Here is a 56,308-nt window from a genome sequence, read left to right as displayed (position 1 = left end):
CGGGCTTGACCCGGGATCTCTCTCCCTCCCGGCCGCACCGACACGGAGATCCCGGCTTCCGCCGGGATGACAAGGCGGCGAAAAGCACGGGCGCCCACGCCCCAACAGCCATGACCAACGCGACAGCCGTCATCCCGGGCTTGACCCGGGATCTCTCCGACCACCCACCGCACCCACAAGGCGGCGAAGATCGCCGGCGCCCACCCCTCAGGAACCGCGGCCCCCCCTGTCATCCCGGGCTTGACCCGGGATCTCTCCGACCACCCACCGCACCCACACCGAGATTCCGGCCTCCGCAGGGATGACAAGGCGGCGAAAGGCACTGCACTCACGTCCGTCATCCCGGCCCGACCATCCCGGACCACCCCACAAACGCTCCCGAAACCCGCAGAAGCTCCCGAATTTTCGGTGGCTTCTGCGAGTTTCGGGAGCGTTTGTGCGAGCGGCTACCACTGACCCATCGCGCGGAGGACCTCTTCGGAGACCGGCTCGACGTGGGCGTCGAGGACGCGGAGGCCCTGCTCGGTGCTGGCGCCGGGGTGCGCCACCCGCCGGATCACCTCGGCGGCGTCGATGCCCTCGCCAGCTTGGAGAGCGATCGTGCCCGCGACCGTCTGCCGGACCATCTCGCGGCACAGCTGCCGGTCGTAGCCGTGCCGGTCGGCGACGGTGTCGGCCCAGCCGTCCATCACCCTCGCGTACAGCGCGGGGCCGTTGCTGGTCAGCCCGCAGTAGAACCCGAGGTCCTCCGCGTCCACCTCGTACACCGCGCCGCACGCCCGCAGCGGCGCCAGCACGGCCTCCCGATCGGCGTCGGACGGGACCTCGCCCCACGTGAGCAGCGTCGCCCCCTGACCCACGGAGAGGTTCACGTTCGGGAGCGTGGTCGCCCAGCGCGGGCCGAACTCGTCGAAGCGGACGCCGGGCGTGCTGCTGACCAGGAACGGACGCCGCCGCGCCACGACCTCCGCGCAGGAGGCGAGCACGGCGCGCGCGTCGTCGGGCCCCATCCAGACGAACACTACGTCACAGCGCTCGAACACCGCCTCCGCCGAGTCGAGCAGCGCGATGCCCTCCGTGCCCGCGAGCAGGTCCCGCGCGGACGCGGCCGTGCGGCTGAACGCGTACACCTCGAAGCCGCCCGCCCGGGCCAGACCCTTCGCCAGCGCGCCGCCGAGGCGGCCCAACCCGATGATCCCCACTGCCATGGCACGGCAGTCTAGGCGCGGGCAGAGAGCCGACCCCCGCCGCTGAGGCCCCCGGTGTCACCGGCCCGGGCTAGATTCCGTCCATGGACACCTACGCCATCGGAGACCTCAGCGTGCACCGGATCGGGTTCGGCGCGATGCAACTGCCCGGCCGCGGGGTGATGGGGCCGCCCAGGGACCGCGCCGAGGAGCTCGCCGTGCTGCGGCGCGCGATCGAACTCGGGGTCGACCACATCGACACCGCCCAGTACTACGGCCCGGACGTCTCCAACGAGCTGATCCGCGCCGCCCTCCACCCGTACCCCGACACGCTCGTCCTGGTCACCAAGGTGGGTTCGCTCCGGGACGCGGAGGGCGCCTGGCTCCCCGCCCAGCGACCCGCGCAACTGCGCGAGGCGGTCGAGGACAACCTGCGCAGCCTCGGCGTCGAGCGCCTCGGCGCGGTGAACCTGCGCCTGATGGACCACCCCGCCGCCGACCCCGCGCAGCGCGTGCCACTGGAGGACCAGCTCGGGGAACTCGCCGCCCTGCGCGCGGAGGGCAAGCTCGCCGGCATCGGCATCTCCACCGCGAGCAGTGCGCAGGTCGAGGCGGCCGACGACCTCGTCGGGATCGCGTGCGTCCAGAACGCGTTCAGCCTGCTCGACCGCTCCGACGCCGACGTCCTCGAGCTGTGCCACCAGCGCGGGATCGCCTACGTCCCCTACTTCCCGCTCGGCTCGGCCTTCCCGCACACCCCGAAGGTGACCGAGGACGAGACCGTCCGCGCCGTCGCCACCCGCCACGGCGTCACTCCCGCGCAGGTCGGGCTGGCCTGGCTGCTCGGACACCGCGAGAACATCCTGCTCATCCCGGGCACCTCCCGCGTCGTCCACCTCGAGGAGAACCTCCGCGCCGCCGACGTCGCCCTGACCGCGGCCGACCTGGCCGAGCTGGCGGCGACTCAGGCGTGATTGCTCAATAGTACGTAGATGATTCGTGACACCCGATTTACGAAAAAGGGGAGTGGCCTTTTTGATCCCGGTTTCCGTTCGGCCCAGAGGCCGCGCGACGAGCACAACTCACCTAGCCACAGGGCCGAGAATCGGGGCGGTGCCGATTTACGAAAGCCCCCCTTTGCCTAATGCGCGCGAAGTTAGGTAAGGCTAATATTGCTTGTGGGGACGGAAAACCGGAGTTATGGTGAATGCGTATTCACGACGTGGCACCACACGGAAGGACCCCAGATCATGACCATGACGACCGTCAAGTCCTGCACCACCACCGCCTGCGCGTTCAACGACGGCGGCTGCACCGCACTCGCGATCACCGTCGGCGGCTCGGGCGCGAAGGCCTCCTGTGACACCTTCGTCGCCCTCGACGCGCGCGCAGCGCTGTCGACCCCGAGCGGTCAGGTGGGCGCCTGCAAGCGCCTCGAGTGCGTGCACAACACCGACCTGCTGTGCACCGCCGGGGCGATCGACGTCGCCGGCGACACCGCCGACTGCCTCAGCTACGAAGCGAGCTGAATCCCGCGCACCCGTCGAGGAGCTGGCCGAGTCGATCGGCCAGCTCCTCGACGCTTTTCGCCGGGGTGTCGAAGGTGAAGAGCACGACGGTCGTGAGCCCGGAGTCGACATCCATCACGGTCAGGCCGTTGCTGTCGACGTCCACGCAGAAGACTTGCCCGTCCAGGTGCGGGCAGCCGCCCTGCTCGCGCACGGACAGCGGGAACGCCGCGTCCCAGCCGGCGGCCGCGGCGTCCAGGAGATCGGACACATCGGACGGGGAGAGCCGGGCGAACAGTTCCCGCGCCGCCCACTCGTCATCGGCGTCGGGGAAGGACGGGGTGGCGCTGACCGCCAGGTCCGCGATCTCGTCGAACGGGACGGGCGTGACGCCGGTCGCGTCGTGGAGCAGGACGCGCTCTGTCCGCACGATCCCGAGCCGGCCGCCGCGAGCGGAGGCGAGTTCGACCATGCGGGCGGGCAGCCCGGCACCGGTCAGGTAGCTGTCGCGGACGTCACCGTCCAGCCATTCCAGGACGCCGAGCAGGTGCGCGGCGCAGGCCGTGATCCGCACCGACCACTCGGGGGCCTCCTTGACGACGTCCATGCGGACGCGGACGGGCAACTGCCCCCCCGTGCTGAGCGGGACGTCCTCGTCCGCGACGCAGGCCACCATCAGTTCGCCGACGTCGCTGAGCGCATGGGTGATCGCCTCGGCCTCGACGACCGGGGCCAGGTCGTAGGCCACGACGGACGCACGGCCGGCGCCGGAGAGCAATCGGTGGACCAGGGAGACCGAGCGGGCGCGCAGCGCTTCGTCGTGCATGACCGAGATCGTGGTTTCGACGTCTTCCACGAGACCCCCTGGAGTCGGCTGTGCCGGTGAGCGGAGGGCCGGCGCGCACGCCGTCCCGGGCACTCCCGGTATTTCGTAAGGCGAGCCTAACCTAATTACGCAAGTCTCGTGGCGCCAATTCCGAATCCGGACACTGAACACCCGCGGGAGCAGGGACGGTCCGAGCCGGACGGACGGCTAGCCTGACCCGGAACCCGATCCTCGTCCCGGCGCCGTCGGCGCGGGAAGGAGTGCTGCATGGACGAGCGCGACGCCACCGAACCGGTGCTCCAGCTCGACGACGTCTGCTTCCGCAGGGACGGCAAGGAGATCCTCACCGGCGTCGGCCTCACCGTCCGCGCCGGGGAGCACTGGGCGCTGCTGGGCCCCAACGGCGCCGGGAAGAGCACCGTCCTCGGGTTCTGCGGGGCGGTCACGCACCCGAGCTCCGGCACCGTCCGCGTCCTCGGCAGGCAGCTCGGCCGGGTCGAGCTGCAGGAGCTGCGCCGGCACATCGGCCACGTCAATCCCCGCCACCCGCTGCGCTCACCGCTGACCGTGCGCGAGGTCGTGCTCACCGGGATCACCGGCACGATCGAGACACCGCTGCGCTGGGCGCCGTCGGCTGCCGAGCTCGCCCACGCCGACGCGCTGATCGGGACGCTCGGGCTCGCCGCGCGCTCCGGCGACCGCTGGCCGACGCTGTCCCAGGGTGAGCGCGGCCGCACGCTGATCGCCCGCGCCCTGATCTGTGAGCCCTCCCTGCTGCTCCTCGACGAGCCGTCCACGGGCCTGGACGTGTCGGCCCGCGAGCAACTGCTGGAGACGCTCGACGACCTCGCCGACGACCGTCCGGACCTGACGTCGATCCTCGTCACCCACCACCTCGAGGAGCTGCCGGCCAGCACCACCCACGCGCTGCTGCTGTCGGCCGGACGCGTCGTGGCCGCCGGGCCCGCGGCCACCGTCCTCGACACGGCCAACGTCTCCGCGGCGTTCGACCACCCGATCGAGGTGCACCACCACGACGGACGCTGGGCTGCCCGCGCCGCCCGCGGACGGAGGGCCGGGACGCGGCCGCGCTGAGCGGGGCTACAGTGCGGGCGGAAGGGGGAGGACGCGTGCCCGAGGTGCTCACGAGCAACGTGGCCGACGTCGCCCTCATCTTCGAGGGCGGCGGCATGCGGGCCAGCTACACCTCGGCCGTCGTGGCCACTCTGCTGGCCGAGGGCATCCACGTCGACTGGGTGGCCGGGATCTCCGCCGGTGCCAGCAACCTTGCCAACTACCTGGCCCGTGACGGCGCCCGCGCCCGGCGGTCGTTCGTCGAGTTCGCCGCCGACCCGCGGTTCGGGAACTGGGGCAGCTTCCTGCGTGGCCAGGGGCTGTTCAACGCGGCCTACATCTACGAGCAGACGTCCGCCCCCGACCAGGCGCTGCCGTACGACTTCGCGACGTTCGCCGCGAACCCCGCCCGGCTGCGGATCGGGGCGTTCGAGTGCGACACCGGCCGGGGCGTCACCTGGACGCGCGACGACATCGCGGCCCTGCCCGACCTGATGCGGCGCGTCCGGGCGTCCTCGACGATGCCGGTGATCATGCCGCCGGTGCGGCTGGACGGGCACGTCTACGTGGACGGGGCGCTCGCCGGCAACGGGGGCATCGCGCTGGACGCGGCGAAGGCGGACGGATTCACCCGATTCTTCGTCGTCCTCACGCAGGAGCGCGGCTACGTGAAGCGTCCGACGTCGGCCCCCGCGGTGTACCGGACGTGGTTCCGCCGCTACCCCGCCGTCGCCGAGGCGCTCCGCGTCCGGCACACCAACTACAACCGCACCCGGGAGGAGCTGTTCGACCTCGAGCGGTCCGGGGACGCGCTGCTGTTCGTGCCCGACCGGATGCCGGTCAGCAACAGCACCAGGGACGTGGCCCTGCTGCGGGCCAGCCACGAGGCGGGGCTGGCGCAGTCCCGGCGCGAGGTGCCGCGCTGGCGGGAGTTCCTGGGGCTGGGGTGAAGGTGCCGCCCCGGTGCTGGCATAGGCTCGCGCAATGAGCTCACGGTTCTCGCAGCACCGCTACCGGACCCGGCTGGAGTGGTCGGGGTCGACCGGCGCCGGCTACCGGCACTACGACCGCGCGCATCGGCTGGTCGCGGTCGCCGAGGATGCGGCGCCAGGACCGGCGACGGCCTCAGCGCTCGACCTGGCCCTCACCGCGGACCCTGCGTTCCTGGGGACGCCGGACCGGCTCAACCCCGAGCAACTGGTCCTCGCGGCGGCCAGTAGCTGCCAGCTGCTGTCGTTCCTGGCCGAGGCGGCGCTGAAGAAGGTGGACGTGCGCGCCTACACCGACGACGCCGACGCGGTGCTTGACGCCAGCCTGGCGCGTCCGGCGCTCACGGCGATCGCGCTGCACACCCGGATCACGGTGGCTCCCGGCACCGACCACGACGTCGTCCGTGCGCTGGTGGAGGCCGGCCACCAGGGCTGCTTCATCGCCAACTCGCTGGCCGTTCCGGTCCGGGTCACCGCCGAGGTGGTGGACGACGCGTCCTGAGCCGGCCCGCGGCGTGGGCACAATGGCGGCATGACCGTGATCAAGATCAACGCCATCACCGTGCCGAAGGAGACCGGGGATGAGCTCGCCCACCGGTTCGCCGCCCGTCTGGGGGCGGTGGACGGGCAGCCGGGCTTCGGCGGCTTCGAGCTGCTGCAGCCCACCGACGACCGCGAGCAGTGGCTGGTCGTGACCCGCTGGGACGACGAGGAGTCCTACCAGGCGTGGCTCGCGTCCGCCGACTTCCGCCAGGGACACGGCCACGGCCCCGGCGAGGCTCCCGACCCGTCCCGCCCGCGCCCCGTCGGCACCGCCAGCGAGGTCTGGCACTACCGGGTCGCCGTCAGCAACTGAGATTCGCCGCCGAGCCGACGCCGCGCCACGGCCCCTGAGGAGCACCGGGGTGAGGAACGAACCCCGGCGCGTCACGAAGTACCCCGCCACCCGACGCGATCCGTCCATTGGCTGCCTGTGATGTGACACCAGACGCCACATCGGCAACGCAGAGCGGCAGGATCACGTCAGCGGCGCGCCGGGACCGCCGCCCGGGTGGCGACGGCCTGGCGTCCGTCGGTTCCACCCATCGACGGCCCGTGTTGGTGCCCGAGGGCCACCGTTCTCGTCGAGAGCCAGTGTCCGGACAAGAGCCCTCGACGGGAGCGGTGGCTCTCGGCGACGAAGGGTGGCCCTCAGTGCCCGGCACGCGGGGACGGTTCTTTCGTGCCGGTTCTGCGGCGTCAGAGGATTGAGACCGGCGGCACCGCGTCCATGTCGTTGAACGACTTGTTCTCGCCGGCCATCGCCCAGACGAAGGAGTAGGCGGCGGTGCCGACGCCGGAGTGCAGCGACCAGGACGGGGAGATGACGGCCTGCCGGTCGGCGACGACGAGGTGACGGGTCTCGGCCGGCTCGCCCATCAGGTGGATCACCCTGGCGTCGGCGGGCACGTCGAAGTACAGGTAGCACTCGGTGCGGCGGTCGTGGGTGTGGGCGGGCATCGTGTTCCACATCGAGCCGGGGTGGAGCCGGGTGACGCCCATCACCACCTGGCAGGACTGGATCCCGTTCTCATGGATGTACTGCGTGAGCGTCCGGCGGTTGCTGGTGACCTGGTCACCCAGCTCGCGGACGGTGCCCTGGTCGGGCAGCGCGAGCGTGGTCGGGTAGGTGGTGTGCGCGGGGGCGCTGAACAGGTAGAACTGGGCGTCCTGGCCCGCGAAGACGACGTCCTTCGTGCCGCGTCCGATGTACAGGCAGGCCCCGTTCGGCAGCTGGTAGGTGGTGCCGTCCGCGGTCACTGTCCCCACCTCACCGACGTTGACGATGCCTAGCTCGCGGTTGGCGAGGAAGTACTCGGCGCGCAGTTCGTCGAACGTGGGGAGGGGGAGGTCGGCGCCGTTCGGCACCGCGCCGCCGAGGACGATCCGGTCGTGGTGGGTGTAGACGACCTTCACCTCCCCGGGCACGAACACCTCCTCGACCAGGTAGGTGTCGCGCAGGTCCTGCGTGGTGAAGCCGGGCACCTGGGCCGGGTTGGTGGCGTAGCGCTGTTCCATGGGTTCTTCCTTCGTTGGTTGATGGGGCGCGGCGGTGGACTTCTAGCGGACGAGCCAGCCGCCGTCGACGGGGATGATCGCGCCGTTGAGGTAGTCGGACGCGGGCGAGGCGAGGAACACGAACGGCCCCTGCAGGTCGGCCGGGGTGCCCCAGCGTCCGGCCGGGATCCGGGCCAGGATCGAGGCCTGCCGGTCCTCGTCGGACCGCAGCGCCGCGGTGTTGTCGGTGGCCATGTAGCCCGGCGCGATCGCGTTCGCGTTCACCCCGTGCGCGGCGAGCTCGTTCGCGAAGCTCTTCGTGAGCCCGGCCACCGCGTGCTTGGACGCGGCGTAGCCCGGGACAAGGATGCCGCCCTGGAACGACAGCATCGACGCGACGTTGATGATCTTCCCGCTGCCCTGCGCCACGAACCGGCGCGCTGCCGACTGCGACAGGTGGAACACCGTGTCCAGGTTGATCGCGAGCACCTCGTCCCAGTCGGACGCGGAGTGCTCCAGCAGCGGCGCCCGCCGGATGATCCCGGCGTTGTTCACCAGGATGTCGATCCGGCCGAGCGCGGCCACCACGGACGCCACCGCGTCCTCCAGCTGCTCGGGCGTCGCGGAGACCAGGTCGAGTTCGACCTGGTGCACGCGGCGTCCCAGCGCCCGCACGCGGTCAGCGGTGTCCGCGGCCGGGGTGCGGTCGATGAGGGCCACGTCCGCGCCCGCCTCGGCCAGTGCGACCGCTGCCCCCTGCCCCAGGCCGCGGGACGAGCCGGTCACGACGGCGACCTTCCCGTCGAGTCGGAACGAGTCGAGAATCATGCGTCCTCCAGTAGTCGGTGTCCGGTCCGGGGCGGTCAGTAGTAGGTGCGCAGGTACTCGGCCAGGCAGAGGATCGCCATGGCCTGCCCGTAGGGCATCGAGGTGCGCGGGATGGTGCGGTAGAAGTCGAGGTCGGGGCCCATGCCGGTGCCGAACGACACCTGCTCGAGCTCACCGTCGGCGGAGATGTTGGCGATGATCGCCCGGACGGCCCGCTCCGCGACCTCCGCGTACCGGGCGTCGAGGTAGCCCTTGCGGACCGCCTTGAGGATCCCGTACGCGAACCCCGCGGTGGCCGACGCCTCCAGGTAGGAGTCCGGGTCGTCCAGCAGCGTGTGCCACAGGCCGGACGCGTCCTGCAGGTCGGCGAGCGCCGAGACCTGGGCGTCCAGCACCTCGACGAGGAACCGGCGGACGGGGTCGTCCGCGGGCAGGTCGAGCAACTCCAGGAAGTCCGGCACCACCATCGTCAGCCACGAGTTGCCCCGCGCCCACCGCGCCCTGGCGAAGTTGTGGTGGCCCTCGAAGGTCCAGCCGTGGAACCACAGCCCGGTCTCCCGGTCCATCAGGTAGGCGACGTGGGTGAGGAACTGGAACGTCGCCTCCTTCACGTACGCCGGACGGTCCAGCAGCAGCCCGATCTTGGCCAGCGGCAGCACCGTCATCATCAGGGTGTCGTCCCACAGCTGGTGGTGGTTCTCCTCGGCCAGCGTGATGTGCTGCATGCCGCCGTGCGGGGTCCGCGGCATCGCGCGCATCGCCCACTCCGCCCACGAGTCCAGCCACGGCAGCAGCGTCCGGTCGCCGGTCTCCTCGTAGCGGTGGGCGAGGGTGAGGAAGGGCGACATCGTGTTCACGTTCTTCGTCGTGCCCTCGGCCAGCCGCGCCGCGAACCACTCGTCGATGATGTCGCGCATCCGGGTGTCACCGGTCTGGTCCCAGTACTGCCAGATCCCGTACAGCCCGATGCCGTGCGTCCACTCCCAGCCCGCCCAGCCCTTGGTGTCGATCACCCTGCCGTCGTCCAGCCGCAGCAGGAACTCGCCGGTGGGGTCGCTGATGTTCACCAGGTTGGTGGTCAGCCGCTGCACGAGCTCCTGCAGCCCGCCGCGGGAGATGAACCGCTCCGGCGCGCGCAGCAGCGGGCTGTGCGCCACCGGCCAGGTCTTGTGTTCCATCGAGGTCTCCGTCGTCGTCGATCCGGCCGAGCCGGTGGACGGGAGCGCCCCGTCCACCGACCCCACCAAGAGTGGCACTCAGGCCTGCGCCACGCTGGGCTCGGGCGTGACCTCTGCGGTCTCCAGGTCGGCCAGGCTCTTGCCCCTGGTCTCCTTGGACAGCAGCGCGGCGACGGCGGCGACAACGGTGATCGCGAAGGTCGTCGCGCCGATCACCAGCGGAACGTTCGACCCGGGCTGCGCGACCGCGGTGAAGATGCTCGGGAAGAACGAGGCGATCATCAGGCCGACGTTCTGCGACACCGCGAACCCGGTGACGCGGATCCGCATCGGGAACTGCTCCTGGTAGAAGGTCGCGAACGTCGCGTTCCACATCTGGAACAGGATGCCCTGCACGATGATCGCCATCACGATGACCAGCGCGAGGTTCTTCTGCGTGACCGACCACAGGTAGACACCCGAGAGCAGGCCGCCGCCGAGGCCGCCGACGATCATGAACACGCGGCGTCCGATGCGGTCCGACAGCGCGCCCCAGATCGGGATGGTGATCACGGCGGTGATGTTGGTGAGCAGGGTCACCCACAGCATGTCGGACGAGGTGAAGCCGATGCCGTAGATCTTCGAGGTGCCGAAGGAGACGCCGAACACCAGGGTGGTGGTGCCGATCACGTTGGTGAAGGTCATCACGATGCACAGCAGGGTGACCAGCGGCTTGGTGCGCAGCAGTTCGACGAACGGGAACCGCTTCTTCGCCTCGGCGTTGTCCGCCACTCCGGTCTGGAAGGCCGGCGGCTCGCTCACCCGGGCGCGGATGATGTAGCCGGCGACGATCACGATGGCGCTGAGCAGGAACGGGATCCGCCAGCCCCAGCCGAGCCACGCGGCCTCGGGCAGCAGGGACGCGAGCGGCAGCATGGCCGCGGTGGCCAGGATCGAGCCGGCCTGGGTGCCCTGCAGGCTGAAGCTGGCGAAGAAGCCGCGCCGCGCGTCCGGCGCATGCTCGACGATCATCGCGTTGGAGCCGCCGAGTTCGCCGGCGACGGCGAAGCCCTGGACGAGGCGGAGCAGCACCAGCAGCACCGGCGCCAGCACGCCGACCTGCGCGTACGTCGGCAGCAGGCCGACGGCGAAGGTCGAGAAGCCCATCAGCAGCATGGCGAGAACGAGCACGTTCTTGCGGCCGTGCCGGTCGCCCCAGGCGCCCAGCACGACGGCGCCGACCGGACGCATCACGTAGCCGACGGCGTACGTGGCCAGCGAGGCGATCACCGCGACCGTGGGGTTCTCGGAGGTGAAGAAGATCTTCGGGAAGACCAGCGCCGCCGCGGTCGAGTAGAGCGCGAAGTCGTAGTACTCCAGCGCGCTGCCGATCCAGCCGCTGGCCGCGGCGCGCTTGACGTTCCGGGTGGCGTCTTCGGCCCCGGGTCGGGTGAGCTCAGGGGAACTCATCTGGGTTTCCTTTCGTCATCGTTGACGAGCGACCGGGACCGGTCTCTCGAGGATTCTTGGTTCGATCTCTGGTAGGGGATGGTCGGGGGGTTGGGGTGGACGGGGGTCAGCGGTCGACGCGGGCGTTGCCCCCGTCGGCGAGCTTGAGGACCTCGGCGGCGGTCACCATCGAGGTGTCGCCGGGCGTGGTCATGGCGAGGGCGCCGTGGGCAGCGCCGAGGTCGACGCTGCGCTGAAGGTCGGCGCCGGTGAGCAGTCCGTAGACGAGACCGGAGGCGAAGGAGTCCCCGCCGCCGACCCGGTCGAAGATCTCCAGTTCGCGGCGGTGCGTGGCCTGGACGAGCCCGGCCTGCCGCGACCACGCGACGGCGCCCCAGTCGTTCAGGGAGGCCGAGCGGACGGTGCGCAGCGTGGTGGCGATCACCTGCAGGTTCGGGTACGCCGCCGCGACCTGGTCGATCATCGCGGCGAAGCCGTCCACGGGGAGGTCGGAGAGGTCCGCGTCCACGCCCTCGACGTCGAAGCCCAGCGCGGCGGTGAAGTCCTCCTCGTTGCCGATCATGACGTCGACGTAGGAGGCGAGCTCGCGGTTCACCTCGCGGGCCCGGGCCTGGCCGCCGATCGCCTGCCACAGGCTGGGCCGGTAGTTGAGGTCGTAGGAGACCACCGTGCCGTGCCGCTTCGCCGCCTGCAACGCGGCCAGGCAGGTGGCGGCGCTCTGCTCGCTCAGCGCGGCGTAGATGCCCCCGGTGTGCAGCCAGCGGACGCCGACCTCACCGAACAGCCGGTCGAAGTCGATCTCCTCGGGACGCAGCTGCGCGATCGCGGTGTGGCCACGGTCGGAGACCCCCTTCGCGCCCCGGACCCCGAAGCCGCGCTCGGTGAAGTTCAGGCCGTTGCGGACGGCGCGTCCGACCCCGTCGGAGGCCGCCCAGCTGATCCAGCGCGCGTCCACCCCGCCGGCGAGGATGAACCCCTCGATCAGGTGGCCGACCTCGTCGTCCACCAGCGCGGTGACGACGGTCGTGGGGAGCCCGAACACCCGGGACAGGCCGCGCACGACGTTGTACTCGCCGCCGCCCTCCCAGGCGGCGAAGCTGCGGGCGCTGCGGATCCGCAGGTCACCCGGGTCGAGGCGCAGCATGACCTCGCCGAGGCCGACGGCCTCGTAGCGGCACTCGGCGGACGGGCGCAGGTCGAGGACCGACATCACGCCACCTCCGCCGGGGTCGGCAGCGCGGCGACGGCCTGCGCGCACAGGCGGGTGATCGTCGGGACGTCGCCGGCGTCGACCGCGTCCGCGGGCACCATCCAGGAGCCGCCGACGGCCGCGACGTTGGGCAGGGACAGGTACTCGGAGAGGTTCGCCGCCGACACCCCGCCCGTCGGGATGAACCGCACCTGCGGGAACGGCGCGCCGAGCGCCGTCAGCGCCGCGGGGCCGCCGTAGAGGCCCGCGGGGAAGAACTTCAGCGTGCTCAGCCCCGCGTCCAGCGCGGCGATGATCTCGGTCGGGGTGACTGCGCCGGGGAAGAACGGCAGGCCGTGTTCCTGCGCGCGGCGGACGACCGCGGCGCTGAAGCCGGGGCTCACGATGAACCGGGCGCCCGCGTCGGCCGCCTCGTCCACCTGGGCCGGGGTGACCACCGTCCCTGCGCCGACGCACAGCGAGGGATCGGCCGCCATCGCCCGGATGGAGGCCGCGGCGGCGTCGGTGCGGAAGGTGACCTCGGCGAAGGGGATGCCGCCGGCGACGAGCGCCTCGGCCAGCGCCTGCGCACGGTTCGCCCTGTTGATCACCACCACGGGAATGATCCGGGCCTCGGCCAGGACTGAATCGGTCTGCATGACCCCTCCTTGGGTCTTGCGTTTCACTGTATGAAACGCTACGTTTTGTTCAGCGGCACAAGCTTGCATCGTTTCAATGGTGTTTGGCAAGAGGCAGGGCAGAATTCGTCCGAGAGGTCGCGATACACGCGAGGAGGGGCCCATGACACAGACGCAGGCGCCGGTGGTCGAGGCGGTCGACCGGGCGCTGCAGCTGCTCGAGGCCCTGGCGGACGCCGGCCCCGACGGCGCGTCCCTCGCCCAGCTGGCCGAGGGCGTCGGGCAGAACAAGTCGACGGCCTACCGGGCCCTGTCGACGCTGCGGGTCCGCGGGTTCGCCGCGCAGGACGAGGCGACCGGCTTCTACCGGCTCGGCCCGGCGGGGTTCGCACTCGGCGACCGCGTGTACGCGCCGCAGAACCTCGCGCAGGCCCTGCACCCCGCGCTGGTGGCGCTGTCGGGCGCGGCCGACGAGCTCGTCCACCTCGGCGTCCTCGAGGGCGACCAGGTGCTCTACGTCGACAAGGTCGAGCCGCAGCGGGCGATCCGGGTGTGGTCGGCCGTCGGCCAGCGGGTGCCGGTGGCGAGCAGCTCGCTGGGACGCGCGCTGCTGGCCGCCCGCGACGTCCCCGACCAGGCGCTCGGCGGGTACCTGCGCGCGCTCCCGCCCGACCGCCACGTGACCCCCGAACGCCTGCGCGAGGCCGTGACGGACGCCCGGCGCCGGGGGTACTCCACCGAACTCGGCGAGAACGAGCCGGACGTGGCCTGCCTCGGCACGGCCATCCTGCGGGACTCCGCGCCGGTGGCAGCCCTGTCGATCACCGCCCTCGCGAGCAGGATGACCGACGCGCGCCAGGCCGAGCTGGCCCGGCTGATCGTGCGCGAGGTGCGTCCGCTGCTGCCGGAGGGGCTGTCGCTGCTGCCCGCGCTCGCGTCCGGCTCACGCTGAACGGGCTCCGGGGCCGGGATAGCCTTCGGCCATGAGGTACGGATCGCTGGGCAGGAGCGGACTGATGGTGTCCGCGGTCGGGGTGGGCTGCAACGCGTTCGGGGCGCGGATCGGCCCCGAGCAGGTGCAGGCCGTGGTGGACGCGGCCATCGACGCAGGCATCACGCTGTTCGACACCGCCGACTCCTACGGCGACGGAGCCAGCGAGGAACTGCTCGGCCGGGCGCTCGGCGGGCGGCGCGAGGACGTCATCGTTGCGACCAAGTTCGGGATGGGCGACCACACCGCCGAGCACTTCGGCGCGCACGGCGGGCGTCGCTACGTCCGCCGCGCCGTGGAGGCCAGCCTGCGCAGGCTCGGCACCGACTACATCGACCTCTACCAGCTGCATCGGCCCGACCCGGTCACGCCGATCGAGGAGACCCTGGAGGCGATGGGCGAACTCGTCGCGGAGGGCAAGGTGCGCTACCTGGGCTCGTCCAACTTCTCGGCGTGGCAGGTCGTGGACGCCGACTGGGTGGCGCGGACGTCCGGCCTGCACCGGTTCGTCTCCGCCCAGAACGAGTACTCGCTGTACAACCCGGAGGCCGAGCGGGAGCTGGTACCCGCCTGCGACAGGGTGGGAGTCGGGATCCTGCCGTACTTCCCGCTCGCCTACGGCCTGCTCACGGGCAAGTACCGGCGCGACGAGCACGCCCCGGAGGGCTCGCGGCTCGCCCGCGATGACCACGCGTCCCGCTTCGCCGGCGCCGACTGGGACCGCCTCGACGCCCTGCAGTCGTTCGCGGACGCGCGCGGCGTCCCCCTGCTCACCCTTGCGGTCGGCGGGCTGGCCGCGCGGGAGGCGGTGGGCAGCGTGATCTGCGGGGTCACCCGGCCCGAGCAGGTCGCCGCGAACGCGGCGGCCGGCGAGTGGGTGCCGAGCGCTCAGGACCTCGCCGAGCTCGACGAACTGCGCGGGAAGCCTGCGTTCAGCTACACGACCTTCGCCTGACGCGATCCGTCCGTTCGTCGCGTCCCACGAGGCTCGGAGGCCCCATTCCTGGCCGAGAGTGGACGGATCACGTCAGCCGGGCCCGCCCCGCCCCCAGCCCGAGGAACGCCTGGGCCAGGGCCAGCGCCGCGACGGCGGCCACGACGACGCCCCGAATTCGTGGCGCCGGCGAGCGCGCCGGCTGCGATGGGGCCCACCGCGGCGATCAGGTAGCCGATGGCCTGCGCCATGCCCGCGAGCCGGACGGTCTGCGCCGGGGTCCGCGTGCGCAGCGGCGGCAACGCGAGCGCGAGCGCGAACGACGCGCCCGCCGAAACACCGGCGAGCGTGACCCACAGCCACAGCCAGCCGGGGACGGCGAGCGCACCGAGCGCGGCCAGCGCGAGCACGGCGCCGGTGCCTGCGCAGAGCAACCGCTGGTCGCCGAGCCGGTCGGCCCAGGCTGCGGCGATCGGCCCGGCGGCCACCCCGACCACCTGGAACCAGAACAGCAGCCAGCCCGCGGTGGCCGCGTCCATGCCGAGCGAGGCCGCCATCGTCGGTAGCCAGGTGACGACCAGGTAGAACGACAGCGACTGGAGCCCGAAGAAGCCGGTGACCTGCCACGCCAGCGGCGAGCGCCACGGGGTCGGGGCGGCGTCGGCGACCGCCGGCGCGGGCGCGGCCGCGTCCATGCGGCGCGAGGTGACGAGCCAGGCGGCGAGCGCGACCACCGTCGGGATCGCCCACACGGCGAGGCCGGGCCGCCAGCCGCCGAGGGCCGAGCTCAACGGCTCCGACAGCCCGGAGGCGAGGGACGCCGCGACGCCCATCACGGCGGTGTAGATGCCGGTCGCCAGCGACACCCGGCGCGCGAACTCGCGCTTCACGATGCCGGAGACGACGACGTTGCCGATGGCGATCGACAGGCCGATCAGGATCGTGCCCAGCCAGAGCGCTCCCGGGACGGCCAGCGAGCGGATCCCGATCGCGACCGCGATGCCGGCGAGCGCGATCGTGACCGCGCGATGGTGGCCGGTGCGAGCGGTGAGCGCGTGGACGAGGGCGGACGCGGCGGCGAAGCACAGCAGCGGGATCGAGCCGAGGACGCCCTGCGCGACAGCGCCGAGCCCCAGGTCCGTCCCGATCTCGCCGAGCACCGGCCCGACGGACGTGATCGCCGGCCGCAGGCACAGCGCGATCAGCAGCACGCCCACCAGCGCGCTGCCGCGGATCCGTCCAGCCCCAGACGTCGACACGGAAGTGCAGGCTAGCCCTTTGCGTCGGGACGGCACGAGGGCACGGTTCCTTCGTGCCGGGTACGGAAGAACCGTCCCCCCGTAACCGGCGCGCGGGGACGGTTCCTTCGGTCCACCTTCACGTTACGTGAGGGTGGCACGCCAGGAACCGTCCCCAGCGTGCCGGGACGCGGGCGCCGGTCAGCGGCAGCCGCAGCGGGCCAGGACGGCGGCCTCGCGGTCGAGCCAGTTGTAGACGCGGTAGTAGCTCGAGGACTTGTTGCCGATCTCGGCGAAGACGAGCGTGGCGCCGTCCGCGGTCGTCACGTAGCCGGCGAGGGCGGCGAGGCCGCTGAGCGTCCCCGTCTTCGCATGGACGACGTGGCGCCCCGCCTTCTCGGACGGGTCGTCGAAGCGGCTCTTCAACGTCCCGCTCTCCCCCGCCACGGGGAAGCCGTCCACGATCGGTGCGAACTCGTCCTCCGCCAGAGCGATCCTCACCGCGGACGCCAGCACGGTCGCGGTGAGCTTGTTCGACGGCGCGAGCCCGCTGCCGTCGACCAGCGTCAGCCCGGACGTCCACAGCCCGCGCGCGGTCAGCCACGCCTTCACGTTCGCCGCCGCGCCACTGAAACTGCCCGCCCTGCCGCTCGCGATCGCCGCGTGCCTCGACAGCGTCTCGGCCGCCACGTTGTCGCTCTGCCGCAGGGTGCGGTGGATGATCCGGTCCAGCGAGGTGGACGTGACGCGGGCCAGTTCCGCGCTCCCGGACACTGCCGTCCCCGAGGCGACGGAGGACACCGTGATGCCCGCGGCCCTGAGCCGCTTGGCGAACGCCGTGGCCGCCGTCTTCGCCGGGTTCGCGGACGCGCGTCCGCCGGAGATCTTGCCGGAGTTGATCTCCAGCGCGGCGACTTTCGCCTCCCAGCCCTTCCAGTAGGACTTCCACGACGGGTTCCACGTCGGACCGCTGAACAGGGACGCGTCGTAGCGCAGGGAGACCTTCGTCCGTCCCGCCGCCTTCAGCGCCGCGGCGGTCGCCTTCGCCAGCTTCTGCAGCGACGCCGTCTTGTACGTCGACGTGGACGTCTTGTCCGTCAGCAGCGGGTCGCCGCCCCCCACGAGCACGATCCGGCCGGACCCGGAGTCCAGCACGCGCGTCGCGAACGTCCGGTCGGCGCCGAGGGCGTCCAGGGCCGTCATCGTCGAGAGGACCTTCATCGTCGACGCGGGGGTGAGCGGGGTGTCGGCGCCGCGGTCGGCCAGCACCGTCCCGTCGGTGGTCGTGACCACCAGCCCGACCGTCCCGATGCCCGACCTCGAGACCTTCTTCAGCAGGGCGGTCAGCACCGCAGGGTCGGGCAGCGGGGCGGTGGCGTCGTCGGCGGCGGCGAGGACCGCGCCGGGCCGCACCCCGTCGGAGGGGACGAAGGCGACGGAGGGGACGGCCGAAGGGCCGACGAGGACCGCCAGTGCGAGGAGGAGGCCGGCCACCAGCTGTGGCCGTCGTCGTTGCTGCCGCATCGCGCCATCATCGCAGAGGAGCCCGCAGCGTCCCCACCCTCGGGCAGCGACGCTCCCCCACACCTCGGCAGCACGTCGAGGGTCGGCCCACCTCAGGACGCGGCGGGCGTTCCTTCCAGCGCCGCGGTGAGCATGCGGACGCCGAGGTCGCGGTAGGCGACGTGGTCGACGCCGAGCCCGAGCCCGCGCTGGACGGCGTAGCCGGTGATCAGCGACATGATCACGTGGGCGATCGAGGACGCGTCCGCGGCGGGGGCGTTCGCGAGGCACCAGCCCTGGATGAACGAGACGATGCTGGCCTTGACCGTGGAGACCTCGCCCTTCAGCAGCTCCCACAGCAGCGGCTCCGACTTGGCGCCCGCCCAGATCTGGAGCAGCAGTTCCGGCGTCGTGTCGTCCTCAGAGACCCGGCTCAGCGCCGCCTCGAACAGCTCGACCGGCGACAGCCCCGTCGAGGTCGACATGATCATCCCCATCGGCACGGCCATCGCCCCGCGCCCCACCTCGAGGACCAGCCGCTCCTTGCTGCCGAAGTGGTGGTAGATCGCGCCGGCTGACGTGCCCGAGGCCGCGATCACGTCCGAGATCGACGTGCCGGCCACGCCGCGGTCGCGGATCAGCGCCGTCGCGGCGCCCAGAATCGCCTCCCTGGCCCCAGGGGCCCGCCGCTCGGTGACGTCCATACAGTCAGACTATCCGCACTTGTGCGTATCTGCGGTACGGTGGTGCCCGGGAACAGAACGATCGTTCTGGACGGAGGCGGGCATGGACAACGCGATCGCGCTGGGGCTCGACATCGGGTCGACCACGGTGAAGGCCGTCGTGCTCGACGGCACCGCGATGCTCTTCCACGCCTACCGCCGCCACAACGCGGACGCCCGCGGCGCCCTGCGCGGGCTCCTCGCCGAGATCGCCGAGCGGTTCCCCGGCGCCGAACTGCGCTGCGCGGTGACCGGCTCCGCCGGGCTCGGCGTCGCCGACGTGATGAAGGTCGAGTTCGTCCAGGAGGTGATCGCCTCCACCGAGGCGATCGAGCGGTTCGTGCCCCAGGCCGACGTCGTGATCGAACTCGGCGGCGAGGACGCCAAAATCACGTTCCTGCACCCGGTCGTCGAGCAGCGGATGAACGGCACCTGCGCGGGCGGCACCGGCGCGTTCATCGACCAGATGGCCACCCTGCTGCACACCGACGCCGGCGGGCTGGATGCGCTGGCCGCCGAGCACCGGCACCTGTACCCGATCGCGTCCCGCTGCGGCGTCTTCGCCAAGTCCGACCTCCAGCCGCTGCTCAACCAGGGCGCCGCGCACACCGACCTCGCCGCGTCCGTCTTCGCCGCCGTCGCGACCCAGACCATCGCAGGCCTCGCCTGCGGGCACCCGATCCGGGGCAACGTCGTCTTCCTCGGCGGCCCGCTGCACTTCCTGCCACAGCTGCGCGCGGCCTACGAGCGGGCCCTCGCCGACCAGGTGGGCTCGTTCACCACGCCGGAGAACGCGCACCTCTACGTCGCGATCGGCGCCGCGCTGCTCGCCGGCTCGACCGGACGCAAGGGCGGCCCGACTCCTGCCGTCCGGGTCGACGACCTCGTCGCACGGCTGCGCGAGCGGGTCGTGATCCCGCTGGCCAGCGCGCGGCTGCGTCCGCTGTTCCGCGATGACGCCGAGCGCGACGAGTTCACCACCCGGCATGCGCGGGCGAGCATCCCGAAGGGCAGCCTCGCCGACGCCTCCGGCCCGCTGTTCCTGGGCATCGACGCGGGCTCGACCACCGTGAAGGCCGTGCTGCTCACGCAGGACGGCCGGATCGTGTTCGACCACTACGAGGGCAGCAACGACCCCGTCCACCTGTCGCTGGGCATCCTGCGCCGCATCCTCAGTGGCCTGCCGGCGGACGCCTACCTCGCCCGCGCCTGCGTGACCGGCTACGGCGAGGGCCTGGTCCGGGCAGCACTTCGGCTCGACGACGGCGAGATCGAGACCATGGCCCACTACCGCGCGGCCGAACGGGTCGCGCCGGGCGTGACCAGCGTGATCGACATCGGCGGGCAGGACATGAAGTACCTGAAGATCCGCAACGGCGCCGTCGACTCGATCTCGGTCAACGAGGCGTGCTCGTCGGGCTGCGGCTCGTTCCTGCAGACCTTCGCCGCGTCCATGGGCACCGACGTGCAGAGCTTCGCCCGCAGCGCGCTGGCCTCGGACGCCCCGGTCGACCTCGGCACCCGCTGCACGGTGTTCATGAACTCCTCGGTCAAGCAGGCGCAGCGCGAGGGCGCCAGCCAGGGGGACATCGCCGCCGGGCTGTCCTACTCCGTCGTACGGAACGCGCTCTACAAGGTGATCAAGCTCAAGGACGTCGGCCAGCTCGGCGACACCGTCGTCGTGCAGGGCGGGACGTTCCTGAACAACGCCGTGCTGCGGGCGTTCGAGCTCCAGACCGGCGCGCAGGTCGTGCGTCCGGACATCGCGGGGCTGATGGGCGCCTACGGCGCCGCGCTCACCGCGCAGCGGAACTGGCAGGACGGCGAGCGGACGCAGGCGCTGGCGCTGGAGGAGCTGGACGACTTCGCCGTCGACACGAAGCTCGACACCTGCCGGCTGTGCCAGAACCACTGCCAGCTGACGATCTCCACGTTCGGCGACGGCACCCGGCACGTGTCGGGCAACCGCTGCGAGCGCGGCGCGAGCACCGAGAAGGTGCCGCCGAAGTCGGAGCTGCCGAACCTGTTCGACTACAAGTACAAGCGGATCTTCGGCTACCGCCGCCTGACCGGCGACAAGGCCCCGCGCGGCGACATCGGCATCCCGCGGGTGCTGAACATGTACGAGAACTACCCGCTGTGGTTCACGATCCTGAGCAGCCTCGGCTTCCGGGTGACGATCTCGGGACGCTCCAGCCACGAGCTCTTCGAGACCGGCATGGAGTCGATCGCATCGGAGAACGTCTGTTACCCGGCCAAGCTCGCCCACGGGCACATCGAACACCTGCTCGACAAGGGGATCCGCACGATCTTCTACCCGTGCGTGCCGCTGGAGGCCAGGGAGTCGGCCGCGTCCGACAACCACTTCAACTGCCCGGTCGTCGCGTTCTACCCGCAGGTGATCGAGAAGAACCTGGCCCGCCTGCAGGAGCCGGGCATCCGCTACCTCGCGCCGATGCTGAACCTGGCCGAGCCGGAGTTCCTCGCGTCCCGCCTGGTCGAGGTGTTCGCCGACTGGAACGTCACGCTGGAGGAGGCGACCGCCGCCGTCGAGGCCGGTTACGCCGAGGACGCGCGGGTGAAGGCCGACATCCGCGCCGAGGGACGCCGCGCGCTGGAGTACATCGCCGAGCGCGGGATCAAGGGCATCGTCCTGGCCGGACGTCCCTACCACGTCGACCCCGAGGTGAACCACGGCATCCCCAGCCTGATCAACGGGCTCGGCATGGCCGTCCTCACCGAGGACGCGATCGTCGACCCCGGCGAGACCATGCTCACCCGGCCGCTGCGCGTGCGCGACCAGTGGACCTACCACACCCGGCTCTACGAGGCGGCCGCCCGGGTGGCCGGGGCGCCCGACCTGCACCTCGTCCAGCTGAACTCGTTCGGCTGCGGGGTGGACGCGATCACCACCGACCAGGTGCAGGAGATCCTCGAGCGCGCCGACGACATGTACACGCTGCTCAAGATCGACGAGGTGTCGAACCTGGGCGCGGCCACGATCCGGCTGCGGTCGATGAAGGCGGCAGCGGCCGAACGGCGCGGCTCGGCGACGATCAGCACCTTCGGCCCGCTGGCCGAGCGCCGCCTCTTCGACGAGGAGGCCCGCAGGACCCACACGATCTACGCCCCGCAGATGGCGCCGGTGCACTTCCGGCTGGTGATCCCGGTGATGCGCAAGCTCGGCCTGAACGTCCAGCTGCTCGAGCACGCGTCCGCCGACGACATCGAGGTCGGCCTGAAGTACGTCAACAACGACGCCTGCTTCCCCGCGATCATGGTGGTCGGCCAGCTGGTCAACAAGATCCGCTCCGGCGAGGCCGACCCCGATCGGACCAGCGTGGCGATCACCCAGACCGGCGGCATGTGCAGGGCCACGAACTACGTCGGCCTGCTCCGCAAGGCCCTCGCCGACGCCGGCTACCCGCAGGTGCCGGTGCTCGCGATCAGCGTGCAGGGGCTGGAGAAGAACCCGGGGTTCAAGATCACGCCCGCGCTGCTGGTCCCCGCCGTCCAGGCGCTCGTGCTGGGCGACCTGCTCCAGACCGTGCTGCTGCGCGTGCGTCCCTACGAAGCCCGGCCCGGCAGCGCGAAGGCGCTCTACGACCGGTGGGACCGGGTCTGCCAGGAGTTCCTCCAGTACGGCGGCTACTCGGCGACGCTGGGACGCAGCATCGGCTACACCGCGCTGATCCGCCGGATCGTGAAGGACTTCGACGCGCTGCCGCTGCGCGACATCCCCCGTAAGCCGCGGGTGGGGATCGTCGGCGAGATCCTCGTGAAGTTCCACCCGGACGCCAACAACCACGTGGTGAACGTGGTCGAGGCCGAGGACTGCGAGGCCGTCCTGCCCGGCATGCTGCAGTTCTTCATGATGCCGCTGTACTCGTCGGCCTACCAGTTCGAGACGCTCGGCATCGGCCCCCGCTCGCACCACGCCAAGAAGCTCGCCACCTGGCTGATCGAGAAGTTCCAGCAGCCGGTGGTGACCGCGCTGGGCCGGACCGGGAAGTTCGACGTGCCGCCGCGGATGGCCGACCTCGCCGCGAAGGCGGACGGGATCATCTCGCTCGGCACCCGCGCCGGTGAGGGCTGGCTGCTGACCGCGGAGATGGTCGAGCTGATCGAGATCGGCGCGCCGAACATCATCTGCGCGCAGCCGTTCGCGTGCCTGCCCAACCACGTCGTCGGACGCGGCATGTTCGCCGAGCTGCGCCGCCGCCACCCCGAGGCGAACGTCGTCAGCGTCGACTACGACCCGGGCGCGTCGGCGACGAACCAGCTCAACCGGATCAAGCTGATGGTCGCCACCGCCCACAAGCGGCACGGCGCGTCCGACCTGGACCGGTTCGAGGACCTGCCCCCGCTGGAGGCGTCCGGCCCGCGCCACCCCCGCAGCCTGACGATCACGCCGGTGTCGCCGGTCGACGCGTGGGAGGACGTCCGGGCCGGGCGGCGCTGACGCTCTCCCACTGCCCTGGATGCAGGGGGTGGATCGGCGTGCCAGCATTGGGGACATGCCAGAGGCCAGCCCGTCCGCTCCGCAGCGGCTGACGATCGCCGAGTTCACGGACAACTACGGTCCCGCGCACTCGGGGATCCTGTACGCCGTGCAGTTCCTGGAGGAGCAGGTGCTCGCCGCAGGACACAAGGTGCTGCTGGTCGCGCCGGAGGCGAAGGGGCCGAACCCCCACGCCGGCCACCCGAACCGGCGCGAGATCCGGCTGCCGAGCGTGGCGATCCCCGGCATGAACGTGCGGCTGAGCATGGGCCAGGACTTCGACTACCGGCTCGCGCAGATGGTCGCCAACCCGCCGGACGTGATCCACGTCCACGGCCTCGGTCCGATCGGGCTGCTCGGGATGTGGGTGGCCGAGCGGACGGGCCGGCCGCTGCTGGTCACCTGGCACACCGACTTCGAGGCCTACGCCGACCACTACTGGCACGTCGCGCCGTTCCTCAACGCCGCCTACAAGCTCCAGGAGCTGCACCGCGCGGAGAGCACCTGGGCGGAGCTGAAGAAGCTCAAGCTGAAGCGTCCGCGCCGCGGCGGCGCCCAGGTCGCGCTGCTGGAGGTGGCGTCCAAGATGCTGACGGACGCCGACCTGGTCACCACCCCTTCGGGCAAGACAGCCAAACGGGTGCTGGAGATCGCACCGTCGGCGCGGGTGCGGGTGGTGCCCAACGGCACCGACGCCCTGCCGGAGCTCCCCCCGGTACGCAGGGGACGCGGGCCGCGGCTGATCTACGTCGGGCGGATCTCGCTGGAGAAGAGCATCGACCTCGTCCTGGCCGCGTTCGAGCTGGTCAGGGACGAGCGTCCCGACGCCGAACTCGCCATCGTCGGGGACTGGAAGAACACGTCCGCGGGACTGCGTCGGCAGCTGCAGAGAGCGGCCCGCTCGGGCGGGGTGATCCTCCCGGGCCAGATCCCGCGGGAGAAACTCGGCGCCTGGTACGCGTCGGGGGACGCGTTCGTGTTCGCGTCCATCACCGACACGCAGGCGCTGGTGCTGCACGAGGCCGCGCACGCCGGCCTGCCGTTCGTGATGGTCGACCACGAGCTGCGCCTGGTGGTGGACCCGGGCGCCAACGCCGTCCTCGCCCGTCCCAACGCCGTGTCGCTGGCCGGGGCCATGCTGTCGATGATCGACGCGCTCGCCGACCCGGCGTTCCGGGCGTCGGCGTCCGCGCGCAGCCGGGAGCTCGCCGCACGCTGGACGATCGCCAACCAGTCGCGGGAGATGATCGGGATCTACGAGGACATGGCGGCCGGACGTGACGTCGCGATCTCGGAGGGGATCGCTCCCGAGTTCGGGCGGCGGGTGTTCCCCACCCGCAGGGTGACCGCGCCGTTCGACCCCGCGGAGCCGGCTCAGCCGGCGCTGCCGTCGTCCGCGCGTCCGCCGCTGCCCGCGTAGGCCACGGCCAGCAGCCCGGCGACCACGCCGTTGGCCGCGCCGGCGACGACGTCGCTCGGGTAGTGCATCCCGGTGTGGACCCGGGCCCACGCCAGCAGGGTCGGCCAGGCAAGGGTCGCCGTGCCGATGGCCGCGTGGAGGGCGGGCGAGCGGACGTCCCTCGCCAGTGCGGCGTAGACGACCATCAGGGCGACGGTCGCCCCGATGTGCCCGGAGGGGAAGGACGAGGTCGGCTGCTCGTGGTCGAGCCGCGGGGCGTCGGGGCGGGGCCGGTCGACCAGCGCACCCGCGGCGAGGTAGGTGGTCGCCTCCACGACCAGCGCGATCGCCGGCAGGGACGCGGTCCGCGGGTCGCGGGTGCGCAGGCCGATCAGCGTGGCGGCGACCAGCCCGTGCGCGACGCTGGCGGGCACGTCCGCGGCGTTCGAGACGACCTTCGCCAGCCGGTCGCGGGCCGGCGTCCGGTGCTGCTGGAGGCGGAGGATGGCGGCGGTCTCGCGGGCCCGCAGCGGCCGGCTGCGGGCGATGGTCCTGCCCACGGCGACGTTGACGGCCACGAGCGCCGCGGTCGGGAGGAGCAGGCGGACGGCGGCGTCCCTCAACAGCGCGGACGGTGCGGGCACGATGACGGGCCTACGACCGAGCCAGGGCGGGCAGGACGGCGTCGGCCAGCAGCGGTGCGAGGTCGGCGGGGTAGGGGCCGGCCGCGTCCTGCCAGCGGAGCTCCTCGATCTCGGCCGACGGCTCCCCGACCGGGACGCCGGGGTGGCTGAAGACCTCAGCCACCACGTCGCGTCCCTGCTCGTTGGCCGCGGCGGAGGTGAACCGTCCGAGGTGCGCCAGGGAGGCGGGGTCGAGGACCGCGCCGACCTCCTCGGCGGCCTCGCGGACGGCGGCCTGCGCGGGCGACTCGCCCGGCTCGGGCTTGCCGCCGGGGAACATGAACCGGGTCGTGCCGCGCTTGCGGACGGTCAGCACGCGGCCCGCCCCGTCGCGGAGCACGACAGCGCTGACGGCGATGGGCGAGGATGGGGACACGCGAGCAGGATAGGCGTCCGAAGGGGGCAGTGACGTGGCCGAATCAGCGCAGGACTACCTGGAGACCGCACCGGACGCGGGCCGGCCCTGGCTGGAGGAGTTCTGGTCGTACGTCGGCCGCCGGGCGCCGCGGCTGGAGCCGACGATCTTCCGGGGCGTCCCGATGTGGAAGTTCTCGGACAGCTACCTCAAGGGCTACGTGATGTTCACCGCTGCCAAGGGCCACTTCTCCGCGCACGCGATCGACTTCGACCTGGTCGCGGACGCGCAGGCGGCGATCCCCGGCGCGTTCGGCGGCAAGGGCTCGGTGAGCGTGAAGTACGCCAACACCGCCGCGAAGCCGGCCCTCGAGGAGTTCGTGGACGCGGTCCTGGCCCGGCACGGCTTTCTCGACGCCTGACCGGCGGCACGTTAGGAACCGTCCCCATCGTGCCGTCCCCGAGTCCGGCACGATGGGGACGGTTCCTAACGTGCCGGGGGAACGATGGGCACGGTTCCTGACGTGCCGTGTTCTGGACGGGTGGCGCCCGCGCGGCGCCCGGTTGGTTGGATGGACGCGTGAGCGAGGGCTTCGTCGAGATCGGGACGCCGCTGTCCGCGTCCGCCACCAGGGTGCTGCTGCTGGGCGCGGGTGAGCTGGGCAAGGAGGTCGCCGTCGAACTGCAGCGCCTCGGTGCGGAGGTGGTGGCTGTCGATCGTTACCTCGACGCCCCGGCGATGCAGGTCGCGCACCGCGCCCACGTCGTGGACATGCTCGACCCGGACGCCCTGCGCGCGGTCCTGGCCGCCGAGCAGCCGCACGTCGTCGTGCCCGAGGTGGAGGCGATCGCCACGTCCGTGCTGGCCGAGGTCGAGGCCGCCGGCACCCTGGTCGTCCCCACCGCTCGCGCGACGCAGCTGACGATGAACCGCGAGGGCATCCGGCGGCTGGCCGCCGAGGAGCTCGGCCTGCCAACCTCGCCGTACCGGTTCGTCGAATCCGAGGCCGAACTGGCGGACGCAGCCGCGAGCCTTGGCCTCCCGTGCGTCGTGAAGCCGGTGATGTCGTCCTCCGGCAAGGGCCAGTCGGTGCTGCGCTCGGCCGGCGACGTCGCGTCCGCCTGGCGGTACGCGCAGGAGGGCGGACGCGCGGGCGCGGGGCGCTGCATCGTCGAGGGCTTCGTCGAGTTCGACTCCGAGATCACCCTGCTGACCGTCCGCCACGTCGGCGGGACGTCGTTCCTCGACCCGGTCGGGCACGTCCAGGTCGACGGCGACTACCGCGAGTCGTGGCAGCCGGCGGCGCTCTCGGCGTCCGCGCTGGCGAAGGCGCAGGAGGTCGCGGCGAAGGTCACCGCTGCGCTCGGCGGCTGGGGCCTGTTCGGCGTCGAGTTGTTCATCGTCGGCGACGAGGTGCTGTTCTCCGAGGTCAGCCCGCGTCCGCACGACACCGGGATGGTGACGATGGTCAGCCAGGACCTCTCCGAGTTCGCGCTGCACGCCCGCGCGATGCTCGGCCTGCCCGCGGGCGGTGCCGTCCGGATCGGAGGCCCCGCCGAGCCGGCCGCCGCGTCGTGCGCGGTGCTGGCCGAAGGGACGGGCGTGCCCCGGTTCGGCGGTGTGGACGCCGCCCTGGCCGTCCCCACCTCCCAGGTGCGGCTGTTCGGCAAGCCGTCGGTCGCGGGACGCCGCCGGGTCGCGGTCACGCTGGCCCGCGGTGCCGACGTCGCCGAGGCCAGGCAGCGGGCCCGCGACGCCGCGTCCGCACTGCGCGTCAGCCTCGACTGATCAGCGTGCACCGTTTCTGACCGAACTCGGTCAACAACGGTGCACGACAGCTCTCATCGGCGGCCGGGAGCTGTCCGCGCGCGCCCTACCGCGTCTCAGCGCAGCGCCGCGACCTCCTCGGCGGAGGTGCCGGAGTCGCGCAGGAACTGCTGGCAGCGGTCGGCCTCCTCGGTCTCGCCGATCGCCGCGGCCGCCTCGGCCAGCGCGAGCAGCGCGCGCAGGAAGCCCTGGTTGGGCACGTGGCCGGCCGGGATCGGGCCCTGGCCGCGCCAGCCCGCGCGACGCAGCGCGTCCAGGCCGCGGTGGTAGCCGGTGCGGGCGTAGGCGTAGCCGGCGACCGGGTCCGTCCCCAGTGCCTCCTCGGCCAGCAGCGCCCACAGCAGCGACGCGGCGGGGGCGGACGGGACGGCGGCGCGCGGCGACGTGGCCGCGGCGAGGGCGGCGCGGGCGATCGCGTCCGGGCCCTCGGCGGGAAGGAAGGTCGGCTCGGGTCCGGGCAGCAGGTTCTGGTGGGTCATGGCAGTGAGTCTGCCGCCCGCGCGCAAGCCCGCACCAGCGCGGGTGGTTGGTGTCGGGGGCGAGGGGTACGGTTCGAGGCGTCCGAGGACGAGGAGGCAGCATGACCACCCTGACCGACCGTGCCGGCGAGGCCCTCGTCGTGATCGACGTCCAGAACGGCGTGGTGGCGCAGGCCCACGACCGCGCGAAGGTGCTCGAGAACATCGACACGGCCGTGCACCGGGCGAGGGCGGCGGGGGTCCCCGTCGTCTGGGTGCAGGACGTCGCCGAGGATCGCGAGCCTGGCAGCGAAGCGTGGCGGATCGTCGCCGAACTCGATCCGGCGGACGACGAGCCCCGCGTCCAGAAGGAGTACGGGGACTCGTTCGAGGCCACCGACCTGGAGGAGATCCTTGCCGGACGCGGCGTGGGGCGCCTCTACATCGCGGGTGCGCAGACCGACGCCTGCGTCCGCTCGACGCTGCACGGGGCGTTCACCCGCGGCTACGACACCGTCCTCGTCTCGGACGCCCACACGACCGAGGACCTGACCGAGTGGGGCGCCCCGCCGCCCGCCGCGGTGATCGCCCACACGAACCTCTACTGGCAGTTCCAGTCCGCCCCCGGACGCGAGGCCGGCGTCACGACCGCCGCCGAGCTGTTCGCGTAGCCGGACGGCCGGCCGTTCGCTGCGAAGCCGCCACTGCCCGTACCCGCCGCCGGCGCGAACGCGGAGATCCCGGGTCAAGCCCGGGATGACAAGGTCGGGGGAGCGTCATCCTTCGCGCTCCAGAGCCACCGGTCCCGGGGCCAGACCCGGGATGACCCAGGGACAGGGTCTCTCTGTCATCCCGGCGTAGGCCGGGATCCCGACGAGCACCCGCCGACGGCCAGCCGTTCGCCGCGAAGCCGCCACTGCCCGTAGCCGCCGAGGGCGAGAACGCGGAGATCCCGGGTCAAGCCCGGGATGACAAGGGAGGGGCTGAGCGCCACCCTTCGCGCTCCAGAGCCACCGTTCCCGGGGCCAGACCCGGGATGACCCAGGGACAGGGTCTCCCTGTCATCCCGGCGCAGGCCGGGATCCCGACGAACACCCGCCGACGGCCGGCCGTTCGCTGCGAAGCCGCCACTGCCCGTACCCGCCGCCGGCGAGAACGCGGAGATCCCGGGTCAAGCCCGGGATGACAAGGGAGGGGGAGCGTCATCCTTCGTGTTCCAGAGCCTCCGTTCCCGGGGTCAGACCCGGGATGACAAGGGGCAGTGTTTCCCTGTCATCCCGGCGAAAGCCGGGATCTCGACGAACACCCACCGACGGCCGGACGCCGAGCCACGGCATCGAGGGCCACCCCTCACGCTCCAGAGCCACCCTTCCCGTCGACAGCCCCTGTCCGGACCATGGCCCTCGACGCGAAGGCAGGCTCTCGACGAGATCCCGGGTCAAGCCCGGGATGACAGGAACTCGCCGCGACAGGACAGCGCGATGACCGACAGCGACCGCGCCGGCGGGCGGCGGCTACGGGCCGCCTGGACCGCCGCCGAAACCGCCTCCGCCACCGAAACCACCGCCGCCGAAGCCGCCAGGGCCTCCGCCGAAGCCTCCGGGGCCACCAAAGCCACCTCCGAAGCCGGGGCCGCCCCAGCCACCGCCGCCCATGCCGAACAGGCCGCGGCCGAATCCGAAGATGCCTCCCGGGCGGTCGAAGAGCAGGTCGAAGACGGCCGAACCCACGAAGCCCGCCGCCAGGGACGCGAGCACCGTGCGGCCGGCGCCGTAGCCGCCGAACAGCTGGTCCAGCGCGCCGGGCTGGCGCACCTCCAGCCGGGTGGCCGAACGGGCCAGCGCTGCCGGCGAGTCGTCCTTCGGCACCTCGTCGGTGCGTGCGAGCGCCGCCAGCACCTGCCGGCGCTCCTCCGCGTCCATCTGCGCGAACGCCTCGGCGTGCGCCTGCTCGATCTGGTCCGGCGACGCCGTCCGCAGCAGGTAGCGATACCGCTCGACGGCATCCGAGCTCGTGCCGGGATAGTTCTGGTAGGTGCTCATGATGTCCTCCTTGTGATCAAGCACACCGCTGGATCCCATGAGCCTCCTGTGCGTTTCCCATGACCGTCACGTGTCTTGGTGGACGCGGGCCCGCCCGCGGCCGAGACGGGTCCCGTCCGCCGGCGGTCGCGGCGAGAATGGCGCGATGGAGAGCGCCCTGTTCGTGGTCGTGCTGCTGGTCGGCGTGCTGGCCGGCGCCGCCCTCGCCGGACGGATCGGCGTCCCCACCCCGCTGCTGCTCATCGTCGCCGGTGTCGCGGTCAGCTATGTCCCCGGCGTCCCCGAGGTGCACCTGGAGCCGGAGGTCGTCCTGCTCGGCCTGCTCCCGCCGCTGCTCTACGCGACCGCTGTCCAGACCTCGCTGGTGGACTTCGCCCGGAACCGCCGCACGATCCTGCTGCTCTCGATCGGGCTGGTCGCGTTCACCACCCTGGGGGTCGGCGTGGTCGTGCACGCCCTGCTGCCGGCGATCGGCTGGCCCGCGGCCTTCGCGATCGGCGCCGTCGTCGCTCCGCCGGACGCGGTCGCGGCCACCGCCATCGGCCGCCGGATCGGGCTGCCCCGCCAGCTGGTCACCATCCTCGAGGGCGAGTCCCTGCTCAACGACGCGACCGCCCTCGTCGCGCTGCGCACGGCCGTCGCCGCCATCGGGGCCACGGTCGCCGCCTGGCAGGTCGGCGTCGACTTCCTGCTCGCCGCCGGCGGCGGTGCGCTGGCCGGCTTCCTCACCTTCAAAGTCGTCGCGTGGTTCCGTCCCCGGATCACCGACCCCGTCCTCGACACCGCCGTGTCCTTCGTCGTGCCGTTCGTCGCCTACCTGGCCGCCGAAGCCGTCCACGCCTCCGGCGTGCTGGCCGTCGTGGTCGCCGGACTCCTCCTGGGCCACAAGGCCCCGCTGCTGCAGACCGCGAAGTCCCGCGTCACCGAGCGGACGAACTGGCGCACGATCGCCTTCGTCCTCGAGAACGCCGTGTTCGCCCTGATCGGGCTGCAGGCCAAGTGGATCATCGAGGACGTGGTCCGCTCCGGCGTCCCGCTCGGGCTCGTCCTCGGCGTCTGCCTGGCCACGCTGGGCGCGGTGATCGTGCTGCGGCTGGCCTGGGTGTTCCCCGCCCGCTACCTGCTGATCCGGCCGCGTGACCTCGCCACCGGCGAGAAGCCGCCGGTCGCGAACACGTTCATCCTCGGCTGGGCGGGCATGCGCGGGGTCGTCACGCTCGCCGCCGCGTTCGTCATCCCGACCGACACCCCGTACCGCGAGGTGCTGCTGCTCGCGGCGTTCACCGTCGTGGCCGGCACCCTGCTCATCCAGGGATCGTCGCTGCCGTGGCTGGTGCGGCGGCTGCACGTCCGCTCCCCCGATCCGAGGGAGGATGCGCTGGCGCGGGCCACCCTGCTCGACCAGGCGTCCGCCGCCGCGGAGCACAGGCTCGCGGAGATGGAGTTCGACGACCCCCACGGCGTCCGGGACCTGATCCGCCAGCGCAGCGAGCAGCGCAACTTCGCCGCCTGGGAACGGCTCGACACGGTCGCCGAGCAGGAGACGCCGAGCGAGCTGTACGCCCGCGTCCGCACCGAACTGCTGGCTGCAGAGCGCGAGCGCGTGCTGCAGGTGCGCTCGCTCGGCCAGGTGCCGTCCGAGGTGGTCGCCGACGTCCTGGCCACCCTCGACCTGGAGGAATCGATGATCGACGAGGCCCAGCCCGAACGGACGGACGCTCCCGCGGCGCTCAGCGTCCACCGCACCGGCGAGGGGTGTGCCGACCTCGACCGCTACCCGGTCGCGGCGATCGAGCCGGCCGACGCGTGCCCGCACTGCCTGGAGGAGGGGCTCACCTGGGTGGCGCTGCGGCAGTGCCTGGAGTGCGGCCACGTCGGCTGTTGCGACTCCTCGCCCGGCCGGCACGCGACCGCCCACTTCCACGCCACCAGCCACCCGGTGATGCAGTCCGCCCAGCCCGGCGAGGACTGGCGCTGGTGCTACGTCCACCACACCACCGGCTGAGCACCTGTCGCCGGCGGCCCGGCCGGCAGTAGCCTCGGCACCAGCCACACCCGGGAGGTGCCCGTGACCAGTGACGTCTTCGACCCGCTCGACCGCACCCGGTTCCCGATCGACCCGTGGGCGCTGCGCGAGACCCGCTACGACGGCGACGACCTCGGCGTCACCGAGACCCTGTTCTCGGTTGCGAACGGCTACCTCGGCCTGCGCGGCAACGTCGAGGAGGGCAGGGACGCGTTCGCGCACGGCACCTTCATCAACGGCTTCCACGAGGTGTGGCCGATCCACCACGCCGAGGAGGCGTACGGCTTCGCGAAGGTCGGCCAGACGATCGTGAACGTCCCGGACGCGAAGATCATGCGGCTCTACGTCGACGACGAGCCGCTGCTGCTGAGCGTCGCGGACCTGCGCCGGTACGAGCGGACGCTGTCGTTCCGCGACGGCGTCCTCGTCCGCGAGCTGCTGTGGCGCACGCCGGGTGGCAAGCTCGTCCAGCTGCGGTCGCGCCGGATGGTGTCGCTGGCCGAGCGGCACCTCGCCCTGATGGACTACGAGATCACCCTGCTCGACGCCGACGCGCCGATCGTGGTCAGCTGCGAGATCCTGAACCGGCAGGACGGGCAGGACGAGTTCCACGTCCCCTCCGCGGCGATGGGCGCCGGCTGGGACCCCCGTCGCGCCGCGCAGCTGCCCGGACGCGTCCTCGAGCCGGTGTCCAAGTGGGAGGGTGGCGGACGCGCCGTCCTCGGCTACCGCGTCGCGGCGTCCGGGATGACGCTCGCCGTGGCCGCCGACCACAGCATCGAGACGACCGACTCCTACGCGATGCGCACGCTCGTCGACGACGACATCGCCAAGCACGTGTACCGGATCAACGGCACCGCGGGCACCACGACCCGGATCACCAAGACCGTGAGCTACCACACCTCCCGGGTGGTGCCGCCGCTGGAGCTGATCGACCGCTGCCGGCGCACCCTCGACAGGGCGGCCGAGTCCGGCACCGAGGCGATCCTCGCCCAGCAGCGCGAGTGGCTGGACGCGTTCTGGGAGCGCAGCGACGTCGTGGTGGAGGGCCAGCCGGCGATCCAGCAGGGCGTCCGCTGGAACCTGTTCCAGCTGGTCCAGGCGTCGGCGCGCGCGGAGGGCGCGGGCATCCCCGCCAAGGGCCAGACCGGGTCGGGCTACGACGGCCACTACTTCTGGGACACCGAGATCTACGTCGTCCCGTTCCTCACCTACACGTCGCCCGGCTACGCCCGGAACGCGCTGCGGTTCCGCTACACGATGCTGGACGCGGCGCGGCGGCGGGCGGGCGAGCTGAACCAGCGCGGCGCCCTGTACCCCTGGCGCACGATCAACGGCGAGGAGGCGTCCGCCTACTACGCGGCGGGCACAGCGCAGTACCACATCGACGCCGACATCGCGCACGCGGTGTCGCAGTACGTGGCGGCGTCCGGGGACCGCGACTTCCTGATCCGGGAGGCGATCGACATCCTCGTCGAGACCGCGCGGCTGTGGGCCGACCTCGGGTTCTGGCGGCGGACGGACAACGGCGACGAGCTGTTCCACATCCACGGGGTGACCGGGCCGGACGAGTACACGGCGGTCGTGAACGACAACCTGTTCACGAACGTGATGGCACGGGCGAACCTGCGCGCGGCCGTCCGCAACCTGCGCTGGATCGAGGAGCACGACCTGGACGCGTACGCGCGCGTGCTCGCGCGGCTGTCGCTGACCGCGGACGAGATCGAGGAGTTCGCCCGGGTGGCGGAGGCCATGCACGTCCCCTACGACGAGCGGCTGGGGATCCACCCGCAGGACGACGACTTCCTGTCCAAGGAGCTGTGGGACCTGCCGAACACGCCGCCGGACAAGCGTCCGCTGCTGCTGCACTACCACCCGCTGGTGATCTACCGGCACCAGGTGCTCAAGCAGGCCGACATCGTGCTGGCCGCCTACCTGCAGGGGGACGAGTTCAGCCTGGAGGAGAAGCGGGCCGACTTCGAGTACTACGACCCGCTGACCACCGGCGACTCGACGCTGTCGGCGGTCGTGCAGTCGATCATCGCCGCGGAGGTCGGCTACGCCGAACTGGCCGAGAAGTACTTCCGCTCGGCGCTGTACGTGGACCTGGCCGACCTGCACCACAACACCGACGCGGGCGTGCACGTCGCGTCCCTCGGCGGCCTGTGGCAGGCGCTGGTGGCCGGGTTCGGCGGCCTGCGCGACTACCTGTCTGTGTGGTCGTTCGACCCGCGCCTGCCGGCGGACTGGGCGGCGCTGGAGTTCCCGCTCACGCTGCAGGGCAACCGGCTGCGGGTGCGGGTCGAGCACGAGACGATCACGTTCACGCTGGAGACCGGGACCGCCACGGGCCTGCCGGTGACCGTGCAGGGACGCCACCTGCACGTGACCCGCGAGGCGCCGCTGGTGGTCCCGCTGGACCCGCCGCCGCTCCTGTCCGGCCAGCCGACGGTCGGGGACATCGTCGGCACGCTCCGTGAGGACGGCTCGGTGATCCAGGCGACCGTCCCGTCCCTGCCGTCGCTGGACGACGTGGTCGACGTCATCTGACCGGGGACGGCACGAGGGGACGGTTCTTTCGTGCCGGGTACGAAGGAACCGTCCCCTCGTACCCCCGATTCGCCGTCAGGCGAGGGCCCAGTCGTGCGGGTCGACGTGGACGGGGCCGTGCGCGCCGGGCAGGTCGACCGGGGAGTCGCCGGCGTTGAGGGCCAGCGTGAGGCGCTCGTGGCCACCGTCGAGGGTGATCGCGATCGCGTCGTCGGTCACCTCGGCCACCGACAGGCCCGCCCAGGCCAGCCACGGGTGGGTCCGGCGCAGGTGGATCAGGTGCTGGACGAGGTCGTGGACGCCGCGGCCGAAGCCGGCCAGCCCGTCCGGGCTCTCCGGGAACGGCGGCCGCACCGCGTCGTCGCCGGTCGGACCGTCCGTCTTCTCGCCCGTGAACCCCTGCTCGTCGCCCGCGTAGATCGCAGGGACGCCCGGCAGCAGCATCGCCACCGCGTGAGCGAGCGGCAGGTGGCGGGGGTCGACCAGCTTCGTGGCGATCCGGGTCGTGTCGTGGTTGCCGAGGAAGTTCAGCGGACGGAACCGGCTCGCGAACTGCGCGTGCCGACCGAGCGTCCACGCCAGCTCGTGCAGGTTGTGGTCGTTCAGGGAGCTCCAGACGGACTTCCACAGCTCGTACTCGGTGACCGAGTCGACGCCGGAACGCTCCACGAAGTCCACGTAGTCGCCGTGGATCACCTCGGCGAGGATCCACGCGTCCGGGTGCGCGGCCCTCACCCGCTCGATGATCGGACGCCACGCGTCCGCCCCGGGGGAGTAGGCGGCGTCGAGGCGCCACCCGTCCACGCCGCGGTCCAGCCAGTGGTTCATCACGTCCACCACGTAGTCCTGCACGGCGGCGTTGCCGAGGTCGAGCTCGACGAGGTCGAGGTTGCCCTCGAAGCCGCGCGGGTACTCCCCCACCCACCGGATCCACGCGCCGTCCGCCGACCCGGGGCCGCCCGCGAGCGCGCGCCGGACGATCGGGTGCTCCGCGCTGACGTGGTTGAACACCCCGTCCAGCAGCACCCGGACGCCGCGCTCCCTCGCCCGCGCCAGCAGGTCGGCGAAGTCGCCGTCGTCGCCCAGCCGCGGGTCGATCCGGTAGTGGTCGAGCGTGTCATAGCCGTGCGTCCGGGACGCGAACACGGGCGCCAGCAGCAGACCGTTCGCACCCAGCCCGACCACGTAGTCGAGGTAGTTCGCCAGCCGCCACAGCCGGTGCTCGACGTGGTCGATCTCCTCGCGCTCCGCGTCGACGAAGCGCAGCGGATAGCAGTGCCACCAGATCACGCTGTCGGCCCAGGCCATCTCGTTCTCCTCAAGTGAGTCATCCTCAATACGTTATTGAGACTAGCTCAATAAACGCTAGGATGTCCACCGTGAGAACCGGTGACCGTCGCGCGAGGCAACGCCTCGACCCCCGGGCACGCACCGACGCGATCCTCGCCGCTGCCACCGAAGCGTTCACCCGCGGCACCTACGACCAGGTCTCGGTCGGAGCGGTCGCCGCCGCGTCCGGCGCGTCCGAGGCGCTGGTCTACAAGTACTTCGACAGCAAGGCCGGCCTCTACACCGCCGTCGTGCGCGCCCGACTCGACCGGCTCGCCACCCGGCAGTCCGCTGCGGTCGCGGCGCTGCCGGAGAACTCCAGCGCCCGCGACCAGGTGCGGGTCACCGTCGATGCCGTGCTCGACCACGTCCAGGACCTGCGGGTCGCGTGGGCGTCCCCGTTCTTCACCGGCGCGTACGAGCCGGTGGCCGTCCAGGACCTGCGCCGGCACTACCGCGACGAACTGGTCGCCGGCCTCACCGAGCGCCTCGACAACCCCGGCCACCGCCGCGCCCGGCTGGCGATCGTGGGCTTCCTCGGCTTCCTCGGCGCGGCAGCGCAGCAGTGGGTGGACGCCGGCTGTCCGGCTGCAGATCGCGCTCCGCTGGTCGAGGCGGCGCTGGGTGCCCTCCAGGGCGCGCTCGGCGACTGGGGCTCGCTGCGCCCGGCGTCCTGAGCGCCCGGGTGCCTGCACGGGCCCGCGGACGTAGCGTCGGAATTGCACAGTCGTTGCCCGAGGGCGGCCCGAATCGGGCCTGCCAGGGCATCGAGTGCGCGATTCCGACGCCGGGTGGTGCCGCACACCCGCGGCGGGACGCAGCCCTGCGAAGCCGATCGCGACGAGCAACGATTCAGCGCCCATTCCGATCGACGCTCGAGTCTCGGCACGCACCGCCCGTGACCGGCTCCGGACGTGCTGTCGTAGCGTTGCGCCTGTGGAGAGCGAGCCCAGCTTCGACGAGCACGAGCACGAGGACGCCCTGGAACCCCGGCACCTGATCCGCCGCTCCGACGTGGTGCTGCGCGCGGGCATCCTGATGCTCGGCGCCGGGACGTCCGGCCTGCGGGTCCGCGAGGTGATGCAGGCCGTCGCCCGGACCGTCGGCATCGGCCGGATCAGGGCGCAGGTCACCTACACCGACATCGTCCTCACCGTGCAGCGCCGCGGCATCTTCCGCACGCAGGTCGCCGAGATCACCGCCCCCGGCGTGAACGCGCACCGGATCGCGATGGTCAAGGACTTCGCGCAGAACCTGCCCACCCGCGCCACCGTGGCAGAAGTGGACGCGATGCTCGACCGCATCGAGCGCACACCGCGGCTCTACCCGACCTGGCTGCTCGTCCTGCTGGTCGCGGTCGCCTGCGCCTCGGTGACTGTCCTCACCAACGGTGGGGTGCGGGAGGTGCTGGCGGTCCTGCCGGCGTCCGCACTCGCCTACTGGCTGCACCGGACGCTCAGTGGCTTCCAGTTGAACCACCTCGCCGTCGTGCTGATCGCCGCGGCGACCGCGACCGGCCTGTACCTGGTCTTCACCCGGCTGCTCGACCTCGCCTTCGGCGCGCCGAGCCCGCGGATGGCCGCCGGCCTGGTCTGCGCGGCGATCTTCCTGATCCCCGGCTTCCCGTTGGTCACCGCCGGCCTCGACCTCACCCGGATCGACCTGCTCGCCGGCGTCCCCCGGCTCGCCTACGCGGCCATGGTGCTGCTGTCGATCACGATCGGGGTCTGGACGATCGTCACGGTCAGCGGCGTCTCCCCCGACATCGTCCCCGCGCTGGACGGGCCCCCGGCCGGGGTGTGGCTCGCCCTGCTGGCCGCCAGCTTCTTCGCCGTCTTCGGCTGGGCGATGATGTTCAACTCGCCGTGGCGGATGGCGCTCGCGTCCGGGGTGGCCGCGATGGTCGGCAACGTCCCCCGTCTGTTGATGCTCGAGCACGGGGCGAAGACGCACGTGGCCACGTTCGTCGGCTGCTTCCTGATGGGGCTGCTGTGCGCGCTGGCCGCCCGGCTGTTCGACATGGAGAAGATCATCATGACCGTGCCGACGGTGCTGGTCTCGATCCCGGGCGCCTCCGCCCTGCGGACGCTGATCTACTTCGACCAGGCCGACGTGGTGCAGGCCATGCAGAACGGCGTGGCCACCGTCCTGGCCGCGATCGCGATGGTCGCCGGACTGGCCGGCGCCCGCATGCTCACCGACCCCGAATGGGCGTTCACCAGGGCGAACCCGCCCACGACCTGGCACCTGGTCGGACGCCTGTTCCGACGTCGGGGGAAGTAGGCAGCCTCCTCAGCGACCGTGGGACGCCAGCGTGGCCTCGGCCGCGTGCCGCAGCACCTCGCTGAGCCCGCCGGACGCCCACCCGCGCTGCTCCTGCGCGCCGGTGCCGCGCGTGAGGACGTCCGTCCACAGGACCTGGGCGAGTTCCCACTCCGCCTGCTCGGCGAGCACGGGACGCAGCTGCTCGAGCAGGGCCGCGACCACCGCGTCCGCCGGCTCCTGGCGCAGCGTCAGCGGGTGGACGAGCGGCCCCCGGAGCCCTGATCGCGCGGCCCGCCACGCCGCGGCACGGAGGAGTTCGGCGCGGCCGCCCGCCGCCGGGCCGGTGGCCAGCTCGCCGCGCGCCGCGGTCTCGACCAGCGCCCGGGCGAGGAGGGCCAGCAGCAGCGCGTGCGGGGAGCGCAGGCAGACGTCGGCCACCCGCACCTCCACCGTCGGGTAGCGCTGGGACAGCCGGGCGTCGAAGTAGACCATCCCGGAATCCAGTGCCGCGCCGCTGGCGATCAGCCCTTCGAGCACCGCCTCGTAGGCGTCCGCGCTGCCGAACGGGTCGCTCGGGCCCGCCGTCGGCCAGCGCCGCCACACCTGCGAGCGGTAGCTCGCGTAGCCGCTGTCCTGGCCCTGCCAGAACGGGGAGTTGGCGCTCAGCGCCAGCAGGGTCGGCAGCCAGGGTCCGATCCGGTCGAGGACGGCGACGCCCTCGTCCGCGTCCGCCACCTCGACGTGGACGTGGCAGCCGCAGGTCAGCTGCTCGCGGGCGGTCAGGCCGAACTCGGCGAGGATGTGCTGGTAACGCGCGGTCGCGGTGACGCTGCTGCGCACAGGTTGGGGGGACGTGGCGACGGCCACCAGGCGGGCGCCGGCGTCCGCGGCAGCGCGCGCGACGACGTGCCGGCGCTGGCGCAGCTGCTCGGCGAGGTCACCGGCGTCGAGGCACGGGGAGGTGCCGGTCTCCACCATCTGCTCCATCAGCTCGAGCTCGACCTGGGCGTCGTCCGCCGCCGCGCCGGCCACGCCCACCGGGTACCCGTGGGCGTCCACCAGCAGGAACTCCTCCTCGACCCCCACCGTTCGCATGCCCGACCTGTACCCCGCTCTGCTCCGCACGATCACCAGCCGCGGGCGGCCCACTCGGCAAGGTGTGGACGCTCCGCGCCGAGAGTGGTCGGCAGCCCGTGGCCGGGCCACACGACCGTGTCGTCGGGGTAGCGGTCGAAGACGCGGTCGACCACGTCCGCGAAGAGGCGGGCGAAGCGCTGCGGGTCGCGTCCGGTGTTTCCCACGCCACCGGGGAACAGCGAGTCGCCGGTCACCAGTTGCGCCGGCGCACCGGACGGGGTCAGGGCGACCGCCACCGAGCCGGGCGTGTGGCCGCGCAGCCCGATCACGGCGAGCTCCAGGTCGCCGAGGACGAGCGTGTCGCCGTCCCGCAGCCGGCGGGTGACCCGGACGCCGGTCCCGGCGGTGATCGCGTCGGCGTCCGCGTCCCCGGCGACCACCTCGGCCTCCGGGTGGGCGGACGCGACGGCGGCGAGCGCACCGATGTGGTCGTGGTGGGAGTGGGTGGTCAGCAGGTACCGCAGCCGCGGCTCCGGGGCGTCGGGGGACGCGGCGTCGAGCAGCGCCTCGATCGCGTCCGGCTCGGCCGCGGCATCGACCAGCAACTGCGCGCCGTCCCCGGCCGTGATCAGGTAGACGTTGTTGTCCATGCCACCGACGGCGATGCGGCGGAGCACCAGCCCCGGCAGTTCGATCTTCTCCACGACGGACCTCCCTGGTCCCCATGCAAGCACATCTGCCCAGGGGCTGCGCCGGTGTCGGCGGCGGCTGGCAGGGTGGGCGCATGGACGCACCCGCCGCGCCGGCCGCAGAGCACGACCTCCACGACCTCGCCCGCGCGCTGCCGCACGTCGAGCTCGTCCACGGCCCGTCCGGCAACCCGATCTACCAGGTGGGACGGAAATCCTTCGTGTACTTCCGCACCCCTCGCCCCGACGCGTTCGACCCGGTGACCGGCGAGCGCTACGACGACGTGGTGATCCTGCGCGTGGACGGTGAGGACGCCAAGCAGGCGCTCGTCCAGGACCCGGCCACGCCGTTCTTCACCACCCCGCACTTCGACGGGTACGACGCGGTCCTGGTCCGGTTGAGCCGGCTGGCAGAGCTGACCCGCCTCGAACTCGCCGAGCTCGTCGAGGACGCGTGGCTGTCGCGGGCGTCCGCGCGGCGCGCCCGCGTCTACCTGGATTCCGGACACCGGATCACCGACTGAGCGGCTCGCCGCGCTCTCGTCCCGCGTCCCACCACAGACGCTCCCGAAACGCGCATAAGCTCCCGGAATTTCGGGAGCGTTTGCGCGTTTCGGGAGCGTTTGTGGGTGGGTGGGCCAACCGGGACGGCCGGGACGGGCGGGACGGCGGCCGGCTCAGCGCAGGTCGTCGTCCTTCGGCGCGGGAGTCGCGGGCGGCAGGCCGATCGTGCCGCCGTAGCGGAGCGCGCGCCGCTCGTCCCGTTGGGCGTGGCGGAGGCTTCGGCGACTGTCGCGCTCGTCGCGCCGCTCGTCCGACCGGCCGGAACCCTGCCACATCAGCGCCATCACGACCGGGATCCCGGTGCCCAGCATCGGCCACATCGGCCAGTAGTAGAGCATCCGGCCCGTGGTGAGGACGGTCATCAACCAGATCGCGTTGAACAGCACGGCGAGGCCCAGCCAGCCCCGGACCCCTGCGCGGGCGAACCGGTTGCTGCCGGCCTGCGGCGCGCCCTGCGCCGCGCTGGCCACCATCAGGTCGGCGACCTGTGGGGCGAGCTCGCCGAGAGTCCGGGACTGGCGGACGGCCAGCAGGCGTCCGTCGGTCTCGGCCGCGTCCAGCCGTCCGTCCACGCGCGCCTGCTGGATCAGCGTTGTCGCGAAGTCGCGGTCGGCGTCCGACGCGCGCAGGGGCTGGTTCGCCGGCACTCGCGGGTCGGCGCCGAACCCCGCCCACGACGGCACCGCCGGGGTGGACGCCGGCTGCCGCACGGGTTCGGGCAGGTTCTCCCACTGGGTCATCGGCCCATCTCCTCACCACCACCGGCGCGAAACCGGGGACGGTTCCAGTTTCGCGCCAACCGCGTCGGAGCGGAACCTTGGCGCGAAAGGAGAACCGTCCCCGGTTTCGCGCCAACGCGGCCGCCGAGGAGGCGTCCCACGATTGCCGTGATCCGGGTCGGCTGGGACGCCGGGCGCCGCGACTCCCACCCGTGGGGCAGGATGGGAAGGGATGACTCTGGAAGACAGCGAGACCGGACGCCGCGAACTGGCGTCCGCCGTGAAGCGGCTGCGGGTGGCGGCGACGTCCGACCCGCAGCGCGCCGACGACCTGGCCGACGCGCTCGTCGAGCTCACCGCCGGCCGGCTCCTGGCCTGGGACTTCGCCGAGGCGGCGACCGACGCCCCGGAGTCGGTCGTGCTGTCGGCACGCCTGCTGGCCTCCCGCGGGCCTTCCGGGCCCTACGCGTCGGTGCCCGACGCGGTCCGGTACTTCACCGCGACGGCGCTGCTCGCCGCGGTGCAGGCAGGATTAGGGCAGGCCGAGGCCGCGGGACGCACGCTCGACGGGCTGGACGCCTGGCGCGCGCAGGGCTCCCGGCTCCCCCTCGCCGAGAACCTTCCCGCCGAGGTCGTCGTCTGGGCCTTGCTGGCCAGGGCGCGGGCGGTGCTGGACGCCGACCCGGCGTCGGCCAACGCGTGGGCGGACGCGGCCGAGCAGCGGCTGCACGGCATGACCGACCCCGCACCGTACCTGGCCATCGCCGCGCACCTCGCTGTCGCCGACGCGCGCTGGGCCGCGGGTCGGCCCGACTCCTCCCTCGCCCACCACCGGCTCGCCCTCGCCGCGCACGCCGACGCCGTCGCGGGACTGGGGCGGACGACCCGTCCCGCCGTGAGGAGGATGGCCGCCGCACCGGTCCCCGCCCTGCACGAGCCCTACGCGCAGCGGCTGGACGCGAGCGGTGACCGGACCGGCGGCATCGCCGTCCGGCGCGCCGAGGTCACGCTCCTCGAGCGGTTCGGTGATGACGAGTTCCTCCCGCCAGCGCGGGCGGGGCTGGCGGACGCGCTCGCCGCGGCCGGCCGTGAGACAGAGGCCGAGGCGGAACGGGCCGAGGCCGAGGCCCGCGGACCGGTGTCGCACCGTCCGGTGAGCGCTCCGCCGCCGGGACCGCAGCTCGCCTGGGAGGCGCTCCCCGCGTCCGCGACGCTCGCCCCGGCCGAAGACCCGGACGCCGTCACCCGCTGGCAGCGGGCCGAGCAGTCCGCGGTGTTCGCGGGCGTCGCGGCGCGCGCAGACGCCGAGCGCAGCGAGGCGGTCCTCAGGGAGCGGGCAGAGGCGGACGCGGCTGAGCGCGCGGCCGCGCAGGCGGAGGCGGAGCGCGTCGCCGAGGCGGAGGCCGACGCGGCGCGGGCCGAGCAGGCCGCGGCCCGGCGCGAGGAGGCCGCGCGGGCGGCGGAGCGGTCGGCCCGCGAGGAGGAGACGGCACGTGCGGCCGCAGAGGAGCGCCGCCGGTTGCTGGCCGAGGAGCACCGGCCCGACGTCGATCCTGACGTCGCCCTCGCCGCAGCGGCGGAACTCGACCGGGCCAGGGACGCCGTCCGCATCGCCGGGGACGATGCCGCTCGGGTGGCCGCCGCCCGGGAGTGGTTGGCGGACGTGCTGCGTCCGCTCGCCGCCGCGGACGCGTCCCTGCGGCCCGAACTCGCCGCGTCGTTGGAGGCCCTGGTCGGGCTGCGCTGGCGGCTGGGCGATGCCGAGGGCAGCAGGGCGGCGGCGCGGGAGGCGAAGGCTCTCGGCTGAGGCTTCCGGGTGTCGGCCCTGGCTGGCAGGGTGGTCGGCATGGATCCCAAGCTCACCCTCGCCAGCTACCTGCAGGACGGACGCGACGCGCTGCTCTGGAAGCTGGACGGCCTGTCGCCCTACGACGCGCGGCGTCCGCTGACCCCGACCGGCACGAGCCTGCTCGGCCTGGTCAAGCACCTCACCTCGTGCGAGTACGGCTATTTCGGGATCACCTTCGACCGCCTCCCCGACGACGTGCCTGACTGGGTGCTCACCGACGATGACGAGGACCCCAACCGCGACCTCTACGCGACCGCGGAGGAATCGGTTGATGGCCTGGTCGCCGGCTACCGCGCGGCCTGCGCGAACTCGGACGCGACGATCGATGCGCTCGCGCTGGACGCCGAGGGCAGCGTCCCGTGGTGGTCGCCGGCCCGGCGCACGGTGACGCTCCACCAGGTCCTCGTGCACATGATCGCCGAGACCCACCGGCACGCCGGCCACGCCGACCTCGCCCGCGAGGCGATCGACGGCGCAGCCGGCCTGCTGCCCGGGGTGACCAACCTCCCGTCGTGGAACGCCGCCGCCTGGCGCGACCACGCCGCGAAGCTCGAACGCATCGCGCAAGAGGCCACCGACTGACCCCCCGCCGGGCAACCACCCCACCTGTCCTCCCGGACGTGGATTGGCTACCCCACCTGTCCTCCCGGGCTTGGAGTAGCCACCCCCACCTGCCGTCCCGGGGCTCGAGTGACCACCTCACCTGTCATCCCGGGCTTGACCCGGGATCTCGACGTCGGAGCCAACAGCAACGTCCCTGAGATCCCCGCATCCGCGACCACCCCCAACCTGTCATCCCGGGCTTGACCCGGGATCTCGACGTCGGAGCCAACAGCAACGTCCCCGAGATCCCCGCATCCGCGGGGATGACAGAAGCGGGGGGAGCACCGTCCGCGGGGCAACCACCCCACCTGTCATCCCGGGCTTGACCCGGGATCTCGACGTCGGTGCCGTCAGCAACGTCCCCGAGATCCCCGCCTTCGCGGGGATGACAGAAGCGGGAAGCACCGTCCTCGTCGAGGGCCACCGTTCCCGTTCCAGAGCCACCCTTCCCGTCGACAGCCCTTGTCCGGACCGTGGTCCTGGGCGCGAACAGAAGCTCTCGATCCAGAAGGGGAGCTCTCGATGAGGAGGGGCAACCCGGAGGGGCCCCGGAGGCCGTGGGACTCGGCAAGTGTTCCTCGCGGTTCGTTCCTCACCGCTCGTCGAGACGGTGGGTTTCCCGAGCCGCTTGCGCGTCTCGGGAAACCCACCGTCTACTCTGGAAGGCGCACACAGGAGGACGACATGAGGCGAGCAGCCGTGGCGGTGGCACTGGTGGTCCTGCTGTCCGGGTGTGCGTCCGGAGGTACCGCGATGAGCACTCCCACACCGTCCGCGTCGGGCACGCCGGCGAGCGCGTCCCCCAGCCCCACCGGGACCAACGCGGTCCCCGCGGCGCGATGGACGGCGATCCTCGCCGATCTGGAGAAACGTGGCGTCCCGACGGACGACGTCCAGGTGGTGAGCGCCCGCACCGTGACCTGGAACAGCGGGGCGCTGGGCTGTCCGCAGCCCGGCAAGATGTACACCCAGGCGCTGGTGGACGGCCTGCAGGTCGTCGTCAGCGCGGGCGGCAAGCAGTACGACTACCGATTCGGCCACAGCGACAACCCCAAGCTCTGCGAGGGCATCAAGTAGCGCCCACGGCTTTCCCCGCGGGTACACGATGGAGTCATGGCTACGTCGCTGACCTTCATCGGGGGAGCCGGCACCGTGACCGGTTCCAAGTACCTGCTGACGAGGGAGAACCGACGCGTCCTCGTCGACGCGGGCGTCTTCCAGGGCGAGAAGCGGTTCCGCGAGCTCAACTGGCAGCCGTTCCCCGTCCCGCCCGCGTCCATCGACACGATCCTGGTCACCCACGCGCACACCGACCACGTCGGCTACCTGCCCGCCCTGGTCAGGGACGGGTTCACCGGCGACATCCTCGCCACCGAGGCCACGTGCGAGTTGGCGGAGATCGTCCTGCGGGACGCCGCGTTCCTCGCGGAGCGGGACGCGGCGCACGCCGCAGAGCGCGGCTACTCCAAGCACACCCCGCCCCTGCCCCTGTTCACGACCGCGGACGCGGAGCGCACCCTGCAGCAGTTGCGGGTCATCGACTACGACACCGACGTCGACCTCGGCGCCGGCTGGGTCGCGCGGTGGACGCGCGCCGGCCACATCCTCGGCTCGGCCAGCATCCGGGTGACCACGCCGGACGCGTCCGTCCTGTTCTCCGGCGACCTGGGCCGCGCCGAGCACCCCGTCCTGCGGTCGCGGGAAGTCCCCGCGGGGGCCGACACCGTCCTGATCGAGTCGACCTACGGCAACCGCGAGCACTTCGAGCCGGACGGGGCGGCGCACGAGCCGCTCGCCGACCTGGTCCGCCGGACGGCCCGGCGCGGCGGTTCGGTGCTGATCCCCGCGTTCGCTGTCGACCGCACCGAGGTGGTCCTGCAGACACTCACCCTCCTGCTCAGGGACGGACGCATCCCCGACCTGCCCGTGTTCGTGAACTCGCCGATGGCGCTCGCCGCGCTGCGGGTGTACCGGGACCGGCGGTTCGCCGGAGAGCTGCGGCCCGACCTCGACGCCGCCTCCTTTGTCGACCTTCCACACCTGCGGGAGGTGCGCAGCACCGAGGAGTCGATCCAGCTCAACGACCCGAAGATGCCCTGCATCATCATCAGCTCCTCGGGGATGGCGACCGGCGGACGCGTCCTGCACCACCTCGAGCACCTGCTGCCGGACAGTCGCAACGCGGTCGTGCTGGCGGGCTACCAGGCCGAGGGGACGCGGGGACGCGCGCTCCTCCACGGCGCCACCCACCTGAAGATGCACGGCCGCCAGGTTCCGGTGCGCGCGGAGGTGCTCCAGGACGAGGAGTTCTCCGTCCACGCCGACCGCTCGGAGCTGCTCGACTGGCTGGCCGCCCTGTCGCCCGCGCCCTCGCAGGTGTTCACCGTCCACGGCACACCGGAGTCCGCGTCCGCCCTGGCCGGCGAGGTGACGGCGCGGCTGGGGTTCCCCACCCGCGCCGCCGTCCTGAACGAGACGGTGGAACTGCCCGCCGGCGGCCCTTCGTGACGCTCGCTTCGCTCGCTCCTCAGGGACCGTTCGCCCTCGCGCGCCGCGAGCATTCCTGACACGGGTCCTGAGGAGCCGGCGAGGAACGAGCCGGCGTCACGAAGGGGCTGCGCTCGCGAGGAACGAGCGAACGCGTCACGAAGGGCCGCCGCCTCCCTGTCATCCCGGGCTTGACCCGGGATCTCGACGTCCATACCGACACCAACATCACCGAGATCCCCGCCTACGCGGGGATGACACTCCCTCCTCCCTGTCATCCCGGGCTTGACCCGGGATCTCGACGTCCATACCGACACCAACATCACCGAGATCCCCGCTTTCGCGGGGATGACAGGAGAGGGGGACCGCCGTCCCGAGATCCCCGCCTACGCGGGGATGACAGGGAGGTAGGGGATGACGGAGAGGTAGCGGGATGACAAGGGGGCAGAGGGAGGACAGCAGCTGTCAGCGGCGCTTGCGGGCGTGGTACCAGACGTGGGCGACGGCGGCGGCGACCAGCGCGGCGCCGGCGGCGACCAGCAGCCAGCGGTGGCCGGGCGCGGGCTGTTCGACGGCGTCCACCGCGCCAGGGAGGCGGACCGTGCCGGCCGATCCGTCCACCGTGATCTCGTCGCCGGTGTGGATGTCGCGGGTGGCGCTGCCCGTCCCCAGGACGGCGGGGATGCCGTACTCGCGCGCCACGATCGAGCCGTGGCTGAGCACCCCGCCGATGTTGGTGACCACCCCGGCCGCCATCGCGAACAGCGGCGTGTACGCGGGGGTCGTGATGGACGCGACCAGCACCTCGCCCGGCCGGAACAACCCGAAGTCCTCCGGCCCGGACAGGACGCGAGCCGGCGCGGTCACGACGCCCCCGCTGCCTGCGGTGCCGGTGAGCACCCCGCCGACCGCTCCGCCCGCTGTCGCCGGGTACATCCACTCGAAGGCGTCCATCGTGCGGTTCTTCGGCAGGTACTGCGGCGGCGTGGCCAGCCGCTCGCCGCGGGCCTCGGCCTGACGCGCGGCGATCCGGTCGCGGAGGTCGCCCGGCACCTCGCCACCGCCGTCGAGGGACGCAGCCAGTCCGCGCGCCTCGTCGAGGGTGAGCCAGCAGACGTCCATCGGCTCTGCGACCGCGTCCGCGGCGACCAGCCGGTCCCCGAGGGCCCGCAGCAGTCGGCGCGCGGGAGGGAGGAACAACCCCATCGCCGCCAGCGCGTCCTCCCGCAGCGGCCCGGTGTGCTGGGCACGGGTGAGCAGCGAGCGCACCCGCTCCGCCCGCCAGCCCTGCAGCCGGACCAGCAGTGCGGCCGCCGCGTCCTCCCGCGCGGCCGCCGCCCGCTGCTGCCGCACGTGCGGGTCGGGCGCGTCGTCGGCGAGGTCGTAGCGCAGCGCGCCGAGCACCGGCGTCGGGTCGTCGGCCGGCACGGGGTTCACGAAGTCGAGGTTGTAGAGCGTGTGGCCGTGCTCGGACAGATGCTGCGACACCCGCTCGCGCCACTGCGTCCACACCTCGCCCGAGACTCCGCCGGGGGCGTCGTCGGCGAGCGCGTCGACGGAGGGATCCGCGACGGCCTCCGCCAGGCCCGGCTGGTCGCGCACCCACCGGGCGAGGTCGTACAGCGCCTTGTCCGCCCGGATCGGCTCGGAGTCGTAGCCGAGCAGGAACACCTCGGCGGACGGGTCGCCGGGACGCTTCAGCAGCTTGTCGTAGACGCCCGTCCAGGTCAGCTCGGCGGTGGCCGCCAGCGGGATGATCGTCTGGACGGCCGTGTAGTAGTAGGTGACCGCGTCCACCAGGCGTTCCACGGCGGCCAGCAGTTCGGACGCGGAGACAGCGCCGACCTCGAGCGCCGCCTCGGCGTCCACCTCGGCCCGGTAGTCGGCCAGCCGGGCGCGCCAGCGGTCCTCGATCCACGACCCGCCGCCGCCGAGCACCTTCTGGATCGCCATCGGCGTCATTTTCAGCAGCGCGCCGAACGCCGAATAGCTGTACCGGTAGAACGCGTAGCCGTTGATCGTGGGGAAGCCGATGTCGCTGGACGCGCCGCCGGGGACGAGCTCCGCCAGCATCCGGTTCAGGCCGGCCGGCACCGCGGTCGCCATCAGGTCGGCGAACAAGGGCGTCAGCGGGTCGGGCAGCTGCTCGGTGATCGACGCCCGGAAGTACAGCCCCTTCTGCGGCACCGGCCAGTCGACCGGGATCGGTCCGGTGCGCGGCGGCAGCGCGGTGATCGGACGCGACTGCACGAGCTGGAACTCCCCGCCGGCGAGCGTCCACTCGATGTCCTGCGGTGCCCCGAAGTGCGCGGCGATCCGTTCCCCGAGTGCGGCCAGCCGCAGTGCCGCGGCGTCGTCCAGGACCGCGCGGTTCCGTTCGGCGCCGGTGGGCGAGGTCCGCGTCCGGCCGGAGGCTGCGGCCCGATCGGAGCCGGCGGTTTCCGGCGCGTCACTGACGACCGGGTCGATCCGGACGGCCTTGTCGGCGACGTGCGTGGTGAGGACGCGGTCGCCGTCGGTGTCGACGACGATCGTGTCGGTGTCGACCAGCCCGGAGACGACGGCCTCGCCGAGGCCCCAGGCCGCCGTGATCACGGTCTCCTCGGTGCGGCCGTTGGCGGGGTTGGCCGTGAACATCACGCCGGCAGCCTCCGCGGGGACCAGCCGCTGCACGACGACGGCCAGCGACGCGTCCCCGACGCCGTGCTGCGCGCGGTACCAGATCGCCCGGTCGGCCCACAGGGACGCCCAGCAGTCCCGCACCGCGGCGAGCAGCGCGTCATCGCCGACCACATTGAGGTAGGTGTCCTGCTGGCCGGCGAAGCTGGCCTCGGCGAGGTCCTCCGCCGTCGCGGACGAGCGGACGGCGACCGGCCCTCCGCCCAGCCGCGCGTACGCGTCACGGATGGCCTCGGCGAGGCCGGGGTCGAGCGCTCCCCCGCTGAACAGGTCGGCGACGCGGGACGCCGCCGCGCCCGCCGGCTGTCCCGCGGTGACGGCCGCAGCCGCGTCCGCGATCGCGTCCGCCAGGTGGTGCTCGGCGACGAAGCGGTCATAGGCCGCCGTCGTCACCACGAACCCGTCCGGCACGGGGAAGCCGCCGCGGACGAGCTCGCCGAGGTTTGCACCCTTGCCGCCGGCGACGGCCACGTCCGTCCTGCCCAGGTCCGCCAGCCAGCTGATCTCCTGCGCCATGTCACTTCCCCTGCTCGGTGGCGCCCGCGCCGGGCGTCCGGGTACCACTCTGCCCCGGACGCGGCATCGCGCGCCGCACGGACCCGGATTGCCGGTTCGGCCGCGGTCCGGCACCCCTCGGCCGTACCCTCGGAGGACTACCCTAGGAGGCCCCTGTGCGCGATCCGCAGCCCCGTCCCTCAGCCGGTGTCTTTCTCGCCGGATTCTGCCTCATGGTGGCCGGCTACCTGCTCCGGCTGTACGCGACCCTCGTCGAGGACGACGGCCTCACCGTGCTGGGCTGGGTCGGGCTGTTGTCCGGCCTGGTCGGCCTGCTCGTCGCCGCCTGGCGGTTCCTCGACGCGTTCGACAAGGCGGCCCTGCGGCTGTGGCGCGCGTCCGCCCGGGAGGAGGGCGAGGAGGTCCCTGCCGTGGCCTCGGACCCGGCGGTCACCACACGCGAGGACGACCCTGTCCCGGAGGCCGACGAGGACACCGTCAGGCCCGGTAGGGACGCGGGCCCGCCCGGCTAGGCCTCGGCCGCTTCGTCGGTCCCTTCCTCGTCCTGCTCCTCGTGCCCGCCGTGCGGCTCGGCGTCGTCGGCAGGCTCCGGGGCCGCGCGGACGGTGAGCCGCCCGTACTCGGTGGGCTCGAGAAGCCTCGGGTTGGTGCCGTCCGCGAGCCACTCCTCAACGGCCGGCGGCAGGTTCAGGGGCACCGGGTCGAAGAGGTTGGTGACCACGACGGGCAGCAGCAGCGCGTGCGGCTCGGCCGGCTGCATCGGACCCACGACCAGCGCGCGTCCGACGAGGCCGTCGTCGGTGAGGAAGACCACCTCGTCGAGCTGGGACAGCTGCTCGGGGCAGGTGTGCATCGACAGCCCCACCGCCACGTCCCCGGCCTCGTCGAGGACGCCGGCGAGCGCGTGCGGGTCGTCGGGGCCGAGGTGGACGAGCCAGCGGTTGGGCGGGTGCTCGGTGTCGCGGATCGACCGGATAACCTTGCCGACGTCGAGCTGGTTGGCGCGCCGCCAACGGGCGAGCGTGCGGCGGGCGTTGCGGCGCGTCCGCGCGTCCGCGTCCGTGCTCTCGAGGTACCAGCCCAGCGCGCTGCTCGCGTAGTCGATCACCGCGACCGGCCGGGACGCGCGGATGGCGTCCAGGGCGGGACGCAGCCCCGTCCCCTGCGCGAGCAGGATCGCGAGCATCGCCGACGGTGCCCGGTTCACCCCCATGTGGCAGTGCACGAGCACCTTGGCCGCGGGGTCGGCGAGCGCGGCGTCCACCCAGGCCACGAGGTCGGCGAACCAGGGGCCGTCGATCTGCTGGCCCGCGTCGGCGACGCGGTGCTGGAGGTAGCGCACCTGCGGCGCCCAGTTCTCCACGAGGGTCTCGTCGCTCCACTCCTCGCGCAGGTCCACGATGTGCGTGATGCCCGCGGTCACGAGCTCGTCCAGCTGCTGGCGCGCGAGGGCGAACCGCGGCGAGAGGTCGCCGCCGACCGCCAGCCGGTCGGTCACGAAGTTCGCGTTGGCGAGCGCGAACACCGTCGGCGACGCCGACGAACCGGGGGCAGGCTCGGTCCGTGGGGTGCTCATGCGGGGTCCCCGCGGAGTTGTTCGGGGGAGCGGAGCGGAGGAGAAGAACTCCGTGGGGTGCTCATGCGGGGTCCCCGCGGAGTTGTTCGGGGGAGCGGAGCGGAGGAGAAGAACTCCGTGGGGTGCTCATGCGGGGTCCCCGCGGAGTTGTTCGGGGGAGCGGAGCGGAGGAGAAGAACTCCGTGGGGTGCTCATGCGGGGTCCCCGCGGAGTTGTTCGGGGGAGCGGAGCGGAGGAGAAGAACTCCGTGGGGTGCTCATGCGTCCATCATGCCGCGTGCGGGTCGACCCGTCCCGCCTGCCCGCGGACGCCGGAGGCACGCGACGGCACGATAGGAACCGTCCCCATCGGTCCGTCCCCGGGTTCCGGCACGATGGGGACGGTTCCTGTCGTGCCGCCCGGGTCAGGCCGTGGCGGCGGTGCTCTCCCTGACGACCAGGTGGACGGACATCCGGCGACTGCGCGGACGCGGCCGCTCCGGGTCCGCGCGACCGGCGACCAGCTCGAGCAGCGCTCGGGCCGCCGCCCGACCCTTGGCGTCCACGTCCTGGCGGACGGTGGTGAGGGTCGGACGCGTACGCAGCGCGAGCGGGTGGTCGTCGAAGCCGACCACGGCCAGGTCGCCGGGGACGGACAGGCCCGCGTCCGACGCCGCGGCCAGCACGTTCTGGGCGAGCACGTCCGTCAGGCACAGCACGGCCGTGGGCCGGTCCGGACGTGTCAACAGCGGCACGATCGCCTGCGCGGGCGACTCGTCGGGCTGGTTGACCACCCACGGCTCCACTCCGGCGGCCGACAGCGCCTCCCGCCAGCCGGCGAGACGCTCGGAGATCACGCGATGCCGTGCCGCGGCGTCCGGGAGCGGACCGTCCACCACACCCGGCTCGGGCCCGAAGCCCGGCGTGAGCAGTGCCACCCTGCGGTGCCCGCGTTCGACGATGTGCGCCGCGGCGGCCCTGGCCCCGCCCCGGTCGTCGATCGTGATCGCCACGTCCCCCGCCGGCGCGTCCATGTCCACGTACACCACGGGCAACTCGCGGCGCTGCAGCCAGTCCAGCGCGGGCAGTTCGGGGTCGCAGGAGAACGCGATCGCCCCGTCCAGCGCCACGTCGCGGGCGGGGACGACCGGCCCGTCCGTGCTGGCCGGCACCAGCGTCAGGGCCAGCCCGGAGGTCCCCAGCTCGTCCGCCACCGCGCCGAGGAACCGCGCCGACACCTCGTCCGCCAGCGCCAGCCGCAGCGCGCTCGCCCAGAGCACGCCGATCGTGCCGGTCGTGCCGGTGGCCAGCGACCGTGCGGACGGGTCGGGCCCCAGGTAGCCGAGTTCGGCGGCCACGGCGAGGATCCGCGTCCGGAGCGCGTCGGAGAGCTGGTCGGGACGCGAGAACGCGTTGGAGACGGTCATCCGGCTCACGCCGACCCGGTCGGCGATCGACTGCAACGTCACCCTTGCCATCGTGTCCTCCCGGCTTGCACGGCGTTGCCTGCGAGTATATCTTTACCGGTACAGTTCTGTATCGGTAAAGAAGGAGACCCGATGCCCCTCCCCGCCGCAATCGCCGCTGACCGCGACTGGTGGCGCCACGCCGTGGTGTACCAGATCTACCCGCGCAGCTTCGCCGACAGCAACGGCGACGGCGTGGGCGACATCAACGGCATCCGGTCCCGGCTGCCCTACCTCGCCTCGCTCGGTGTCGACGCGATCTGGATCAACCCGTGGTACCCCTCCCCCATGGAGGACGCCGGGTACGACGTCTCCGACTACCGCGCGATCGAGCCGGTCTTCGGCACGATGGCGGACGCGGAGGCGCTGGTCGCCGAGGCGCACGACGCCGGCATCCGGGTGATCCTCGACATCGTCCCCAACCACACCTCCGACCAGCACCGGTGGTTCCGGGCCGCGCTCGCCGCCGGGCCCGGGTCGCCCGAGCGGGACCGCTACATCTTCCGCGAGGGACGCGGCCCCCACGGCGACGAGCCGCCCAACGACTGGCGCAGCGAGTTCGGCGGCCCCGCGTGGACGCGCGTCACCGAGGCCGACGGCCGCCCCGGCCAGTGGTACCTGCGGCTGTTCGCCCCCGGCCAGCCGGACGTGAACTGGAACCACCCGGACGTCCGCGCCGAGTTCGCGGAGACGCTGCGGTTCTGGTTCGACCGCGGCATCGACGGCTTCCGCATCGATGTCGCCCACGGCCTGGTCAAGGACGCCGACCTGCGCGACATCGCCGGGTTGCCCTTCCCGCTCCCGGACGACACCCCCGACGGGGTCGAACACCCCCACTGGGACCAGCCGGGCGTCCACGAGATCTTCCGCGAGTGGCGCGCGATCGCCGACTCCTACGCCGAGCCCAAGGCGTTCTGCGGCGAGATCTGGGTCGGCCGCGCCCACCGGCTCACCGCCTACCTGCGTCCGGACGAACTGCACACCGCGTTCAACTTCAACTTCCTCACCTGCCCGTGGCTGGCCGGCCCGCTGCGGGAGGTGATCACGTCGACGCTGGACGCGCACGCGTCGGTCGGCGCGCCGCCCACCTGGGTGCTCGGCAACCACGACGTGTGTCGGCCGGCGTCCCGGTACGCCCGGCCGCAGGAGCAGATCGACCCGGGATTCCCGAACCTGCAGCACTACCTCGGGCTGCCGTCCGACCTCGCTGTCGGCCGCCGGCGTGCCCGCGCCGCCGCGCTGCTCAGCCTCGCGCTGCCCGGCGGCGCCTACATCTACGAGGGTGAGGAGTTCGGCCTGCCAGAGGTCGAGGACATCCCGATGGAGGCCCGACAGGACCCGACCGTCGCCGGCACCGGCGGCGCGGAGATCGGACGCGACGGCTGCCGCGTCCCGGTGCCGTGGACGACCGGCGGCGACTCGTTCGGGTTCAGCCCGGACGGCGCCGCCGCACCGTGGCTGCCGCAGCCCTCCGACTGGGGCACCTACAGCGCACAGGCCGCCGAGGCCGACCCGGATTCCTCACTGGCGCTGTACCGGAGGGCCCTGGCGCTGCGGTCACGGATCCCTGCGCTCGGCGACGGCACGCTGGCCTGGGTGGACGCCGGTCCCGACGCGGTCGCGTTCACCCGCGACCCGGGCTTCGGCTGCTGGGTCAACCTCGGCGCCGAGCCTCTGCCCCTGCCGGCCGGCGCCCGCGTCCTGCTGGCCAGCGACGACCTGGCGGACGGAGCGGTGCCCACCGACACCGCCGTCTGGGTGGAGTTGGCCTGAGCCCGGCCCCGCACCGCGACGCAGACAGCCACGCCCGCCTCGGTCTAGCGTTGCCGGTGGCGGGCAACGGCGTCCGCCGCGAACAGGAGGCTGTGATGGCAGGAACGTTCGAGCTCTACGCCGACGCCAAGGGCGAGTACCGCTGGCGGTTGAAGGCGTCCAACGGCCAGGTGATCGCGACCGGCGGCCAGGGCTACGCGAGCAAGGCCAACGCCAGGGCGGGCATCGAGTCGGTCAAGAAGAACGCCGGGGACGCCGAGGTCACCGAGGTCTAGCCGACGTCGCGAGGCCGGAAGTGCGACGAGGGCCGGGACGCGATCGCGTCCCGGCCCTCGGTGGGTCGTGCTGCTGCTACTCGGTCGCGGCGACCTTCTCCTCCGCGACCTCTGCCACGGACAGGCGCAGCGCCCAGCCGAGGATGGCCGCGAGGACGCCGACCCCGACGGCGAACAGGGCGACGCCGAACGCGATCACCGAGGTGAACAGCGACGCCCGCAGGAAGGAGCCGTTCATGGCGGTGGTCCGCAACGGGTCGTCCTGCGCGAGTTCGGCGTAGGTCTTGCCACCGGTCGCCTTGAGGGCGTGGTGGTTGATCATGTCGGCCTGGACGAAGGCGGTGATCGGGTCTGCGACCTTGGCACCGGCGAGCATGTAGGCGTCGGAGGACACGGTGATGTTCTCGGCGGCGAGCTTGCTGCTCACCATTCCCCAGGTGACCGCGCCGGCGACGACGAAGACCAGGCCGAGGATGATGCTGACGAGACCGAGCGTCCGTACCTTCTTGGCGGAGCTGGCCGAAACACTGGACATATTTCCACTCCATCTGTTGGGGGGTCCGATGCCACTCTGCATCGGGCGGAGGTTAGCCTAACCTACGCATTGTTGCGTATTCAACCTGCATCGCCGCTGATCAGGCGGGAAATTCCCGGAAGCCGGATCCAGTCCGTGGTAGCCCTCCGACCGCGAGGGACGGCGCCCTAGGGTGGGGCGCACCATGAGCGTCCTGATCGTCACCGAATCGCTGTTCGGGAACACCCTCCACGTCGCGGAGGCGATCGGCGCCGGTATCGCCGAGGTGCGGGGACGCGGAAGCGTCCGCGTCCTGCACGCGTCCTGTGCGCCGGGCGACCTGCCGGCCGACCTCGACCTGCTGGTCGTGGGCGCACCGACCCACACACTCTCATTGCCGAACGCGGGGACCCGTGCCGACGCCGTGCGCAGGGGGGCGGCCACGGAGGCGCACGCCGGTGTCCGTGAGTGGATCGAGCAGGTCACGATCCCGGACCGGGTCAGCGTGGCGACCTTCGACACGTCCGTCCATTCCCGGATCCAGCTGGGGACGGCGGCCCGCGCGGCGGCCAGGGCACTGCGTCGCCGGGGAGCCCGCACCACCGTCGGCCCGTCCTTCTGGGTGACCGGGATGGAGGGCCCGCTGGCGGACGGTGAGCTCACCCGCGCCACCGAGTGGGGCCGCCGCCTCGCCAGGGAGACGCTCCCCGTCCGCTGACGCCGACCACGGCACGAAGGAACCGTCCCCTCGTACCCGGCACGCGGGGACGGTTCTTTCGTGCCCGGCACGCTGGGGACGGTTCCTGTCGTGCCGCATTCGGGCCGATTTCGGTCACCGTCGGCGGGGGGTCGGTGGTTGGCCGTACGGTGGGAACGAGACAACCGGGAGGATCTGCCGTGCAGCAGCGCAGTATCGGAGGACGTCAGGTCAGCGCGATCGGGCTGGGCGGGATGCCCATGTCCATCGAGGGGCGGCCGGACCGGCAGCGGTCGATCGCCACCATCCACGCCGCACTGGACGCGGGCGTCACCCTCATCGACACGGCGGACGCGTACTGCCTCGGCGCCGACGAGGTCGGGCACAACGAAGTCCTGATCGCCGAGGCCCTGCGGTCCTACGGCGCGGACACCAGCCACGTCCTCGTCGCAACCAAGGGTGGCCACGTGCGTCCCGGCGACGGCAGCTGGCAGCTGAACGGCGACCCCGCGTACCTCAAGTCAGCCGCCGCAGCCTCCGCCGCACGCCTGGGGGTCGAGAGCATCGGGCTCTACCAGTTCCACCGGCCCGACCCGAAGGTTCCCTACGCCGACTCGATCGGCGCCCTCGCCGGACTCCTCGACGCCGGCCTGATCCAGATGGCCGGCATCTCGAACGCCTCCGTCGCCCAGATCGACGTCGCCCGCGGCATCCTCGGCGAGGACCTGGTGTCCGTCCAGAACCAGTTCAGCCCGCAGCACACCGACAGCCTCGTCGAGCTCGAGTACTGCGCGTCCCTCGGGCTCGCCTTCCTGCCCTGGAGCCCCCTGGGCGGGATCCGGCGCGCGGGCCAGGTCGGCGGGACCCAGAGCGTGATGTCGGAAATCGCCAGCGCGCGCGGCGTGACGCCCTACCAGGTGGTGCTGGCGTGGGAGTTGGCCCTCGCACCCCAGGTCATCCCGATCCCCGGCGCGTCGCGTCCCGAGTCGATCGCCGATTCCGCCCTCGCTGCGGATTTCGTACTGGATCAGGCGGAGCTCGTCCGCATCGAGAACTACTTGGTCTAGCTGCCTGCGAAAACCCTTCGTCGGCCCTCGTCGGCACGAAGATGGCCACCCTC

At 72.5% G+C, this 56,308-nt stretch carries 50 protein-coding genes; 27 read left to right on the top strand and 23 right to left on the bottom strand.

Annotated features, from left to right (window positions below; all coding sequences use genetic code 11):
- Nucleotides 1–446: 446 nt before the first annotated feature.
- Nucleotides 447–1,208, bottom strand: a complete 762-nt coding sequence (locus QM779_RS14375; protein WP_428536397.1) for a pyrroline-5-carboxylate reductase family protein — start codon at nucleotides 1,206–1,208, stop codon at nucleotides 447–449.
- Nucleotides 1,209–1,291: 83 nt separating this feature from the next.
- Between QM779_RS14375 and QM779_RS14370 the strand changes: the two genes are divergently transcribed.
- Both QM779_RS14370 and QM779_RS14365 read left to right on the top strand, forming a co-directional pair.
- Complete coding sequence (locus tag QM779_RS14370; RefSeq protein ID WP_428536395.1) at nucleotides 1,292–2,161, top strand: oxidoreductase; 870 nt, start codon at nucleotides 1,292–1,294, stop codon at nucleotides 2,159–2,161.
- Between the two features lie 276 nt (nucleotides 2,162–2,437).
- A complete protein-coding gene (locus tag QM779_RS14365; protein ID WP_428536393.1) occupies nucleotides 2,438–2,716 on the top strand; it encodes a DUF1540 domain-containing protein in 279 nt (92 codons plus the stop codon).
- Here QM779_RS14365 and QM779_RS14360 read toward each other — a convergent pair.
- Nucleotides 2,697–3,521 (bottom strand): hypothetical protein, encoded by an 825-nt coding sequence (locus QM779_RS14360; protein ID WP_428536391.1) that lies wholly within the window; start codon nucleotides 3,519–3,521, stop codon nucleotides 2,697–2,699. The two genes, QM779_RS14365 and QM779_RS14360, sit on opposite strands and share 20 nt — an antisense overlap.
- A gap of 267 nt (nucleotides 3,522–3,788) precedes the next feature.
- Here QM779_RS14360 and QM779_RS14355 point away from each other — a divergent pair, with 267 nt between their 5' ends.
- The 4 genes from QM779_RS14355 to QM779_RS14340 are packed head-to-tail and all read left to right on the top strand — an operon-like array spanning nucleotide 3,789 to nucleotide 6,440.
- Nucleotides 3,789–4,616: an ABC transporter ATP-binding protein gene (locus tag QM779_RS14355; protein ID WP_428536389.1), complete on the top strand. Its 828-nt coding sequence runs from the start codon at nucleotides 3,789–3,791 to the stop codon at nucleotides 4,614–4,616.
- 35 nt (nucleotides 4,617–4,651) lie between these two features.
- Nucleotides 4,652–5,545, top strand: coding sequence for a patatin-like phospholipase family protein (locus QM779_RS14350; protein WP_428536387.1), 894 nt, complete (start codon nucleotides 4,652–4,654; stop codon nucleotides 5,543–5,545).
- 34 nt (nucleotides 5,546–5,579) lie between these two features.
- Nucleotides 5,580–6,086: an OsmC family protein gene (locus tag QM779_RS14345; RefSeq protein ID WP_428536385.1), complete on the top strand. Its 507-nt coding sequence runs from the start codon at nucleotides 5,580–5,582 to the stop codon at nucleotides 6,084–6,086.
- Nucleotides 6,087–6,116: 30 nt separating this feature from the next.
- Nucleotides 6,117–6,440, top strand: coding sequence for an antibiotic biosynthesis monooxygenase family protein (locus QM779_RS14340; RefSeq protein ID WP_428536383.1), 324 nt, complete (start codon nucleotides 6,117–6,119; stop codon nucleotides 6,438–6,440).
- A gap of 383 nt (nucleotides 6,441–6,823) precedes the next feature.
- Here the strand turns inward: QM779_RS14340 and kduI are convergent, their stop codons facing one another.
- The 6 genes from kduI to eda form a co-directional block, all read right to left on the bottom strand.
- The gene (kduI, locus tag QM779_RS14335; RefSeq protein ID WP_428536381.1) at nucleotides 6,824–7,642 is read right to left on the bottom strand and encodes a 5-dehydro-4-deoxy-D-glucuronate isomerase; all 819 of its coding nucleotides are present in this window, start codon (nucleotides 7,640–7,642) and stop codon (nucleotides 6,824–6,826) included.
- A 42-nt stretch (nucleotides 7,643–7,684) separates the two neighbouring features.
- On the bottom strand, nucleotides 7,685–8,449 hold the full coding sequence (gene kduD, locus QM779_RS14330; protein WP_428536379.1) for a 2-dehydro-3-deoxy-D-gluconate 5-dehydrogenase KduD: 765 nt from the start codon (nucleotides 8,447–8,449) through the stop codon (nucleotides 7,685–7,687).
- Nucleotides 8,450–8,484: 35 nt separating this feature from the next.
- Nucleotides 8,485–9,627 (bottom strand): glycoside hydrolase family 88/105 protein, encoded by a 1,143-nt coding sequence (locus QM779_RS14325; RefSeq protein WP_428536377.1) that lies wholly within the window; start codon nucleotides 9,625–9,627, stop codon nucleotides 8,485–8,487.
- 78 nt (nucleotides 9,628–9,705) lie between these two features.
- Nucleotides 9,706–11,076, bottom strand: coding sequence for an MFS transporter (locus QM779_RS14320; protein ID WP_428536375.1), 1,371 nt, complete (start codon nucleotides 11,074–11,076; stop codon nucleotides 9,706–9,708).
- A 106-nt stretch (nucleotides 11,077–11,182) separates the two neighbouring features.
- Nucleotides 11,183–12,289, bottom strand: a complete 1,107-nt coding sequence (locus QM779_RS14315) for a sugar kinase (RefSeq protein WP_428536373.1) — start codon at nucleotides 12,287–12,289, stop codon at nucleotides 11,183–11,185.
- Nucleotides 12,286–12,924 carry a bifunctional 4-hydroxy-2-oxoglutarate aldolase/2-dehydro-3-deoxy-phosphogluconate aldolase gene (gene eda, locus QM779_RS14310; protein ID WP_428536371.1) on the bottom strand — a complete coding sequence of 213 codons (639 nt, stop codon included), beginning with the start codon at nucleotides 12,922–12,924 and terminating at the stop codon, nucleotides 12,286–12,288. Before eda ends, QM779_RS14315 begins: the two co-directional genes overlap by 4 nt.
- 142 nt (nucleotides 12,925–13,066) lie before the next feature.
- Here eda and QM779_RS14305 point away from each other — a divergent pair, with 142 nt between their 5' ends.
- The gene (locus tag QM779_RS14305) at nucleotides 13,067–13,855 is read left to right on the top strand and encodes an IclR family transcriptional regulator (protein WP_428536369.1); all 789 of its coding nucleotides are present in this window, start codon (nucleotides 13,067–13,069) and stop codon (nucleotides 13,853–13,855) included.
- Nucleotides 13,856–13,886: 31 nt separating this feature from the next.
- Complete coding sequence (locus tag QM779_RS14300) at nucleotides 13,887–14,849, top strand: aldo/keto reductase (RefSeq protein WP_428536367.1); 963 nt, start codon at nucleotides 13,887–13,889, stop codon at nucleotides 14,847–14,849.
- Here the strand turns inward: QM779_RS14300 and QM779_RS14295 are convergent.
- From QM779_RS14295 to QM779_RS14285, 3 genes are all read right to left on the bottom strand, one after another.
- The gene (locus QM779_RS14295) at nucleotides 14,831–16,087 is read right to left on the bottom strand and encodes an MFS transporter (protein ID WP_428536365.1); all 1,257 of its coding nucleotides are present in this window, start codon (nucleotides 16,085–16,087) and stop codon (nucleotides 14,831–14,833) included. The genes QM779_RS14300 and QM779_RS14295 overlap by 19 nt on opposite strands.
- A gap of 180 nt (nucleotides 16,088–16,267) precedes the next feature.
- Entirely contained in the window at nucleotides 16,268–17,590 is a 1,323-nt protein-coding gene (dacB, locus tag QM779_RS14290) for a D-alanyl-D-alanine carboxypeptidase/D-alanyl-D-alanine endopeptidase (RefSeq protein WP_428536363.1), read from the bottom strand.
- A gap of 92 nt (nucleotides 17,591–17,682) precedes the next feature.
- A complete protein-coding gene (locus tag QM779_RS14285; protein WP_428536361.1) occupies nucleotides 17,683–18,273 on the bottom strand; it encodes a TetR/AcrR family transcriptional regulator in 591 nt (196 codons plus the stop codon).
- 82 nt (nucleotides 18,274–18,355) lie between these two features.
- On the opposite strand from QM779_RS14285, the gene QM779_RS14280 reads away from it, so the two are divergent.
- Nucleotides 18,356–22,753: an acyl-CoA dehydratase activase-related protein gene (locus tag QM779_RS14280; RefSeq protein WP_428536359.1), complete on the top strand. Its 4,398-nt coding sequence runs from the start codon at nucleotides 18,356–18,358 to the stop codon at nucleotides 22,751–22,753.
- Between the two features lie 55 nt (nucleotides 22,754–22,808).
- Nucleotides 22,809–24,212 carry a glycosyltransferase gene (locus QM779_RS14275; protein ID WP_428536357.1) on the top strand — a complete coding sequence of 468 codons (1,404 nt, stop codon included), beginning with the start codon at nucleotides 22,809–22,811 and terminating at the stop codon, nucleotides 24,210–24,212.
- Here the strand turns inward: QM779_RS14275 and QM779_RS14270 are convergent.
- Both QM779_RS14270 and QM779_RS14265 read right to left on the bottom strand, forming a co-directional pair.
- Nucleotides 24,167–24,835: a phosphatase PAP2 family protein gene (locus QM779_RS14270; protein ID WP_428536355.1), complete on the bottom strand. Its 669-nt coding sequence runs from the start codon at nucleotides 24,833–24,835 to the stop codon at nucleotides 24,167–24,169. The genes QM779_RS14275 and QM779_RS14270 overlap by 46 nt on opposite strands.
- 10 nt (nucleotides 24,836–24,845) lie before the next feature.
- Nucleotides 24,846–25,250, bottom strand: a complete 405-nt coding sequence (locus tag QM779_RS14265) for an NUDIX hydrolase (RefSeq protein ID WP_428536353.1) — start codon at nucleotides 25,248–25,250, stop codon at nucleotides 24,846–24,848.
- Nucleotides 25,251–25,284: 34 nt separating this feature from the next.
- Between QM779_RS14265 and QM779_RS14260 the strand changes: the two genes are divergently transcribed.
- On the top strand, nucleotides 25,285–25,650 hold the full coding sequence (locus tag QM779_RS14260; protein ID WP_428536351.1) for a hypothetical protein: 366 nt from the start codon (nucleotides 25,285–25,287) through the stop codon (nucleotides 25,648–25,650).
- A gap of 158 nt (nucleotides 25,651–25,808) precedes the next feature.
- Nucleotides 25,809–27,017: a formate-dependent phosphoribosylglycinamide formyltransferase gene (gene purT / locus QM779_RS14255; RefSeq protein WP_428536349.1), complete on the top strand. Its 1,209-nt coding sequence runs from the start codon at nucleotides 25,809–25,811 to the stop codon at nucleotides 27,015–27,017.
- Between the two features lie 95 nt (nucleotides 27,018–27,112).
- Here the strand turns inward: purT and QM779_RS14250 are convergent, their stop codons facing one another.
- Complete coding sequence (locus QM779_RS14250) at nucleotides 27,113–27,535, bottom strand: DUF3151 family protein (protein WP_428536347.1); 423 nt, start codon at nucleotides 27,533–27,535, stop codon at nucleotides 27,113–27,115.
- A gap of 101 nt (nucleotides 27,536–27,636) precedes the next feature.
- On the opposite strand from QM779_RS14250, the gene QM779_RS14245 reads away from it, so the two are divergent.
- Complete coding sequence (locus tag QM779_RS14245; protein ID WP_428536345.1) at nucleotides 27,637–28,185, top strand: isochorismatase family protein; 549 nt, start codon at nucleotides 27,637–27,639, stop codon at nucleotides 28,183–28,185.
- Nucleotides 28,186–29,028: 843 nt separating this feature from the next.
- Here the strand turns inward: QM779_RS14245 and QM779_RS14240 are convergent.
- Nucleotides 29,029–29,556, bottom strand: coding sequence for a hypothetical protein (locus QM779_RS14240; RefSeq protein ID WP_428536343.1), 528 nt, complete (start codon nucleotides 29,554–29,556; stop codon nucleotides 29,029–29,031).
- Nucleotides 29,557–29,701: 145 nt separating this feature from the next.
- On the opposite strand from QM779_RS14240, the gene QM779_RS14235 reads away from it, so the two are divergent.
- Together QM779_RS14235 and QM779_RS14230 are read left to right on the top strand one after the other, a co-directional pair.
- Nucleotides 29,702–31,561 (top strand): Na+/H+ antiporter, encoded by a 1,860-nt coding sequence (locus tag QM779_RS14235; RefSeq protein WP_428536341.1) that lies wholly within the window; start codon nucleotides 29,702–29,704, stop codon nucleotides 31,559–31,561.
- A 63-nt stretch (nucleotides 31,562–31,624) separates the two neighbouring features.
- Complete coding sequence (locus QM779_RS14230; RefSeq protein WP_428536339.1) at nucleotides 31,625–34,132, top strand: glycoside hydrolase family 65 protein; 2,508 nt, start codon at nucleotides 31,625–31,627, stop codon at nucleotides 34,130–34,132.
- 75 nt (nucleotides 34,133–34,207) lie between these two features.
- Here QM779_RS14230 and QM779_RS14225 read toward each other — a convergent pair whose 3' ends face one another.
- Nucleotides 34,208–35,440, bottom strand: a complete 1,233-nt coding sequence (locus tag QM779_RS14225) for an alpha-amylase family glycosyl hydrolase (protein WP_428536337.1) — start codon at nucleotides 35,438–35,440, stop codon at nucleotides 34,208–34,210.
- A gap of 71 nt (nucleotides 35,441–35,511) precedes the next feature.
- Between QM779_RS14225 and QM779_RS14220 the strand changes: the two genes are divergently transcribed.
- A complete protein-coding gene (locus QM779_RS14220) occupies nucleotides 35,512–36,138 on the top strand; it encodes a TetR/AcrR family transcriptional regulator (protein WP_428536335.1) in 627 nt (208 codons plus the stop codon).
- A gap of 259 nt (nucleotides 36,139–36,397) precedes the next feature.
- The gene (locus QM779_RS14215) at nucleotides 36,398–37,744 is read left to right on the top strand and encodes a threonine/serine ThrE exporter family protein (protein WP_428536333.1); all 1,347 of its coding nucleotides are present in this window, start codon (nucleotides 36,398–36,400) and stop codon (nucleotides 37,742–37,744) included.
- 9 nt (nucleotides 37,745–37,753) lie between these two features.
- Here the strand turns inward: QM779_RS14215 and QM779_RS14210 are convergent, their stop codons facing one another.
- Together QM779_RS14210 and QM779_RS14205 are read right to left on the bottom strand one after the other, a co-directional pair.
- The gene (locus tag QM779_RS14210) at nucleotides 37,754–38,821 is read right to left on the bottom strand and encodes a carboxylate-amine ligase (protein ID WP_428536331.1); all 1,068 of its coding nucleotides are present in this window, start codon (nucleotides 38,819–38,821) and stop codon (nucleotides 37,754–37,756) included.
- Nucleotides 38,822–38,853: 32 nt separating this feature from the next.
- Nucleotides 38,854–39,507 carry an MBL fold metallo-hydrolase gene (locus QM779_RS14205; protein ID WP_428536329.1) on the bottom strand — a complete coding sequence of 218 codons (654 nt, stop codon included), beginning with the start codon at nucleotides 39,505–39,507 and terminating at the stop codon, nucleotides 38,854–38,856.
- 80 nt (nucleotides 39,508–39,587) lie between these two features.
- Between QM779_RS14205 and QM779_RS14200 the strand changes: the two genes are divergently transcribed.
- Nucleotides 39,588–40,016: an MmcQ/YjbR family DNA-binding protein gene (locus QM779_RS14200; protein WP_428536327.1), complete on the top strand. Its 429-nt coding sequence runs from the start codon at nucleotides 39,588–39,590 to the stop codon at nucleotides 40,014–40,016.
- Nucleotides 40,017–40,169: 153 nt separating this feature from the next.
- On the opposite strand, the gene QM779_RS14195 is transcribed toward QM779_RS14200, so the two are convergent.
- A complete protein-coding gene (locus tag QM779_RS14195) occupies nucleotides 40,170–40,796 on the bottom strand; it encodes a DUF1707 SHOCT-like domain-containing protein (protein ID WP_428536325.1) in 627 nt (208 codons plus the stop codon).
- 211 nt (nucleotides 40,797–41,007) lie between these two features.
- On the opposite strand from QM779_RS14195, the gene QM779_RS14190 reads away from it, so the two are divergent.
- From QM779_RS14190 to QM779_RS14175, 4 genes are all read left to right on the top strand, one after another.
- Nucleotides 41,008–42,582: a hypothetical protein gene (locus tag QM779_RS14190; RefSeq protein WP_428536323.1), complete on the top strand. Its 1,575-nt coding sequence runs from the start codon at nucleotides 41,008–41,010 to the stop codon at nucleotides 42,580–42,582.
- Nucleotides 42,583–42,621: 39 nt separating this feature from the next.
- The gene (locus QM779_RS14185) at nucleotides 42,622–43,206 is read left to right on the top strand and encodes a DinB family protein (RefSeq protein WP_428536321.1); all 585 of its coding nucleotides are present in this window, start codon (nucleotides 42,622–42,624) and stop codon (nucleotides 43,204–43,206) included.
- A gap of 705 nt (nucleotides 43,207–43,911) precedes the next feature.
- The gene (locus QM779_RS14180) at nucleotides 43,912–44,304 is read left to right on the top strand and encodes a hypothetical protein (RefSeq protein WP_428536319.1); all 393 of its coding nucleotides are present in this window, start codon (nucleotides 43,912–43,914) and stop codon (nucleotides 44,302–44,304) included.
- A gap of 36 nt (nucleotides 44,305–44,340) precedes the next feature.
- A complete protein-coding gene (locus QM779_RS14175; protein WP_428536317.1) occupies nucleotides 44,341–45,735 on the top strand; it encodes an MBL fold metallo-hydrolase in 1,395 nt (464 codons plus the stop codon).
- A gap of 444 nt (nucleotides 45,736–46,179) precedes the next feature.
- Here QM779_RS14175 and QM779_RS14170 read toward each other — a convergent pair whose 3' ends face one another.
- Nucleotides 46,180–48,909, bottom strand: a complete 2,730-nt coding sequence (locus tag QM779_RS14170; protein WP_428536315.1) for a PEP/pyruvate-binding domain-containing protein — start codon at nucleotides 48,907–48,909, stop codon at nucleotides 46,180–46,182.
- Between the two features lie 155 nt (nucleotides 48,910–49,064).
- Between QM779_RS14170 and QM779_RS14165 the strand changes: the two genes are divergently transcribed.
- A complete protein-coding gene (locus QM779_RS14165; protein WP_428536313.1) occupies nucleotides 49,065–49,421 on the top strand; it encodes a hypothetical protein in 357 nt (118 codons plus the stop codon).
- On the opposite strand, the gene QM779_RS14160 is transcribed toward QM779_RS14165, so the two are convergent.
- On the bottom strand, nucleotides 49,418–50,485 hold the full coding sequence (locus tag QM779_RS14160; RefSeq protein ID WP_428536311.1) for a dual specificity protein phosphatase family protein: 1,068 nt from the start codon (nucleotides 50,483–50,485) through the stop codon (nucleotides 49,418–49,420). The two genes, QM779_RS14165 and QM779_RS14160, sit on opposite strands and share 4 nt — an antisense overlap.
- 403 nt (nucleotides 50,486–50,888) lie before the next feature.
- Nucleotides 50,889–51,941: a LacI family DNA-binding transcriptional regulator gene (locus QM779_RS14155; protein ID WP_428536309.1), complete on the bottom strand. Its 1,053-nt coding sequence runs from the start codon at nucleotides 51,939–51,941 to the stop codon at nucleotides 50,889–50,891.
- 81 nt (nucleotides 51,942–52,022) lie between these two features.
- On the opposite strand from QM779_RS14155, the gene QM779_RS14150 reads away from it, so the two are divergent.
- Both QM779_RS14150 and QM779_RS14145 read left to right on the top strand, forming a co-directional pair.
- A complete protein-coding gene (locus QM779_RS14150; protein ID WP_428536307.1) occupies nucleotides 52,023–53,702 on the top strand; it encodes a glycoside hydrolase family 13 protein in 1,680 nt (559 codons plus the stop codon).
- A gap of 95 nt (nucleotides 53,703–53,797) precedes the next feature.
- The gene (locus tag QM779_RS14145; protein ID WP_428536305.1) at nucleotides 53,798–53,977 is read left to right on the top strand and encodes an HVO_2922 family protein; all 180 of its coding nucleotides are present in this window, start codon (nucleotides 53,798–53,800) and stop codon (nucleotides 53,975–53,977) included.
- A gap of 76 nt (nucleotides 53,978–54,053) precedes the next feature.
- Here the strand turns inward: QM779_RS14145 and QM779_RS14140 are convergent, their stop codons facing one another.
- A complete protein-coding gene (locus tag QM779_RS14140) occupies nucleotides 54,054–54,512 on the bottom strand; it encodes an aromatic ring-opening dioxygenase LigA (RefSeq protein ID WP_428536303.1) in 459 nt (152 codons plus the stop codon).
- Between the two features lie 184 nt (nucleotides 54,513–54,696).
- Between QM779_RS14140 and QM779_RS14135 the strand changes: the two genes are divergently transcribed.
- Together QM779_RS14135 and QM779_RS14130 are read left to right on the top strand one after the other, a co-directional pair.
- A complete protein-coding gene (locus QM779_RS14135; protein WP_428536301.1) occupies nucleotides 54,697–55,209 on the top strand; it encodes a hypothetical protein in 513 nt (170 codons plus the stop codon).
- A gap of 179 nt (nucleotides 55,210–55,388) precedes the next feature.
- A complete protein-coding gene (locus QM779_RS14130; protein ID WP_428536299.1) occupies nucleotides 55,389–56,255 on the top strand; it encodes an aldo/keto reductase in 867 nt (288 codons plus the stop codon).
- Nucleotides 56,256–56,308 lie beyond the last annotated feature (53 nt).

This window comes from Propionicimonas sp., assembly GCF_049840635.1.
Classification (GTDB): domain Bacteria; phylum Actinomycetota; class Actinomycetes; order Propionibacteriales; family Propionibacteriaceae; genus Propionicimonas.
This window is presented reverse-complemented; position numbering and strand designations above follow the sequence as displayed.

Excerpts from the sequence above, each read along its gene's own strand:
- QM779_RS14190 (WP_428536323.1), top strand. The coding sequence starts at position 41,008 with ATGACTCTGGAAGACAGCGAGACCGGACGCCGCGAACTGGCGTCCGCC.
- QM779_RS14170 (WP_428536315.1), bottom strand. The coding sequence starts at position 48,909 with ATGGCGCAGGAGATCAGCTGGCTGGCGGACCTGGGCAGGACGGACGTG.
- QM779_RS14225 (WP_428536337.1), bottom strand. The coding sequence starts at position 35,440 with ATGGCCTGGGCCGACAGCGTGATCTGGTGGCACTGCTATCCGCTGCGC.
- dacB (WP_428536363.1), bottom strand. The coding sequence starts at position 17,590 with ATGCGGCAGCAACGACGACGGCCACAGCTGGTGGCCGGCCTCCTCCTC.
- QM779_RS14155 (WP_428536309.1), bottom strand. The coding sequence starts at position 51,941 with ATGGCAAGGGTGACGTTGCAGTCGATCGCCGACCGGGTCGGCGTGAGC.
- QM779_RS14160 (WP_428536311.1), bottom strand. The coding sequence starts at position 50,485 with ATGAGCACCCCACGGACCGAGCCTGCCCCCGGTTCGTCGGCGTCGCCG.
- QM779_RS14300 (WP_428536367.1), top strand. The coding sequence starts at position 13,887 with ATGAGGTACGGATCGCTGGGCAGGAGCGGACTGATGGTGTCCGCGGTC.
- QM779_RS14355 (WP_428536389.1), top strand. The coding sequence starts at position 3,789 with ATGGACGAGCGCGACGCCACCGAACCGGTGCTCCAGCTCGACGACGTC.
- QM779_RS14245 (WP_428536345.1), top strand. The coding sequence starts at position 27,637 with ATGACCACCCTGACCGACCGTGCCGGCGAGGCCCTCGTCGTGATCGAC.
- QM779_RS14195 (WP_428536325.1), bottom strand. The coding sequence starts at position 40,796 with ATGACCCAGTGGGAGAACCTGCCCGAACCCGTGCGGCAGCCGGCGTCC.
- QM779_RS14145 (WP_428536305.1), top strand. The coding sequence starts at position 53,798 with ATGGCAGGAACGTTCGAGCTCTACGCCGACGCCAAGGGCGAGTACCGC.
- QM779_RS14175 (WP_428536317.1), top strand. The coding sequence starts at position 44,341 with ATGGCTACGTCGCTGACCTTCATCGGGGGAGCCGGCACCGTGACCGGT.
- QM779_RS14305 (WP_428536369.1), top strand. The coding sequence starts at position 13,067 with ATGACACAGACGCAGGCGCCGGTGGTCGAGGCGGTCGACCGGGCGCTG.
- QM779_RS14320 (WP_428536375.1), bottom strand. The coding sequence starts at position 11,076 with ATGAGTTCCCCTGAGCTCACCCGACCCGGGGCCGAAGACGCCACCCGG.
- QM779_RS14180 (WP_428536319.1), top strand. The coding sequence starts at position 43,912 with ATGAGGCGAGCAGCCGTGGCGGTGGCACTGGTGGTCCTGCTGTCCGGG.
- QM779_RS14365 (WP_428536393.1), top strand. The coding sequence starts at position 2,438 with ATGACCATGACGACCGTCAAGTCCTGCACCACCACCGCCTGCGCGTTC.
- QM779_RS14340 (WP_428536383.1), top strand. The coding sequence starts at position 6,117 with ATGACCGTGATCAAGATCAACGCCATCACCGTGCCGAAGGAGACCGGG.
- QM779_RS14200 (WP_428536327.1), top strand. The coding sequence starts at position 39,588 with ATGGACGCACCCGCCGCGCCGGCCGCAGAGCACGACCTCCACGACCTC.
- kduI (WP_428536381.1), bottom strand. The coding sequence starts at position 7,642 with ATGGAACAGCGCTACGCCACCAACCCGGCCCAGGTGCCCGGCTTCACC.
- QM779_RS14370 (WP_428536395.1), top strand. The coding sequence starts at position 1,292 with ATGGACACCTACGCCATCGGAGACCTCAGCGTGCACCGGATCGGGTTC.
- kduD (WP_428536379.1), bottom strand. The coding sequence starts at position 8,449 with ATGATTCTCGACTCGTTCCGACTCGACGGGAAGGTCGCCGTCGTGACC.
- QM779_RS14150 (WP_428536307.1), top strand. The coding sequence starts at position 52,023 with ATGCCCCTCCCCGCCGCAATCGCCGCTGACCGCGACTGGTGGCGCCAC.
- QM779_RS14250 (WP_428536347.1), bottom strand. The coding sequence starts at position 27,535 with ATGACCCACCAGAACCTGCTGCCCGGACCCGAGCCGACCTTCCTTCCC.
- QM779_RS14235 (WP_428536341.1), top strand. The coding sequence starts at position 29,702 with ATGGAGAGCGCCCTGTTCGTGGTCGTGCTGCTGGTCGGCGTGCTGGCC.
- eda (WP_428536371.1), bottom strand. The coding sequence starts at position 12,924 with ATGCAGACCGATTCAGTCCTGGCCGAGGCCCGGATCATTCCCGTGGTG.
- QM779_RS14345 (WP_428536385.1), top strand. The coding sequence starts at position 5,580 with ATGAGCTCACGGTTCTCGCAGCACCGCTACCGGACCCGGCTGGAGTGG.
- QM779_RS14375 (WP_428536397.1), bottom strand. The coding sequence starts at position 1,208 with ATGGCAGTGGGGATCATCGGGTTGGGCCGCCTCGGCGGCGCGCTGGCG.
- QM779_RS14280 (WP_428536359.1), top strand. The coding sequence starts at position 18,356 with ATGGACAACGCGATCGCGCTGGGGCTCGACATCGGGTCGACCACGGTG.
- QM779_RS14325 (WP_428536377.1), bottom strand. The coding sequence starts at position 9,627 with ATGGAACACAAGACCTGGCCGGTGGCGCACAGCCCGCTGCTGCGCGCG.
- QM779_RS14140 (WP_428536303.1), bottom strand. The coding sequence starts at position 54,512 with ATGTCCAGTGTTTCGGCCAGCTCCGCCAAGAAGGTACGGACGCTCGGT.
- QM779_RS14285 (WP_428536361.1), bottom strand. The coding sequence starts at position 18,273 with ATGGACGTCACCGAGCGGCGGGCCCCTGGGGCCAGGGAGGCGATTCTG.
- QM779_RS14240 (WP_428536343.1), bottom strand. The coding sequence starts at position 29,556 with ATGAGCACCTACCAGAACTATCCCGGCACGAGCTCGGATGCCGTCGAG.
- QM779_RS14135 (WP_428536301.1), top strand. The coding sequence starts at position 54,697 with ATGAGCGTCCTGATCGTCACCGAATCGCTGTTCGGGAACACCCTCCAC.
- QM779_RS14185 (WP_428536321.1), top strand. The coding sequence starts at position 42,622 with ATGGATCCCAAGCTCACCCTCGCCAGCTACCTGCAGGACGGACGCGAC.
- QM779_RS14210 (WP_428536331.1), bottom strand. The coding sequence starts at position 38,821 with ATGCGAACGGTGGGGGTCGAGGAGGAGTTCCTGCTGGTGGACGCCCAC.
- QM779_RS14360 (WP_428536391.1), bottom strand. The coding sequence starts at position 3,521 with ATGCACGACGAAGCGCTGCGCGCCCGCTCGGTCTCCCTGGTCCACCGA.
- QM779_RS14275 (WP_428536357.1), top strand. The coding sequence starts at position 22,809 with ATGCCAGAGGCCAGCCCGTCCGCTCCGCAGCGGCTGACGATCGCCGAG.